51 protein-coding genes (2 of these 51 only partly in view) are annotated in these 57671 nt (G+C 48.3%); 29 read left to right on the top strand and 22 right to left on the bottom strand.

What is annotated here, in order from left to right:
• The 5 genes in view from holA to rlmH are tightly spaced (at most 51 nt apart) and all read left to right on the top strand, a layout consistent with a single transcriptional unit that may run on beyond the window.
• On the top strand, nucleotides 1-780 hold the 3' portion of the coding sequence (gene holA / locus HQN79_RS02705; RefSeq protein WP_173284158.1) for a DNA polymerase III subunit delta. 252 nt of this gene lie to the left of the window's left edge; the window shows 780 of its 1032 coding nt (coding positions 253-1032); the start codon falls outside the window, past its left edge; its stop codon occupies nucleotides 778-780.
• 32 nt (nucleotides 781-812) lie between these two features.
• Nucleotides 813-2066 (top strand): glutamate-5-semialdehyde dehydrogenase, encoded by a 1254-nt coding sequence (locus tag HQN79_RS02710; RefSeq protein ID WP_173284159.1) that lies wholly within the window; start codon nucleotides 813-815, stop codon nucleotides 2064-2066.
• 9 nt (nucleotides 2067-2075) lie between these two features.
• Nucleotides 2076-2702: a nicotinate-nucleotide adenylyltransferase gene (nadD, locus tag HQN79_RS02715; RefSeq protein ID WP_202984504.1), complete on the top strand. Its 627-nt coding sequence runs from the start codon at nucleotides 2076-2078 to the stop codon at nucleotides 2700-2702.
• 51 nt (nucleotides 2703-2753) lie between these two features.
• Entirely contained in the window at nucleotides 2754-3122 is a 369-nt protein-coding gene (gene rsfS / locus HQN79_RS02720) for a ribosome silencing factor (protein ID WP_338065240.1), read from the top strand.
• A 12-nt stretch (nucleotides 3123-3134) separates the two neighbouring features.
• A complete protein-coding gene (gene rlmH / locus HQN79_RS02725) occupies nucleotides 3135-3605 on the top strand; it encodes a 23S rRNA (pseudouridine(1915)-N(3))-methyltransferase RlmH (RefSeq protein WP_173284160.1) in 471 nt (156 codons plus the stop codon).
• Between the two features lie 267 nt (nucleotides 3606-3872).
• Here rlmH and HQN79_RS02730 read toward each other — a convergent pair whose 3' ends face one another.
• Nucleotides 3873-4574: an OmpA/MotB family protein gene (locus HQN79_RS02730; RefSeq protein WP_173284161.1), complete on the bottom strand. Its 702-nt coding sequence runs from the start codon at nucleotides 4572-4574 to the stop codon at nucleotides 3873-3875.
• 18 nt (nucleotides 4575-4592) lie between these two features.
• Complete coding sequence (locus tag HQN79_RS02735; RefSeq protein ID WP_173284162.1) at nucleotides 4593-5387, bottom strand: motility protein A; 795 nt, start codon at nucleotides 5385-5387, stop codon at nucleotides 4593-4595.
• A 335-nt stretch (nucleotides 5388-5722) separates the two neighbouring features.
• Between HQN79_RS02735 and rpsT the strand changes: the two genes are divergently transcribed.
• The gene (rpsT, locus tag HQN79_RS02740) at nucleotides 5723-5986 is read left to right on the top strand and encodes a 30S ribosomal protein S20 (protein WP_173284163.1); all 264 of its coding nucleotides are present in this window, start codon (nucleotides 5723-5725) and stop codon (nucleotides 5984-5986) included.
• Nucleotides 5987-6064: 78 nt separating this feature from the next.
• Here rpsT and HQN79_RS02745 read toward each other — a convergent pair whose 3' ends face one another.
• Entirely contained in the window at nucleotides 6065-7696 is a 1632-nt protein-coding gene (locus HQN79_RS02745) for an acetolactate synthase large subunit (protein WP_173284164.1), read from the bottom strand.
• A gap of 188 nt (nucleotides 7697-7884) precedes the next feature.
• On the opposite strand from HQN79_RS02745, the gene murJ (HQN79_RS12155) reads away from it, so the two are divergent.
• From murJ (HQN79_RS12155) to HQN79_RS02775, 8 genes are all read left to right on the top strand, one after another.
• Nucleotides 7885-8517 (top strand): murein biosynthesis integral membrane protein MurJ, encoded by a 633-nt coding sequence (gene murJ / locus HQN79_RS12155; protein ID WP_338065241.1) that lies wholly within the window; start codon nucleotides 7885-7887, stop codon nucleotides 8515-8517.
• A complete protein-coding gene (locus HQN79_RS12160; protein ID WP_338065242.1) occupies nucleotides 8447-8692 on the top strand; it encodes a lipid II flippase MurJ in 246 nt (81 codons plus the stop codon). Before murJ (HQN79_RS12155) ends, HQN79_RS12160 begins: the two co-directional genes overlap by 71 nt.
• Nucleotides 8610-9416, top strand: coding sequence for a murein biosynthesis integral membrane protein MurJ (gene murJ / locus HQN79_RS12165; protein ID WP_338065243.1), 807 nt, complete (start codon nucleotides 8610-8612; stop codon nucleotides 9414-9416). Before HQN79_RS12160 ends, murJ (HQN79_RS12165) begins: the two co-directional genes overlap by 83 nt.
• A 123-nt stretch (nucleotides 9417-9539) precedes the next feature.
• Entirely contained in the window at nucleotides 9540-10523 is a 984-nt protein-coding gene (gene ribF / locus HQN79_RS02755; protein ID WP_173284165.1) for a bifunctional riboflavin kinase/FAD synthetase, read from the top strand.
• The gene (gene ileS / locus HQN79_RS02760) at nucleotides 10520-13375 is read left to right on the top strand and encodes an isoleucine--tRNA ligase (protein ID WP_173284166.1); all 2856 of its coding nucleotides are present in this window, start codon (nucleotides 10520-10522) and stop codon (nucleotides 13373-13375) included. Before ribF ends, ileS begins: the two co-directional genes overlap by 4 nt.
• A gap of 188 nt (nucleotides 13376-13563) precedes the next feature.
• Entirely contained in the window at nucleotides 13564-14046 is a 483-nt protein-coding gene (gene lspA / locus HQN79_RS02765; RefSeq protein WP_173284167.1) for a signal peptidase II, read from the top strand.
• Nucleotides 14047-14592: 546 nt separating this feature from the next.
• A complete protein-coding gene (locus HQN79_RS02770) occupies nucleotides 14593-15564 on the top strand; it encodes a hypothetical protein (protein ID WP_173284168.1) in 972 nt (323 codons plus the stop codon).
• Nucleotides 15565-15794: 230 nt separating this feature from the next.
• Complete coding sequence (locus HQN79_RS02775) at nucleotides 15795-16577, top strand: hypothetical protein (protein WP_173284169.1); 783 nt, start codon at nucleotides 15795-15797, stop codon at nucleotides 16575-16577.
• Between the two features lie 37 nt (nucleotides 16578-16614).
• On the opposite strand, the gene HQN79_RS02780 is transcribed toward HQN79_RS02775, so the two are convergent.
• Nucleotides 16615-17874, bottom strand: coding sequence for a lytic murein transglycosylase (locus HQN79_RS02780; protein ID WP_173284170.1), 1260 nt, complete (start codon nucleotides 17872-17874; stop codon nucleotides 16615-16617).
• 128 nt (nucleotides 17875-18002) lie between these two features.
• On the opposite strand from HQN79_RS02780, the gene rlmKL reads away from it, so the two are divergent.
• On the top strand, nucleotides 18003-20231 hold the full coding sequence (gene rlmKL, locus HQN79_RS02785) for a bifunctional 23S rRNA (guanine(2069)-N(7))-methyltransferase RlmK/23S rRNA (guanine(2445)-N(2))-methyltransferase RlmL (RefSeq protein WP_238843407.1): 2229 nt from the start codon (nucleotides 18003-18005) through the stop codon (nucleotides 20229-20231).
• Between the two features lie 153 nt (nucleotides 20232-20384).
• Nucleotides 20385-21767 carry an oxygen-independent coproporphyrinogen III oxidase gene (gene hemN / locus HQN79_RS02790; protein ID WP_173284171.1) on the top strand — a complete coding sequence of 461 codons (1383 nt, stop codon included), beginning with the start codon at nucleotides 20385-20387 and terminating at the stop codon, nucleotides 21765-21767.
• A gap of 79 nt (nucleotides 21768-21846) precedes the next feature.
• Here hemN and HQN79_RS02795 read toward each other — a convergent pair whose 3' ends face one another.
• On the bottom strand, nucleotides 21847-22746 hold the full coding sequence (locus tag HQN79_RS02795) for a YdcF family protein (RefSeq protein ID WP_173284172.1): 900 nt from the start codon (nucleotides 22744-22746) through the stop codon (nucleotides 21847-21849).
• Between the two features lie 163 nt (nucleotides 22747-22909).
• On the opposite strand from HQN79_RS02795, the gene clpB reads away from it, so the two are divergent.
• A complete protein-coding gene (gene clpB / locus HQN79_RS02800; RefSeq protein ID WP_173284173.1) occupies nucleotides 22910-25477 on the top strand; it encodes an ATP-dependent chaperone ClpB in 2568 nt (855 codons plus the stop codon).
• Between the two features lie 95 nt (nucleotides 25478-25572).
• Here the strand turns inward: clpB and HQN79_RS02805 are convergent, their stop codons facing one another.
• From HQN79_RS02805 to dsbD, 12 genes are all read right to left on the bottom strand, one after another.
• A complete protein-coding gene (locus HQN79_RS02805) occupies nucleotides 25573-26871 on the bottom strand; it encodes an NAD(P)/FAD-dependent oxidoreductase (protein ID WP_173284174.1) in 1299 nt (432 codons plus the stop codon).
• Between the two features lie 22 nt (nucleotides 26872-26893).
• On the bottom strand, nucleotides 26894-27214 hold the full coding sequence (locus tag HQN79_RS02810) for a c-type cytochrome (RefSeq protein ID WP_173284175.1): 321 nt from the start codon (nucleotides 27212-27214) through the stop codon (nucleotides 26894-26896).
• A gap of 434 nt (nucleotides 27215-27648) precedes the next feature.
• On the bottom strand, nucleotides 27649-27936 hold the full coding sequence (locus HQN79_RS02815; RefSeq protein ID WP_173284176.1) for a late competence development ComFB family protein: 288 nt from the start codon (nucleotides 27934-27936) through the stop codon (nucleotides 27649-27651).
• A 142-nt stretch (nucleotides 27937-28078) separates the two neighbouring features.
• Nucleotides 28079-29368, bottom strand: coding sequence for a phosphoribosylamine--glycine ligase (purD, locus tag HQN79_RS02820; protein WP_173284177.1), 1290 nt, complete (start codon nucleotides 29366-29368; stop codon nucleotides 28079-28081).
• Between the two features lie 217 nt (nucleotides 29369-29585).
• Nucleotides 29586-31148, bottom strand: coding sequence for a bifunctional phosphoribosylaminoimidazolecarboxamide formyltransferase/IMP cyclohydrolase (purH, locus tag HQN79_RS02825; protein ID WP_173284178.1), 1563 nt, complete (start codon nucleotides 31146-31148; stop codon nucleotides 29586-29588).
• 29 nt (nucleotides 31149-31177) lie between these two features.
• Nucleotides 31178-31435 carry a helix-turn-helix domain-containing protein gene (locus HQN79_RS02830; RefSeq protein WP_173284179.1) on the bottom strand — a complete coding sequence of 86 codons (258 nt, stop codon included), beginning with the start codon at nucleotides 31433-31435 and terminating at the stop codon, nucleotides 31178-31180.
• A gap of 56 nt (nucleotides 31436-31491) precedes the next feature.
• The gene (dusB, locus tag HQN79_RS02835; RefSeq protein ID WP_173284180.1) at nucleotides 31492-32481 is read right to left on the bottom strand and encodes a tRNA dihydrouridine synthase DusB; all 990 of its coding nucleotides are present in this window, start codon (nucleotides 32479-32481) and stop codon (nucleotides 31492-31494) included.
• 6 nt (nucleotides 32482-32487) lie between these two features.
• A complete protein-coding gene (gene prmA, locus HQN79_RS02840; protein ID WP_173284181.1) occupies nucleotides 32488-33366 on the bottom strand; it encodes a 50S ribosomal protein L11 methyltransferase in 879 nt (292 codons plus the stop codon).
• A gap of 127 nt (nucleotides 33367-33493) precedes the next feature.
• Nucleotides 33494-34843, bottom strand: a complete 1350-nt coding sequence (accC, locus tag HQN79_RS02845; RefSeq protein WP_173284182.1) for an acetyl-CoA carboxylase biotin carboxylase subunit — start codon at nucleotides 34841-34843, stop codon at nucleotides 33494-33496.
• Between the two features lie 20 nt (nucleotides 34844-34863).
• Nucleotides 34864-35325: an acetyl-CoA carboxylase biotin carboxyl carrier protein gene (gene accB / locus HQN79_RS02850; RefSeq protein WP_173284183.1), complete on the bottom strand. Its 462-nt coding sequence runs from the start codon at nucleotides 35323-35325 to the stop codon at nucleotides 34864-34866.
• Nucleotides 35326-35382: 57 nt separating this feature from the next.
• Entirely contained in the window at nucleotides 35383-35820 is a 438-nt protein-coding gene (gene aroQ, locus HQN79_RS02855) for a type II 3-dehydroquinate dehydratase (protein WP_173284184.1), read from the bottom strand.
• A gap of 244 nt (nucleotides 35821-36064) precedes the next feature.
• Nucleotides 36065-38311, bottom strand: coding sequence for a protein-disulfide reductase DsbD (dsbD, locus tag HQN79_RS02860; RefSeq protein WP_173284185.1), 2247 nt, complete (start codon nucleotides 38309-38311; stop codon nucleotides 36065-36067).
• 214 nt (nucleotides 38312-38525) lie between these two features.
• Here dsbD and HQN79_RS02865 point away from each other — a divergent pair, with 214 nt between their 5' ends.
• Entirely contained in the window at nucleotides 38526-38987 is a 462-nt protein-coding gene (locus tag HQN79_RS02865; protein ID WP_173284186.1) for an FxsA family protein, read from the top strand.
• A gap of 67 nt (nucleotides 38988-39054) precedes the next feature.
• On the opposite strand, the gene HQN79_RS02870 is transcribed toward HQN79_RS02865, so the two are convergent.
• From HQN79_RS02870 to HQN79_RS02890, 5 genes are all read right to left on the bottom strand, one after another.
• Nucleotides 39055-39891: an SDR family oxidoreductase gene (locus HQN79_RS02870; RefSeq protein WP_173284187.1), complete on the bottom strand. Its 837-nt coding sequence runs from the start codon at nucleotides 39889-39891 to the stop codon at nucleotides 39055-39057.
• Nucleotides 39892-40061: 170 nt separating this feature from the next.
• Nucleotides 40062-41330: an OmpP1/FadL family transporter gene (locus HQN79_RS02875; protein WP_173284188.1), complete on the bottom strand. Its 1269-nt coding sequence runs from the start codon at nucleotides 41328-41330 to the stop codon at nucleotides 40062-40064.
• 420 nt (nucleotides 41331-41750) lie between these two features.
• Nucleotides 41751-42914, bottom strand: coding sequence for an OmpP1/FadL family transporter (locus HQN79_RS02880; protein ID WP_173286909.1), 1164 nt, complete (start codon nucleotides 42912-42914; stop codon nucleotides 41751-41753).
• Nucleotides 42915-43308: 394 nt separating this feature from the next.
• Nucleotides 43309-43806 carry a DUF302 domain-containing protein gene (locus HQN79_RS02885; RefSeq protein WP_238843408.1) on the bottom strand — a complete coding sequence of 166 codons (498 nt, stop codon included), beginning with the start codon at nucleotides 43804-43806 and terminating at the stop codon, nucleotides 43309-43311.
• 221 nt (nucleotides 43807-44027) lie between these two features.
• The gene (locus HQN79_RS02890; protein ID WP_173284190.1) at nucleotides 44028-45155 is read right to left on the bottom strand and encodes a 4-phosphoerythronate dehydrogenase; all 1128 of its coding nucleotides are present in this window, start codon (nucleotides 45153-45155) and stop codon (nucleotides 44028-44030) included.
• A gap of 103 nt (nucleotides 45156-45258) precedes the next feature.
• Here HQN79_RS02890 and HQN79_RS02895 point away from each other — a divergent pair, with 103 nt between their 5' ends.
• The 11 genes from HQN79_RS02895 to HQN79_RS02945 all read left to right on the top strand — a co-directional run.
• Nucleotides 45259-45882, top strand: coding sequence for an alpha/beta hydrolase (locus tag HQN79_RS02895; RefSeq protein ID WP_173284191.1), 624 nt, complete (start codon nucleotides 45259-45261; stop codon nucleotides 45880-45882).
• 309 nt (nucleotides 45883-46191) lie between these two features.
• The gene (locus HQN79_RS02900) at nucleotides 46192-47592 is read left to right on the top strand and encodes a TolC family protein (protein ID WP_173284192.1); all 1401 of its coding nucleotides are present in this window, start codon (nucleotides 46192-46194) and stop codon (nucleotides 47590-47592) included.
• A gap of 48 nt (nucleotides 47593-47640) precedes the next feature.
• On the top strand, nucleotides 47641-48738 hold the full coding sequence (locus tag HQN79_RS02905) for an efflux RND transporter periplasmic adaptor subunit (protein WP_173284193.1): 1098 nt from the start codon (nucleotides 47641-47643) through the stop codon (nucleotides 48736-48738).
• Between the two features lie 12 nt (nucleotides 48739-48750).
• Nucleotides 48751-52083: an efflux RND transporter permease subunit gene (locus tag HQN79_RS02910; RefSeq protein ID WP_173284194.1), complete on the top strand. Its 3333-nt coding sequence runs from the start codon at nucleotides 48751-48753 to the stop codon at nucleotides 52081-52083.
• Between the two features lie 184 nt (nucleotides 52084-52267).
• Nucleotides 52268-52768: a GlcG/HbpS family heme-binding protein gene (locus tag HQN79_RS02915; protein ID WP_173284195.1), complete on the top strand. Its 501-nt coding sequence runs from the start codon at nucleotides 52268-52270 to the stop codon at nucleotides 52766-52768.
• 186 nt (nucleotides 52769-52954) lie between these two features.
• Nucleotides 52955-53158, top strand: a complete 204-nt coding sequence (locus tag HQN79_RS02920) for a hypothetical protein (protein ID WP_173284196.1) — start codon at nucleotides 52955-52957, stop codon at nucleotides 53156-53158.
• Between the two features lie 55 nt (nucleotides 53159-53213).
• Nucleotides 53214-53720 carry a hypothetical protein gene (locus tag HQN79_RS02925; protein ID WP_173284197.1) on the top strand — a complete coding sequence of 169 codons (507 nt, stop codon included), beginning with the start codon at nucleotides 53214-53216 and terminating at the stop codon, nucleotides 53718-53720.
• Between the two features lie 73 nt (nucleotides 53721-53793).
• Nucleotides 53794-54690 (top strand): Flp pilus assembly protein CpaB, encoded by an 897-nt coding sequence (gene cpaB, locus HQN79_RS02930; protein ID WP_173284198.1) that lies wholly within the window; start codon nucleotides 53794-53796, stop codon nucleotides 54688-54690.
• Nucleotides 54687-56246: a type II and III secretion system protein family protein gene (locus HQN79_RS02935; RefSeq protein WP_238843409.1), complete on the top strand. Its 1560-nt coding sequence runs from the start codon at nucleotides 54687-54689 to the stop codon at nucleotides 56244-56246. Before cpaB ends, HQN79_RS02935 begins: the two co-directional genes overlap by 4 nt.
• Nucleotides 56246-57508: a CpaE/TadZ family protein gene (locus HQN79_RS02940; RefSeq protein WP_173284199.1), complete on the top strand. Its 1263-nt coding sequence runs from the start codon at nucleotides 56246-56248 to the stop codon at nucleotides 57506-57508. Before HQN79_RS02935 ends, HQN79_RS02940 begins: the two co-directional genes overlap by 1 nt.
• A gap of 24 nt (nucleotides 57509-57532) precedes the next feature.
• Nucleotides 57533-57671, top strand: partial view of a TadA family conjugal transfer-associated ATPase gene (locus tag HQN79_RS02945; protein WP_173284200.1) — the beginning only. The gene runs 1259 nt beyond the window's last position; the window shows 139 of its 1398 coding nt (coding positions 1-139); the start codon lies at nucleotides 57533-57535; its stop codon lies beyond the right edge, outside the window.

The raw sequence follows: 57671 nt of genomic DNA on the forward strand, positions 1-57671 counted from the left end.
ATGCCCAAGGGGTCTCCGGGCAAAGAGGGCGGGGCTTTTCTTCAGCAGTTTTGTCAGTGGCAGCAGGAAAATCCTGAAATGGTTGTTCTGCTGTTTTGCGAGAAACTCGACTCCCGTCAGCTGAAAAGCAAATGGGTTCAAGCGATCGAAGCGGCCGGCATGGTGGTACAAACCAAAACCGTACCGGTCGAAGCACTTCCGAAATGGATTATGCAGCGAGCCAGTTTCCTTGGACTGCAATTGGATCAGGAGGCGGCCAGCCTCCTTGCCGAACGCACCGAGGGGAATTTGCTTGCGGCCGATCAGGAATTGATTAAACTCTCGCTGCGCTACCCGAGCGGTGAGAGCAATCATGTGAACGGTGAGGTGATTCTGCAGAATGTAGTGGACCAAGCTCATTATCAGCTGTTTGCTCTCGGTACCGCGATATTGAAAGGGCAGAGACAGGCCAGTATGCAGATTTTGCAGCGACTGCAACAGGAAGGGATTGAGGCGCCGGTGGTGCTTTGGCTTCTGAGTCGCGAGTTAAGATTGTTGTCCGAACTGCAGTTTCTCAGCAAGCAGGTTCCGCTGGCGCAGGCATTTAAGCAGTGTCAGGTGTGGCAGGTAAATCAGTCGCAATACCGGCAAGCGTTGCAACGTCAGGACTACACTGCGTGGCAGTCGTATCTGGCCCAAGCTTTGCAGATCGACTTGAAAATTAAAGGTCAGCAAGCCGTGTCCGGCGAGCAGGAAATCTGGTCGGCCTTAAATGATTTAGTGATTAAAATGGCTTCGTAGCGAAGAAGCAGAACAAACGGATAGGATTAGGAATGAATATCGAGCAATATATGACCGAATTGGGGCAGGCTGCACGCGCTGCTTCGCGTGTTTTATTGCGTGCCAATACCGAAAAGAAAAACCGTGCACTTTTGGCGATTGCCGAGCAGCTTGAAGATAGCGCAGAAATGCTACAGGCGGAGAACGCTAAAGATCTTCAGGCGGGTCAAGAAAATGGATTGGATGCGGCGATGTTGGATCGTCTGGCGCTGAACGACAAGGTGATTGCCGGCATGGCGGAAGGTCTGCGACAGATTGCCGCCTTGCAAGATCCAGTCGGTGAAATCAGTGATATGTCGTTTCGTCCTTCGGGAATTCAGGTCGGAAAGATGCGCGTCCCCTTGGGCGTTGTCGGAATTATCTACGAGTCGCGTCCGAATGTCACCGTGGATGCCGCAGCCTTATGTTTGAAGTCGGGAAATGCCGCGATACTGCGTGGCGGTTCCGAAGCGAAATTTTCCAATCAGGCTTTGGCGCAGTGTATTGCCAAAGGGCTTGAGGCGGCAGATCTTCCGGCAACGGCGGTGCAGGTTGTGGAGACAACCGATCGCGAAGCGGTTGGTCATCTTATCGCCATGCCAGAGTATGTGGATGTCATTATTCCACGAGGCGGAAAAGGGCTGATCGAACGTATCAGTCAGGGTGCTTGCGTACCTGTGATCAAGCATTTGGACGGCATCTGTCACGTCTATATTGATGATGATGCCGATTTCACCAAAGCGATTGATGTTGCATTGAATGCCAAAACGCATCGCTACGGGGTCTGTAATGCCATGGAAACCCTGTTGGTTGCCGAATCGCAGGCGAAGAAAGTATTGCCTGAGTTAGCCAGACTGTATGCCGAAAAAGGTGTCGAGCTGCGCGGTTGCGCCAAAACGTGTGCCATTATTGCGGCCAATCCGGCAACCGATGAAGATTGGGCGACCGAATATCTGGCGCCTATTCTGTCGATCCGTGTGGTCGAAGACGTTGATATGGCGATGGATCACATTGCGCAATACAGCTCCGGGCATACCGAATCGATTATTACCGAGAACTTTTCCACTTCTCGCCGTTTTCTGGCTGAAGTGGATTCCAGCTCGGTGATGGTAAATGCCTCGACCCGCTTTGCCGATGGATTTGAGTATGGCTTGGGGGCGGAAATCGGGATCAGTACCGATAAATTCCATGCGCGCGGACCAGTCGGTCTGGAAGGACTGACTTCACTGAAATATATCGTATTGGGCGATGGAACCATTCGTAAGTAAGGTGACACTTTGCGGCTGATCGGCATTAACGGTGGTACTTTTGACCCGATTCATTACGGGCACTTGAGGGCAGCTCTTGAAGTCAAGCAGCTGCTTGGCCTGGAGCAGGTCCGTTTCATTCCCTGTTATCAGCCGGTGCATCGTGGAGAGCCGACGGTTTCCGCCGAACAGCGCTGCGCAATGATTGAATTGGCGATTGAAGCGCAGCCAGAGTTTGTTCTCGATAAAATCGAGATAGAACGCGGCGGGCCGTCTTATATGGTTGATACGCTTGCGGAGTTAAAGGCACTTTTCGCCGATGGACAGACCGGTCTGGTGCTGATGATGGGAACCGATGCCTATGCGAAATTCTGTTCTTGGTATCAATGGTCGAAAATTCTGCAGTTAGCTAATATCGTTGTGATGCATCGTCCCGGAGAGGATCTGCATTTACAGGGGGAAGAGGCCAGAGAGTTCAAGGCGCGAGAGGTGAAGCAATTCAGCCAGCTATCCGGACAGATTATGGAGCTGGCGATTACCCAGCTGGATATCAGTTCGACCCGCATACGGGAGGGGCTGAGAAAAGGTTTTGAAGCGGATTACCTGACGCCTTTTAGGGTAGTGCAATACATCAAGAAACATGCGCTTTACCAGTAAGGGTGCGCATAAATTTAATTCAGTCGAATGACTCAGGAGATAAATAAGCCAATGGCAATGGATACACAGCAAGCAACGGATCTAGTGGTCAAAACTCTGGACGACAGCAAAGGGCGCGACATTCAAGTGATTGATATCGAAGGTGTCAGTTCTTTCGCCGATGTTATGGTCGTCTGTACCGGTACCTCTACTACCCATGTTCGCGCTTTGGGTTCGCATGTAGAGCAGGCGTTCAAGGAAGCCGGTGAGCCGCCTTTGGGTGTCGAAGGCGGACCGCAGCCTGATTGGGTGCTGGTTGATCTGGGTAATATTATCGTGCATGTGATGACGGAAAATGCACGTGCGCACTATGCACTGGAGAAACTTTGGGATATTAAATCTCAAGCGACGCGTTCCGATAAAAAGGACGCGGCGGAATAAGCCTGTTCAGCTATGGTTATTCATTTTATTACCGTTGGGCAGAAGATGCCCAAATGGGTTCAGGATGGCTATCAGGAGTACGCAAAGCGTCTGCCTAAAGCCTGCGCACTGAAACTGATTGAACTGCCGATGGCCAATCGGGGTAAAAGCAATTCGGTCGACAAGATGAAAGCCGAGGAAGCTAAGCGCATTCTGGAAGCGGTGCCGAAAGGGGCGCGTTTGATTGTGCTCGACGAGCACGGTCAGCAGGTTACCACGAAAGGCTTGGCGGATAAGATGGAAGACTGGCTTGGCAGTGGTCAGGATATTGCACTGATTGTAGGTGGGCCGGACGGCCTGGAAAAAAGCCTGATCGATCAGGCGCAGTGGAAATGGGGGCTCTCCAAATTGACCATGCCTCATCCTATGGTGCGGATTCTGGTGGCCGAGCAGATTTATCGAGCCTGGTCGGTCATTCAAAACCACCCCTACCATCGTGAGTAAAAAAGGCTTATTTATCCAGAATCTGTGTTGCGTAAAAGTTCATGTACTAATTGTACACTTCGCTTTCACGCGCCTTGATTCTGAATAAAGCGCTCTTTTTTAATTTCAAGGTTATTCTTTTCTTCACGTCGCTAAAACCTGCCTGGATCTTGAAGCAAAAATCTCATTTTTTAGTTGGGTTTTAAGATCTGAGCGATTCTCTTTATCGCTTTTTCAAACTCAAACCTTTTGACCCTTGGTGAACTTCGTGTCTACGCTGTTAATATTCTAAATATTCCTGGCGATTTTAATTTCTACCCGACGATTAAGTTTCTGGTTTTGTTTAATGGCATTGCCTTGGGCGTCTTTATTTGGCACTTTGGGACGGGTTTCGGCGTAACCGATCGCTTTCAACCGGTTGCCATCGACACCTTGAGCGAGAAAAACCTGTAGAACGCTGATCGCACGACTTGAAGAGAGTTCCCAGTTGGATGGAAAGCGTACCGTGCTGATCGGAATGTCGTCGGTATGCCCTTCGATTTCGATATTGAACTCAGGCAGGCTGAAAGCATTGATGTCGTTGGCAATATCGGCGATCAGTCTGCTTGATCCTCCGCCTAATTCGGCAGAACCGGTTGCAAACAGAATATTGCCCGGCAAGTCGATTTTTAAATAGTTGTCTCCCTGTTCAATTGCTTCTTGCGGCAGAACCTGATGTTCCAGAAGAGTCTGGGAAAGGTTTTTATTTAATTCATTCAAAGGGGAGATGGTCTGCTTTTTCTCCTTCTTTAATAACCCCTCGTTAATTGCCGCCGAGACTTCCTCGAATTTACTTTGATTGATCATCGACATGGAAAGGATCAAGACGAAGAACCCCATTACCAATGTCATTGCATCGGCATAGGTGACCATCCAGTCGTCGGACTCTTCGCTGCTGCATTTTTTCGGTTTGGCCGGCGGCGTGTAGTTTTGCGGTTCTTCTTGATCCATAGGTTGCTGCTCCATTGGCTATCGCTCGGCTCGACGGAACTGGTATTTCGGGTGCAGATAGGAGTTCATGGTGTCCTCAATCAGTGACGGAGAAGCGCCTTCGGAGAGCAGTACAATGCCTTCGCTCAGGATCTGGTTGCGTTGTGCTTCTAAGTCCTGTTTATGTTCTAGCTTGCGGGCTGCCGGTTTGAGAATCAACTGGGCAATCAGCACCCCGTACAGAGTGGTTAGCAGGGCGACGGCCAGACCGCCACCGATTTTGGATGGGTCGCCTTCCATGCTGTTAAGCATGATAATCAATCCGACTAATGTTCCGACCATGCCGAATGCAGGAGCGGTTGCCGCCATGGTTTGCAATACCTTGGCCGGGCGCATATTACTGTCGTAAATTGATTCGCGGGAGTGTTGCAGTAGATTGTACAGGTGGCCGCCTTTGTATCCGGAAAGCAGAAAGACAAACGACTGATTAAGAAAGCTCTGACCGTCTTCCGGCATATCGATGACTTTCTCCAGCATGACTAAGCCCTGTTTACGTATGATTTTCGACCAGTCGATCAGATCGCCGACATCTTCATACAGTTTGATTGGGTTCACTTTGGTGCTGACCATGGTGAACATAATCTCTTTAAAAGCCAGCATGACATAGCGGCCGTCGTAAGAGATCATTGCCGCTGCGATGGTTCCGCCGATGACCATTAACAGGCTCGACAGGCTGAAGAACATCAGGTAATTATCGGTATTGAAAATAATGGCGGCAATGAATAGTCCTAACCCGAGGATAAAGCCGAACAATGCGCTTATCGAAATATTCATGAGTTGTTAAATCCTTTAAACAACTGTCGGTTGATTTATAAGCATTAAAACAGATAATCAGGCATTTTAAGATGATTTTCCACAGCTTTTAAGTGGAATAATCTCAGGTAGCCTAGATGAAGACGACACTTTTGAGTGAGATAGTCTGCAAGTGATTGACTTTACTTGTTAAAGCTGGATAATACGCAATCTCAATTTAATGCGTCACTGACTGGTTCAGTATCGCACAGTCACAAGTAGTCATCCACATTCCGGATTACGGAGCAGGATGTTGTGTTAATTGTTAATGATAGGTCTACGGATCGTTAACACGTAAAAACAATTGGAGTTTTACAATGGCAAACTCAGCACAAGCGGCTAAACGCGCTCGCCAAGCGGAAAAAAATCGTCAGCATAACGTTGCAATGCGTTCTGAAATGCGTACTGCAGTTAAAAAAGTTCTAGCGGCAATCGATTCTGGTGATCAGGCGAAAGCAAACGAACTTTTCCGTGCAGCTCAATCTAAACTTGATGGTATGGCGCGTAAAGGCATCATCCACAAGAACAAAGCAGCACGTTCTAAGAGCCGTATCAACGCTCGTATTAAAGCGATGGCTTAATTAGCCGGCTTTAATCGCGTTATAAAAGAACCGGGCACTGCCCGGTTTTTTTATATCCGCGTTTGACGGTTTCGTTTGCTAAACCGGACAGATCATGTTGCCGAGTTCTTCGGTGAGTTTCAGGTTTTCCGAATAATCCACCGGACAATCGATTAATACAACAGTATTGTCTTTGATTGCCTGTTGCAGGGTAGGTTTTAAGGATTCTGCCGAATCAATTCGATACCCTTTTGCTCCGAAGGCTTCGGCCAGCTTGATAAAATCCGGATTACTGAAGGCGATATGGCTTTCTCGTCCGAACTGATTCATCTGTTTCCATTTGATCAGGCCGTAGCTGGCGTCGTTCCAGATCAGAACAATAATCGGGATTTGCAGGCGTACGGCGGTTTCAATTTCCTGAATATTCATTAAAAAGCCCGCATCGCCCGTGACGGCGACCGCAATCTGTTCGGGTTTGGCCAGTTTGGCGGCAATGGCTCCGGGCAGAGCGATCCCCATTGAAGCAAAGCCATTCGAGATAATACACGTATTGGGCGCCTGAGTTTGGTACATGCGCGCAACCCACATCTTATGGGCGCCGACATCGGAAATAACAATGTCTTCGGGATCCAGTGCCTGACGCAACTCATGCAGGATCTTCTGTGGCTTGATCGGAAAACTTTCGTCCAGATCGAATTCGTGAAAACGGTTTTCGATCTCTTTTTTCACCGGTAAATAGGGGCTTTCAGGGTGACGGTCACTCAGAGCAGCAATCCCCTGCAGAGCGTGTCCAATATCGCCGATCAAACCGGCTTCGACAATATAGAATTCATCGACTTCGGCCGGTTTGCTGTCGATATGGATGATTTTACAGTTGCTCTCCTGATTCCAGAGCTGCGGATGGTATTCGACAATATCATAGCCTACACAGATGACCAGATCAGCCTGATCAATTCCGCAGGAGATGTAATCGTGTGCCTGCAATCCGATTGTGCCTAATGAAAGGGAGCTGCTACAAGGCAGGGCACCCTTGGCCATAAACGTGGTGGCGACCGGGATATTCAATTTGCTGGAAAACTCGATCAGTGCATGACTGGCTTTGGAGCGAATAACGCCGTTGCCGGCGATAATTACCGGATAGCGCGCCTGACTGATGAGTTCCGCCGCCTGACGGATTTTTTCGGAATGCGCAAAGGAAGGAAGCGGGCTTTGTCGTCTGAGCGGCTTTTTGCTGAGACGTTTTTCGGCGATATTTTCCGGAAAGTCGATAAAGCTGCAACCGGGTTTTTCCGCTTCCGCAACTTTGAATGCTTTACGCACGACTTCCGGGATGATCTCCGGTGTTAAAATTTGCGTACTGTATTTGGTGATCGGTTCAAACAGGTTGACCAGATCCAGAACCTGGTGGCTCTCTTTATGCAGTCGGTTCGTGCTGGCCTGACCGGCGATCGCAACGACCGGTGCCCGATCCATATTGGCATCGGCGACACCGGTTACCAGATTGGTTGCACCGGGTCCCAGTGTAGAGAGGCAGACGCCGGCTTTACCGGTTAAGCGCCCGTAAACATCTGCCATAAAAGCCGCGCCCTGTTCATGACGGGTCAAAATAAACTGAATGTCGCTATCCAATAAGGCATCCATCAGGTCGAGATTTTCTTCTCCGGGTATACCGAAAATATATTCAACCTCTTCGTTTTCGAGACACCTGACAAACAATTCAGCCGCTTTCATGAGGGACTCCTTTGTCGCAGACATTAGTTTGGGAATCAAGTTCTATATTCGCATAATTCAGTATAAAAATAAATTTGTGCGACGTTTTTCGGCGAATTCGATCAATTGAAGGTCGGCACCGGCTTTTACTGAGGGCAAGCTCTGCTAAAATGCCTGTAAATTTTGCGCATTGAACGTAGGAAAGGGACTTGAAACAGATTTTAAAAGCGACCGCAACGGTTGGCGGTATGACCATGATTTCACGGATCTTGGGATTTATTCGAGATGTGGTGATCGCCCGCTATTTCGGTGCTTCAATGGGCGCGGACGCTTTTTTTGTCGCCTTTAAAATTCCGAATTTTTTCCGGCGTCTGTTTGCGGAAGGGGCTTTCTCGCAGGCATTTGTCCCGGTTCTTGCTGAAGCCAAGGAAAAACGTGGTAAGCAGGCGGTTAAACATCTGGTCAACGCGATCAGTTTCCGACTCGGCGGTATTTTGCTGCTGCTGACCGCTTTCGGGGTTTTCGGTTCTTCGCTTTGGATGATGGTGTTTGCGCCGGGCTTTTTGGATGATCCGCAAAAATTTGCGCTCGCCTCGGATATGCTGGCGATCACCTTTCCCTATCTGCTGCTGATTTCGCTGGTTGCATTTTCCTCGGCGATTATGAACACCTACAATCAGTTTGCCGTTCCGGCCTTTACGCCGGTCTTTCTAAATCTGGTTTTGATCGCTTTCGCGGGTTTGGGTGTCGCCTTTGCTGGATATTCCGGTTATGGCGCTTGCCTGGGGGGTGTTGGTTGCCGGGGTGGTTCAGCTGTTGTTCCATTTGCCGTTTCTGTATAGACTCGGGCTGCTGCCATCTCCAAGCCGGGAATCGGATCCGGGGGTCGGCGAAGTAAAGCGCTTGATGTTGCCGGCACTGTTCGGTGTTTCTGTTGCGCAAAATCAACCTGTTAGTCGATACGATTCTGGCCTCTTTTCTGGTCACCGGTTCGGTTTCCTGGCTGTATTATTCTGACCGTTTGATGGAGTTTCCACTCGGTGTTTTTGGTGTGGCCTTGGCGACGGTCGTCTTGCCGGGATTGTCTAAAAAAGCGGCGAACGAGAACTGGCAAGGGTTTCAGGAGGACTTGGATTCCGCTCTGCGACTGGTTTTTTTAATCGGCGTTCCGGCCATGCTGGGTTTGCTTTTGTTGGCGGAACCTCTGATTGTCAGCCTGTTTTACTACGGCGCCTTTACCGAAAAAGATGTCTCCATGGCGGGTATGAGTTTGATGGCGTACTCTTTCGGTCTGCTCGGCTTTATTCTGGTTAAGATTCTTGCGCCGGCTTTTTATTCACGCAAGGATATGAAGACGCCGGTTAGAGTCGCCGTTATTGCTTTGGTAACGAATACGGTGCTTAACCTGTTGTTGATTGGCCCTTTTGCCCATGTCGGTCTGGCGGCGGCGACTTCGATATCCGCCTTTGTGAATGCAGGATTACTGTACTGGTATTTGAGAAAACAGAGTGTTTTTTCGCCTATGGCGGGTTGGGTAAAACTCAGTTTGCAGATCATGGTCGCGAACATCGCGTTGATCGGATTTCTTGTGGCGGCTAATCCGGATATTTCCGAGTGGTTGGTTTTTGATGTTTGGCAGCGTCTCGGCTGGCTTGCGCTGTTGGTCTTCGGATCGATCCTGATTTATATGGTGATTTTAGTGGCGGTGGGACTTAACCCGAAGCGGCTTCTGAAACGTTAGTTTTTTAACGGATTGATTTACTAATAAAATTTCGTGATATCGCGAATCAGTAACTGACTTTAAGGGCTTCTATAAGCTATAATTTACGGCTCAATTTTTAAATGACGGCCCAGTAAAACAGAAATGCAACTGATTCGCGGACTGCACAATTTGACTCGCTTTAGAGCGCAATTTTCCGAAGGTTGTGTTTTAACGATCGGGAACTTCGATGGCATTCATTTGGGCCATAGTCGGGTTTTACAGGAAGTCTCGAAAAAGGCCCGACAGCTCCGACTGCCAAGTGTAGTTATGGTTTTCGAACCGCTGCCGATTGAGTATTTTGCTCCGGATAAGGCTCCGGTTCGCTTGATGAATCTGCGCGAAAAGCTGCAAGCTTTTAACTCGACTCATATCGATTATGTACTTTGTGTCCATTTCAACGAACAGTTCGCAAATCTGACGGCAGAAGCGTTCGTCGAACAGATTCTAGTCGATGCTTTTGCGGTCAAGCACCTGGTCGTTGGCGACGATTTCCGCTTCGGAAAGGAGCGTCGAGGTAATTTTACCTTTTTGCAGGAGACCGGTAAGACATTCGGTTTTACGGTTACGGATATGCCGACTTACTGTATCGATAATGAGCGCGTCAGCAGTACGCGCATCCGTACAGAGCTGGAAAAACCGGATCTGGCCGGTGTCGAGCGTTTGATGGGGGCGCCTTTCGGTTTTAGCGGTCGAGTCATTCATGGTCAGAAACTGGGGAGGACCATCGGTTTTCCGACCTTGAATCTGAATCCAAAACGAATGCAGATGCCGGTTCAGGGAGTATTTGCCGTAGAAGTCGATGGTATTGCCGACACATCCTGGCCGGGCGTAGCCAATATCGGATTGCGCCCGACAGTGGACGGTATCAGACCGTCGATTGAGGTGCATTTGTTTGATTGGCAGCAGGATTTATACGGTCGGCATATTGTCGTTAAATTACGTCATTTTATCCGTCCGGAAATGAAATTCGACGGCATTGAACAGCTTCGCGTGCAGATAGAAAAAGATGCCGCGCAAGCGAGACAGTTTTTTGAAGAATATTATTTAAACGCGCAACAGATTGACGTTTTAGAGAGTAACGCATGAGCAAAGATAACCAGAACAGTCAAACCACTGACTATAAACCGACTTTGAATTTGCCGGAAACAGGCTTCCCTATGCGCGGCAATCTGCCGAACCGCGAGCCGAAACAAGTTGAGGCCTGGTTGGATGACGGGCTTTATGAAACGGTTCGAGAGCATATGGCTGGACGTCCGAAGTTTATTTTGCATGACGGTCCGCCGTACGCGAATGGGGACATTCATATCGGCCATGCAGTGAATAAAGTTCTGAAGGATATGATTGTCAAATCTAAAGGTCTTAGTGGCTTTGATGCGCCTTATGTTCCTGGATGGGATTGTCACGGTCTGCCGATCGAATTGAATGTCGAGAAGAAGAAGGGCAAGGTCGGCGTTAAGATCAATGCGACCGATTTCCGTCAGGCGTGCCGAGAATATGCTCAGAAGCAGGTTGATGGTCAGATGGCTGATTTTCAGCGTCTGGGGGTTATGGCTGACTGGAAGAACCCTTATCTGACCAAAGATTTCAAATTTGAAGCGGACGAAATCCGCGCTCTGGCGAAAATCATTGAAAACGGCCACCTGGTTAAGGGGACCAAGCCGGTTTACTGGTCGGTTGGGGGACGCTCGGCGCTGGCGGAAGCGGAAGTGGAGTATGAAAACAAACACTCCAAGTCGATCGATGTGCGTTTTAAAGTAGTTGATGAAGAAGCTTTCTTCAAACGTTGCCATCATGTTGAAGACCACACTGGCGAAGGACCGCTTTCGGTTGTCATCTGGACAACGACGCCTTGGACTTTGCCTGCCAACCAGGCGGTTTCCATTAATCCGGAACTGGAATATGCCGTGGTGCAGGTTGAAGGCGAGAACGGGCCGGAACGTCTGTTCCTTGCCGAGGCAATGATTAAAGATGCCATGGCACGCTGGGAATTCGATAAATACAAGGTGATTGCTTACGGTAAAGGGGAGCAGTTTGATCTGATCCGTCTGCAACACCCTTTTTACGATCGTATCGTTCCGTTGATTCTTGGCGACCATGTCACCACCGATGCCGGTACCGGCTGTGTACATACGGCTCCTGGGCACGGTGTGGAAGATTTCGCGGTCGGTCAAAAATATGACCTTGAAGTGGATTGTCCGGTTGACGGTGCGGGGAATTACGTCGCTGGAACGCCTTTGTTTGAAGGCGAGAATGTCCTGAATGTCGATGATCATGTCATCGAAGTGCTTAAAGAGCATCAGGCCCTGGTGCATATTGAAGTGATCGAACACAGCTACCCGCATTGCTGGCGTACCAAAACGCCGTTGATTTTCCGTGCTACGCCGCAGTGGTTTATCTCTATGGAAGAAGCGGGTCTGCGCGATGCCGCCATGAAAGCTATTCCGCAGGTTAAATGGGTTCCTGAGTGGGGCCAAAACCGCATCGAAGGTATGATTGATGGTCGTCCGGACTGGTGTATCTCCCGTCAGCGTTTCTGGGGTGTGCCGATTACGATTTTCATACACAAAGTGACTGGAGAGATGCATCCGCAAACAGTTCAGATCATGCAGCAGGTTGCGTCTATGGTTGAAGCAAAATCGATCGACGCCTGGTATGACCTTGATCCGGCAGAAGTGTTGGGGGATGAAGCGGACAATTATGAAAAGGTTACTGACATCCTGGATGTTTGGTTTGATTCCGGAATTTCGCATCAGACAGTGCTCAAAGAGCGTGCGGAGCTGCAAACGCCTGCGGATCTTTATCTGGAAGGTTCCGATCAGCATCGCGGCTGGTTCCAGTCGTCGCTTCTGACCGCTTTGGCGACCGACGGCGAAGCGCCTTATAAACAGGTTCTGACGCACGGCTTCACTGTGGATAAAGACGGTAAGAAAATGTCCAAGTCCAAAGGAAATGTCGTTGCACCGCAGCAAATCGCCAATAAGCTGGGCGCGGATATTTTGCGTTTATGGATTTCTGCCGCCGATTACCGTTATGAAATGACGGTTTCCGACGAGATCATCAGTCGTACTGCGGATGCGTATCGTCGTATCCGTAATACCGCGCGTTTCCTGTTGGCGAATATCAACGGCTTTAACCCGGTTGAAGATATGGTTGCGTACGAAGACCTGTTGCCGTTGGATAAATGGGCGGTCGGTCATGCGGCTCAGCTGCAGAAAGAGATTATCGAATCCTACGATGAATATAATTTCCTGAATATTTATCAGAAAGTGACCCACTTCTGTTCCATTGAACTGGGCGCTTTCTATCTGGATGTTATCAAAGACCGTCAATACACTTGCAAGGCGGATGGCTTGCCGCGTCGTTCGGCGCAGACGGCTCTGTATCATATCGTTGAAGCCATGACGCGCTGGATTGCACCGATCCTGAGCTTTACTGCCGAAGAGATCTGGCAAGAGATTCCAGGCGAGCGTGAAAAAACGGTTTTTGTTGCGACCTGGTACGAAGGTTTGACGGCGCTGGATGAAACCACGGATATGAACTCGGACTACTGGGCGCAAATGATGGCGGTACGTTCAGCGGTTTCCAAGCAGCTTGAACAATTGCGTAACGACAAAGTTATTAAAGGCTCTTTGACTGCCGAAGTGACTCTGTTTGCTGATGAAGTGCTGTATGCGGAATTGAACAAACTGGATGAAGAGTTGCGTTTTGTACTGATTACATCGGAAGCCAAAGTGTTGCCAGCGGCAGAAAAAACCGCAACGGCGATCGAATCCGAGGTTGATGGCCTATGGGTTGAAGCTAAGGCGACCGAACATGCTAAGTGCGCCCGTTGTTGGCACCACCGTGAAGAGGTTGGCTCGATTGAAGGTCATGAGGATCTGTGCCAGCGCTGTGTGGATAATGTCGAAGGTGATGGCGAAGTTCGTCACTTCGCTTAATTTACCAACTTGTTTCATCAATCTGACAAGCTATCTCGCGGCTAGAAATTGGTCGCTTACTATTCGTAAGTTGACATTTTCTGCCTTGAATCGGCATAACGCAGATTGTGAACCAAGTAGTAAATAACTATTTAGAGCCACGAGAGAATTCTTCGTGGCTTTTTTATGACTTTTAAAGGCGAGCAATAATGAGTGCCACTGCTTTAAAAACCTTGTGGATTGCCGTGCTGGTAATTCTGATCGATCATCTCACGAAATATCTGGCCGTCTCCTATTTGAGTTTTGGCGAACCGGTTGCCGTCTTGCCGCATTTGAATTGGACGTTGGCCTATAACCACGGCGCGGCATTCAGTTTTCTGGCGGATATGGGCGGCTGGCAGAGATGGTTCTTCGTTGGATTAGCGCTAGCGATGAGTAGTTTTTTGCTTTGGTGGTTGTATAAATTACCGGCAAAAGTCTCTTTGGAAACCTTGAGTATTAACCTGGTTCTGGGTGGGGCGGTAGGAAACCTTATTGATAGGGTGATACAAGGTAAGGTGACGGATTTTATCGATTTTTATATCGGCACTTGGCATTATGCGACCTTTAACATTGCCGATATTGCTATTACGCTCGGTGCCATCGCGTTGGTTTTGAGTGAACTGTTCTTGAAAAAGGAAAATCGTTCGTAGCTAATGCTCGGCGATTTTTGATCTTAATTTCCTATAGGTGAGACCTCGGTTGAGTGCTCTTTCCGGTCGAAAAACGCACGGAATTTCTGTCTGTGCGTCTCTTCTCATTTTTTCAGATGTTAATTCACAATTCTGACTATAAGATAATTGTATTGTGTACTAATTGCATTGTTTGTGGTGTGATAATTTTACTTGTGCGTAAATGCATTGTATTAATTTAGTATTCTAAGTTATACCGTATTTCTATGTACCTTATATAAAAGTATTAGTAAAAGCTGAAAAATATTGCTTCTATTTGATGATAAAAAAATGTGATAAAGCTATTTTTGAGTGTAACTGATTGAAAAATAAAAGAATATTTTTTTTGACAAAATTTACAGTAAAAAAAATGAATTATTGAGGTTTTCGGGTGTAGAGATTGTTTACTGGCTTGGGTAAGATTGGTGCTGTCAATTTAATGAGCAGGCAAAAATAAAATTCTAAGCGCCTGCAGGAATAAAAATATTGACCGATCATTATATAAAAAATATTCGGAGTATAGATAAGATGGCACTTGATTTCTTGAATGCTGGTAAAACAGAATCATCTGACGCGATTTTTTCGCTAGTGAACATTTTGAACACCAAGGCGGTTACCGGTTATGACCAGGCGACCCCTTCGGACGATACGACAAACATTATGGATATTATCGGTGCTGTGAAAGCACTTCCGGCAGGTGACACCTTGATTTCTACCCTGCACCAGATCGCGCCGGGGCCGGTGCTGATTGATAATACTGTCGCGCTACTTAAAACCCTTCCTGCATTTTCTGCTTTGCTTCCAGTTCTTGCCCCTAATACAACAGAGGGTGAGTTAGGAGGAGACGCGCTTGGAGCTGTGGTTGGACATTTGAAAGCGATTCCGGCTCTTGAAGGGCCTGTAACAGGTGTCATCACTGCATTGCACGAAGGTCCGCTTGGTGATCAGGTCGGTATGGTGACCGGTCTTCTTCATGATATTTCTCTTGGTGGTAATGCCATCGGCGGCAATATCCCTGCGGGAACGCTTTTCGCCTCGGAAAGCACGGGTGATTTGGCGGATCCGGATTCTTTGGATGTCGTGGTTGGTTTCGCCAAAGGTCTGCCTCTGGTAGGCGATGTCGTCGATATGGTGATTCCGGATATTTTCCCTAACGCAGGTGGTGAGAACATGGTGGCGGCTGCCGGCATTCTGCATCATGTTTTCCCGGCATATAACGCAACGAATGCGCTACTTGGCGAAGACGGAATGATTTCCGGAGCGCTTGGCGGCCTGACAGGCGGTGACATGGGTGGTGTTCTGGATATCGCCGGGTTACTGGATCTGGGTGGAAATGATCTGTTAGATGGTCTTCTTGGCGGATTGGACTTCGGCGGTTCCGCAAGCGGCAGTGCTTCTGCTGACGGTAGCGGTGATGCGTCCTTGACAGGAAGTGTGATGAACCTCCTGTCTCTAGGATCGGATTCTGCACTGGATCTTGGTGGTCTGCTCTCTTTCTAATCACTCTTTGTTTTCTAAGTGATAAAAAAGCACCCAATGGGTGCTTTTTTATTGCCCTCGAATTAATGCGCTAATTCCTTTACTCTTCTTTTTTTAAGCGATTCTGCTATTTTCATTTTTTTGCATACTGTCCTTAAGGACAGTATGCAAACTTTTTAGTTTCAAGTAATATATTTTTGTAAACGATGTTTACCCTGTGGGTATAGGACAGTGAGAGCGGAGGACTAAAAATGGAAGTGGCTAAAATCGAGTCGGCAGAAGGTGTCGTTCAGATTGCCTCCGGTAGTGCTTTGCATACCGCCAAGACGGGTGATTCGGTGCAGTTTAATGAGTTTATTCTGACCGGGAACGATGCAGCTTGTGCCTTGCGCTTGTCTGATGACTCATTAATCAGTCTTTCCGCAAATCAAAAACTCTTGTTGGATTCTGATGTGGTGAACCTCAATGTCGATGCACAGACAGAAGCGGTTTCCAGTAGCAGAAGCTTTATCCAGTCGGTGGTTGAATTAGCACTGGCTAACCCCGACGACAGTTTGAATCAAGTTTTGGGGAGCTTGACGGAGTTACTGAATCAATCAATGGCTTCGGAAAACTTTGTTGATAGTACTTTGCTTGAGGATCATAGTCTGTTTTTGAACTCGCAGGATGAGCATATTCTAGCTGAGGATTTATTGGCGGAACGGTTATCGCCTTCTAAAGCGGCAGAATTACTTTCCCTTGAAGAGGCTTTGACAGGGGATTCGGTTCCTGTCGCGGACAATGTCTCGAATACTGAACTGCCATCTAATACCGATGCTGTCCATAGTGATCTGCAATACTTGCTTGATTATGCTTCATTGGAGGAGGGGGTTATTGGCGGACAGATTGAAGAATTGGTACAGCAGTTGGTTCAGGCAGTCGATCTCAGTGGCTATTTCTCCGCAGACGTTTCCAGCCACCCATCCATGGCGAATTTAGAACTGGGTGCGGCACTTAACGAAGAAGACGATTTCGCGCCATATCAATCCATTTAGATTCCTTGCCATACCGTAGAGGGAGAAATGCAGGAAATCAGGCGTTATTAATCGCGTGACGCAGGTATTTCAGCATTCTTAAAGAAGGATAGCCGTCTGCCGGTACCTCGATCGATTTTTGGAAATCTCGTAAAGCACTGCGCGTGTTCGAGCCGGCAATACCGTCCGCTTTGCCAACATTGAAGCCAAGCTGGTTAAGCAGGTTTTGAATCTCGGTAATTTCTTCATAACTCAGCCCTTTATCATCTTTCGGACGACTTTTGCTTAGTTTCGGCTTATTACGGATCTGATCGGCCAGATAACCGACGCCGATTGCATAATTGGTCGAGTTATTCCAACGTTTGATCACCTTGTAGTTGTCATAGGCTAGAAATGCCGGGCCACGGTAATCACCGGGAAGAACCAGTATCGCGGAATCGATCTTAGTGCTTAGATCCGTCCCCTTGATCGTGCGCACGCCCATTGCTTGCCAGTCTTGAATAGGTCGCCGGGTTTTTCCGTCAGCCAGAGAATAATCAAAGCCTTCCGGTAGCTTAACTTCTTCCCCCCATTCTTGCTGTGCCTGCCATCCAAGCTGATTGAGGAAATTGCCCGCCGAGTACAGGGCGTCGGGAATGCTTTTCCATAGATTGATTTTACCGTCGCCGTCGCCGTCCACTGCGTATTTCAGATAGTTGCTCGGCATAAATTGGACCTGGCCCATCGCGCCTGCCCAAGAGCCTTTCATGTCATCGAGTGTTACGTGTCCCTGATCGAGAATTTTCAGTGCGGCGATGAGTTCTTTAGAGAAAAAACGACTGCGTCTCGGGTCAAATGCGAGGGTGGCCAGCGATTGAATGATCGGGTCATAGCCGGTGTAAGCACCGTAATTGGTTTCCATTCCCCAGAATGAGACTAAATAAGCGCCAGGAACGCCGTATTTCGCTTCGACTTGCGTTAAGAGTTCCGCCTGTTGCTGGTAATTGAATTTCCCGTTTTCGATCCGCGCCGCTGAAACGGCTCTTTGCAGATATTCGAAAAAGGTACGGGTAAACTCCGGTTGCCTGCGATCCGATTGCAGAACCTTATCGCTCAGCGTCAGATCGGTAAATGCCATATCCAGCGTCTGGCGGGAGATTCCCTGTGACAGGGCCTGTTGTTTAAAGGTATTGATCCATTCCTGAAACTGCTGTTGATCCTGATTACTGAAAGCGATCTCTTCGGCGGAAGCGGTATTCAAGAAAAGTGCACCGCTCAGAACCGTCAGAGCAAGCCTGCGAGCGCCTGACTTTAAGCAAAGTCGGTTTGGTTTAAACATCGAAGCCCCTCTAAAAGTTATCTCTATATATTTGAATGGATAAGTTTTCCCTATTCTACTGAAACAAAGCCAAAGTAACAGCCAAAAGCGGATAAAATGAGCAGCAATTAAAGATTGAAGGAAAAGTCATGAATAGCCAGACCATGCACTCTTGTTTTGCTACCACAGCCGGTGGTTTAAGTGAGCTTTGCAGGGAGGAATTAATCTCTCTGGGCGCTACCGAGGTCAAGGCTCAGCCGCGCGGCGTTGCATTTCAGGCAAGCGAAGAAGTGTTGTATCGCTGCTGTTTATGGTCGCGCCTGGCAAACCGAATCTTTTTGACGCTTCTGGAAACGACTTTGAGCAATCAGGAAGAGTTGACGACCGAGGTTGCCAAATTGGACTGGAGTCAGCATATGGACGCTTTCGGTTCTTTTGCGGTCTCTTTTTCCGGTAAGGGAATGGGAATTGATCACAGTCATTACGGCGCTCTGAAAATCAAGGATGGCATCGTCGATCATTTTCGAGAGCGCGCCAATTCGCGGCCTAAAGTGGATACCATCAACCCTGAGCTGAGGGTTCACGGACACCTGAACCGAAACAAACTAACGTTAAGTCTCGATCTGATCGGTTACAGCCTGCATCAGCGCGGTTATCGTGAAGGTCAGCAAGTGACGGCGCCGCTGAAAGAAAATGTGGCGGCGGCGATTCTGATGCGTGCCGGTTGGCCCGAGATTGCCAAGCAGGGTGGCTGTCTGTATGACCCTATGTGTGGTTCGGGAACTTTTTTGATTGAAGCGGCGATGATGGCTTCCGATCTGGCTCCGGGGTTGGAAAAAGCTGAACGGATGCAGCTGAATTTCTGGAAGCAGCATAATCGAAAGCTATGGAACCAGCTGATTGCAGAAGCCGAGCAGCGCGAGTCGGAAGGGTTGCGCCATTTGCCGGATATCTATGGTTCGGATGCGTCGCATAAATCGCTGAAGATCGCGCAGGAGGCGATTGAAGCGGCCGGCTATGCCGACAGTATTGAAATCAAACAGATGACCGTCGAGCAGGGCAGTCGCTGGGGGGACTGGCAAGCCGGATTAGTCGTTTGTAATCCGCCTTACGGAGAGCGATTGGGCGAACTCGAAGAGGTCAAACAGACGTACCTGGAACTGGGTAACTATCTGAAAAACCAATTTGAGGGTTGGCATGCGGCGATTTTGACCTGTAATCCGGAACTGGGTATGTATCTGGGGATAAAGGCTAAACGCTCGCATGAATTCGCCAACGGTCCATTGAGTTGTAAGCTGTTGCGTTTTGATATCGAAGCATCGGCACACCGGGCACCGGCTTTGAAAGGCGGGATTAATCTGGCCGAACAGGTTCAACAGTTTTTCCCGGATCTGGCGCAGTCCGAAGGTGCGCAGATGGTGGCTAATCGCTTGCGCAAAAACCTCAAAACGCTGCGTAAATGGGCAACGAAGAACAAAGTACACGCCTACCGTGTGTATGACGCCGATATGCCCGAATATGCCGTAGCCATTGATTATTATCATACTCAGGAGGCCGGCGAGTGGCTGGTCGTCAATGAATATGCACCGCCTAAGTCGGTAGACCGCGGTCGAGCTAAAAAACGCCTGAACGAGGTAATGGCGGTTCTGCCGGAAGTATTCGAGATCGATGCGGCAAAAATTATCTTCAAAGTGCGTGAGCGTCAGAAAGGTACGAGTCAGTATGAGAAGATAGAAGAAAATCAGGAATATTTCACGATTGCCGAAAACGGCACTAAGTTGAGAGTCAATTTTACCGATTATCTCGATACCGGCGTGTTTTTGGATCACCGCGATGTGCGTGCCAAGGTTGCTTCGCTGGCGCAAGGCAAGAGTCTTTTGAATCTCTTCTGTTATACCGCGACCGCGACTGCGGAAGCGGCGGTGGCCGGCGCGAAATCCAGTTTGAGTGTCGATATGTCGAAAACCTATCTGTACTGGGCGCAGCATAATTTCTGGGCCAATCAGATCGATGATCGTAAACATCAGCTTGAGAGAGCGGACGTGGTTGCCTGGTTGCAGGAAAAAGCCAAAGATCAATCCATGCAGAAATTCGATGTGATCTTTATGGATCCGCCGTCATTTTCCTCTTCGAAGAAGATGGAAGGCGTTCTGGATATTCAGCGCGATCACGGCTGGTTGATTCGTCAGGCGATGGCGTTGCTGAAACCCGACGGCGTGATGGTGTTTTCCAATAATTTGCGCAAATTTAAACTTGATGAGTTAGTACAGATGCAGTTTGCCGTGCAAGATGTGACTCATGAGACCATGCCGCAGGACTTTAAGCGTAACAGTAAGATTCATCAGGTTTGGTTGATCCGGTCGAAAAAGAACGACTGAATATTGCACTGAAAACCGGGTAAAACTGCGCAAAGTTTGCAATAGGGTAGTGACTTTCAAAGTTAAGTGGCAGGCGCTCTTGAGCGAGAATAACTTGTTTATTTCAGCTTTCGCTTATGCTTGTCGGTCATTGAAAATTCAAAGGAGCGGATAATGCAGCAGAGTATTCAGTTTGATAGCGATTTGATCAAACGCTATAACCAGACCGGCCCTCGATATACTTCCTATCCGACGGCGTTACAGTTCGACGAGAGCTTTACGCTCGACGATTATCGTCAGGCTGCCGAACGCAGCAATCAATCCGGTCGAGGTTTATCGCTGTATTTCCATATTCCTTTCTGTGATACGGTCTGCTTTTTCTGTGCCTGTAACAAGGTCTGGACTCGTGACCGTTCAAAAACCACCCCTTATCTTGAGCGCCTGTTCAAAGAAATTGAAATGCAGGCGGAACTTTTCGATTCCTCGCGTAAGGTGGAACAATTGCATTGGGGCGGCGGGACGCCGACTTTTCTGAACAATGATGAAATGGCACAGCTGATGCGTAAAACCCGTCAGCATTTCAATCTCTTCGACGATGATTCTGGAGAGTATTCAATCGAAATCGATCCGCGAGAGGCGGACAAAGAGTCGGTTAAATTACTGCGTGATCTGGGATTCAATCGCATGAGCCTGGGGGTTCAGGATTTCGACGAAAAGGTGCAGAAGGCGGTTAACCGGATTCAGACTCAGGAAGAGACGTTTGCTGTACTGGAAGGTGCGCGCGAAGCCGGGTTCCTGTCGGTCAATGTGGATTTGATCTATGGCCTGCCGCATCAGAATGCCAAAAGCTTTATCCATACTTTGGACCGTGTTCTGGAAGCGGAACCGGATCGTTTTTCGATCTTCAACTATGCGCATATGCCAAGTCTTTTCCCGACGCAGAAAAAGATGGATCCCGACGCCATGCCTTCAGCGGATGAGAAACTGGCAATTCTACATGCCGCCAGCGAGCGTCTTCTGGAAGCCGGTTACATCTATATCGGTATGGATCATTTCGCCAAACCGGATGACGAGTTGGCTGTTGCACAGCGCGATGAAACGCTATACCGCAATTTCCAGGGGTATTCGACGCATGCCGATTGCGATCTGGTTGGAATGGGGGCGACTTCAATCTCTTTGATCAATAACACCTATGCGCAGAATCGCAAGAGTTTGCAGGAATACTATCAGGCGATCGATGAAGGGCATCTGGCGGTCTTTAGAGGCGTTCAGCTGAGCGAAGATGACGAATTACGGCGCGATGTGATTACCCGACTGATTTCACATTTCCATCTCAATTTTGCCGTATTGAATCAACAATGGAATATTCGTTTTGACGAGTATTTTGCCAAGGAACTGAAAAATTTGCAGCCAATGGTTGAAGACGGTCTGATTGAGATGAGTGCGGACGATCTCTATGTTACGACCAAAGGTCGATTGCTGATTCGCAATATCTGCATGGTGTTTGATGCCTATTTGAAACCGGATATGCAGAACCGTTTTTCAAAGGTGATTTGATCGTTTGCATCTTCGTGCATTAATCGATTTTGCTCCCGCTCCAAGCGGGAGTTTTATTTTGTGGGTGTTTTAACAGTATTCAGGATAGTGGCTTGCCAGAGCCTTTGTCTGTCTCGCGGGCGAACTCTCTGAATTGCTCCCGGTTTTGCGGGTGAATATCCAGGGTTAAGTCATGTGCCAGCGGCTTGGGAAACCAGGAGCTGGTCTTGTCGGTCCAATAGTAGGCGGTTAAGCCGATCCACTCTTTCCAGGCAGGTTCCAGCGCTTTAAGGCGGTCATAGAAGTCGATGTCGAAATAGCGGTTTTCCGCAGAGTTCGAGCGGTAGTCGACCGGATAAGGGATTACGGCAATCTGCTGTTTGCGTGCGATGCCGACCGATCTTGGCATATGGAATGCCGAAGTGATCAGCAGGTAATTGCCGTTTTCTTTGGGTAGCATCGGTTTCAGGTTTTTAAAGTTTTCATAGGTGTTGCGTGCTTTCTCGTCGAAACGGATACGCTTGAGATCCACGCCCATCTGCTGAAAAATTTTCGGTGCCAGTCTGGAGACGGTTTGCGTTTTTTTATCGCGGATCGAGCTGCTGCCGCCACTGAAGAAAATCGGCGCGTCCGGATACAGAATACTCAATTCCGAAGCGGCAATAAAACGGTCTGCACCCTGTCCGAGTTCGGCGACTTGCCAGCTGTCCGATCGCTTCAGATCCTCTCCACCGCCAAGGACAATAATGCCGTCGATATTATCCGGCAGGTTTTCAGGTTTATGGAAGCGGTTTTCAAGCGGCTCAATCAAATAATCGCTGATCGGATAAATCATCAGTGAGAAAAAGAACAGGGCGGTAGGAATCAACAGTTTTTTCGCTGTTGCGATGCGGTTAATCGCCAGAAAGAAAACACCGAGTGTCAGTATTAGAATCAGCAGGTTGCTCGGGCTGAGAAACGCCCAGGCGATCTTGGAAAACATAAAAAACAGATTATCCATAACTCCCTTTCTCTTCGCGCTTCCCTAAAATTATTCAGACTCAATTAAACCTGTTATCAAGACAGATTTCTCTATAAAAATCACGGAAATTGATTTAAGTTGCTTGAAAGGCAAATTTTCATCCCTATATCAATAGCCAAATAGAGTTTTTAAGGGAGTGATCATGCAAGATAAATTTACTTCTCAATTTCAATCGGTTTTGATGCAGGCCCAATCCCTGGCGGTGGGTAAGGATCATGCCTATATCGAACCTTTACACATTTTGTCGGTACTGTTAGCTGAGCAGGCCGGGCTGCTTGAATTGGCCCAGGTCGATCTATCCTCACTGAGATCGAATGTCAGCGACAAAATCGGCAAACTGCCTACCGTCAGCGGTAACGCGAATCTGCAGCTATCACCGAAAGCGGCTTCCATTCTAACCCTAATGGACAAGCAAGCACAAAAACGCGGTGACCGCTTTATTGCCAGCGAACTGTTTTTTACCGCTTTGCTGGAAGTTCAAGACGAGGCGGCGGAACTGTTTAAAAAAGCCGGTGCCGATAAAAATAAACTGGAACAAGCGATTGATAAAGTCCGTGGAGGAGAAAGCGTGCAAGACCAGAATTCAGAAGAAAACCGTCAGGCGTTGGAAAAATACACCTTGGATTTAACGGCGCGAGCCGAGGAAGGAAAACTGGATCCGGTTATCGGACGTGATGATGAAATTCGCCGAGCGGTTCAGGTATTGCAGCGCCGTACTAAAAATAATCCCGTTCTGATCGGTGAGCCTGGGGTCGGTAAAACCGCGATTGTCGAGGGTCTGGCGCAGCGAATCGTTAATGGTGAAGTACCGGAAGGTTTGAAAAACAAACGCCTGCTGTCGCTGGATCTGGCAGGTTTACTGGCCGGTGCCAAATACCGCGGAGAGTTTGAAGAGCGCCTTAAAGCGCTGCTTAAGGATCTTGAAAAACAGGAAGGCAGCGTCATCCTGTTTATCGATGAAATCCATACTATGGTCGGTGCTGGTAAGACAGAAGGCTCGATGGATGCCGGAAATATGCTTAAACCGGCGCTGGCGCGTGGTGAGCTGCACTGTATCGGCGCGACGACTCTGGACGAATACCGCGAAAACATCGAAAAAGATGCCGCTCTTGAGCGACGTTTTCAGAAAGTGTTGGTGGACGAGCCGACCGAAGAAGATACTATTGCGATTCTGCGCGGTTTGAAAGAGCGTTATGAAATTCACCACGGTGTTGCCATTACCGATCCGGCAATTGTTGCTGCGGCTAAATTGTCACAACGTTATATTACCGATCGCCAGTTGCCGGATAAGGCGATTGATCTGATCGATGAGGCGGCTTCGCGCATCCGAATGGAAATCGATTCCAAGCCGGAAGTGATGGATAAACTTGATCGCCGTTTGATTCAGCTGAAAATTGAACAGGTTGCACTGAAAAAAGAGAAAGATGAGGCGTCCAAAAAACGCCTTGAGAGTTTGAATGAAGAGGTGGCGACTCTGGAAAGAGAGTATGCCGATCTGGAAGAGGTCTGGAAACGCGATAAAGCGGCTCTGCAGGGCGCGCAACAATGGAAAGAGCAGTTGGATGCGGCGAGAACCGAATTGGAAATGGCGCAGCGTTCTGGAGATCTGGCGAAAATGTCGGAAATCCAGTACGGCAAAATTCCCGAGCTGGAAGCGAAAATCCGTGAAGCCGAAGCTGCCGAACAGCAGGCTCAGGAAGACGGCGGCAATAAGCTGTTGCGTAACCAGGTTACGGATGCGGAAATCGCCGAAGTGGTTGCTCGCTGGACCGGAATTCCGGTCGCCAGAATGATGGAAGGCGAGCGAGACAAGTTGTTGCGTATGGAAGAGGAACTTGAACAGCATGTTGTTGGCCAGAATGAGGCCGTGAAAGCGGTCTCGAATGCGATTCGCCGTTCACGTGCCGGCTTGTCTGATCCGAATCGTCCCAACGGCTCTTTCCTGTTCCTTGGGCCGACAGGGGTGGGTAAAACCGAGTTGACCAAAGCGCTGGCGGATTTCCTTTTCGATACCACCGATGCGATTGTGCGTATTGATATGTCGGAGTTCATGGAGAAGCATTCCGTTGCCAGACTTGTCGGTGCGCCTCCGGGGTATGTCGGTTATGAGCAGGGCGGTTATTTGACCGAAGCCGTACGTCGTAAGCCTTATTCGGTGATTCTGTTGGATGAGGTCGAGAAAGCGCATCCGGATGTCTTTAATATTCTGCTGCAGGTGTTGGACGACGGACGCTTGACCGATGGTCAGGGACGTACGGTGGATTTCAAGAACACGGTAATTGTTATGACGTCTAACCTTGGATCGCAGCTGATTCAGGAGAAGGCGCAGACAGCGAGTTATGACGAGATGAAGTCGGATGTGATGGAAGTGGTCGGTGGCTATTTCCGCCCGGAATTCATTAACCGTATTGACGATATCGTCGTTTTCCATCCGCTGGGTCGCGAACAGATTCGTTCAATTACCTCGATTCAGTTGCAGGGGCTTAAAACTCGTCTTGGCGCAAGCGAGATCGGTTTTGAAATCAGCGATGCCGCTTTGGATCTGCTCGGTGAAGCCGGATTTGATCCGTTATTCGGCGCTCGTCCGCTTAAACGCGTGATTCAGCAACGTCTGGAAAACCCGTTGGCGCAAGCGATCCTGCAAGGCGAGTTTGCTCAGGGCACAACGATCCATGTTGACGTTCAGGACGGTGAGATTGTTTTAAGCTGATTGAACGCCTTACATAGCGTTTGCCGATATAAAAAAGCCCGGGGTTGAAAAACAACCCCGGGCTTTTTTTACGCCTTGAATTTGAACGGCTACAATCAGCTGTTCCACAGATCCATGGTAATGCTCTTGTACCAGCCGTGGGCGTAGTTGGCTTCGTTTTTACGGAAGCTGGCATCCGCTCCTGTTGGGCTGACGCCGCCAGCACCTTTGACCGGAACAATGCTGCCGTCAACCAGCTGGTATACAGCAGCAACCGAAATACCGTAGTCGGCACCGACCAGACTGTAACAGGTGTTAACGTTCTTCGCGGTCGGAATGGTGTAGCCGTTCAATTTAGCGACAATCGATGCAGCACACATCTTACCTTGGCTTGCCGCAGAGTGCCCGGATTTAGGCATTTTGCCGGCAATCGAAGAGTCGCCCACAACATGAATGTCAGGGTGAATAGTCGATTCGAAAGTCTGCTGGTCAACTGGACACCAGCCGGCATCGTTGGTCAAACCGGCAGCAAATGCGATATTTCCGGCTTTTTGCGGCGGGATAATGTTCAGTACGTCAGCTTTGTATTGACCGAAATCAGTATACACTGTCTTGGTTTTAGCATCGATGTGCGAGACTTTCCCGCCGGCAGATGCGCTGATCCACTGAATCATATCGCCATAGAGTGCTTTCCAACCTTCCTGGAAAAGCCCTTGTTTAGAGAACTTGTCCTTGGCATCAAGAATGATGATTTTTGCGGTTGGGTTATTGCGCTTGAAGTAGTCGGCAATCATCGATACACGTTCGTACGGTCCTGGAGGACAACGGAATGGGTTGCCGGGAGGGCACATAATAAAAGTACCGCCCTGAGGCATTTCACGAATCTGTTTATAAAGAATTTCGGTTTGCGGACCGGCTTTGTATGCGTGCGGAATTTGCTCAATGACATCTTCCGAATACCCTTCGATCGCATCGTACTTAAATTCAATCCCCGGTGATACCACCAGTTTGTCGTAATCCAAAACGCGTCCGTCATTCAATGTGACCTGTTTGGCAGCCGGGCTGACCATAGAGACGGTTGAATGGATAATATTGACGCCGTGTTTATCACGCAGCGAATCGTAGGAATGAGTGATGGTTTTAGCGTCTACCAAACCGGCCAGATACCAGTTCGAACCAGGACAGGTCATGTAGCTTTTCTTAGGCTCAATCAAAGTGACATCGACAGTGTTGTCAAATCGTTTGAGATATTTGGCTACCGAAGCACCACCGAAACCACCACCGATTACTACGACGCGTGCCGCATCCGATGAACCTTTTGTTCCGTTTAAAGAACAGCCAGGAAGAGTTGCCATTAGTGATCCACCGAAACCGGTGGCCGCCATCGCTTTAATTAAAGATCTACGTTTTAACATGCTTGAAGCTCCACTCGTTTAGTTAGGGTTTTAGGCTGCCAAGATATTTGGCAATGGCACGAATTTCGTCATCACTGTAACCCAGTGCGTGACGTCCCATAACAGTTGAGGCGCGTTTACCTGATTTCATGTCCAGCAATTGCTGAACCATCACTTTTTCAGGGTAGCCAGCCAAAGGAGGAATGGAGCCACCGGAGGCTTTACCCTCTGCGCCGTGGCACTGAAAGCATGTCGTTGCTGAAAGTTCTGCGTTGGAGATCTCCCCGGCTTGAGCTGCCGACGAAAGGGGGGCGATCGCAGCTATCGCCATAATTTTCGCCAGACGTGATAGTGTTTTTTGCATAAACAACCTCTATTGAGTAGTTTTATTTTTTTATATAGGTTAAACAGCTTAGTAAATTTCTTTAACTGTTAACCAACAGCTATTCTCCAAGGAATGTGTTTTATTTCTAATAAATTCTGTGTTGCTATGATAAGTAATTTTTATTATTAAGGTTGTTTACTGAGGCCTTGAAACACAAAGTAAAAAATAACTGCTAAATAGGGTATTAAAGTACTGTTATTTTGCCGTATTAATTCAATTTGGTGAAGTATGAGTGGATTTTGTTTGTTTTTGGCTTATCTGGCAATAAAAACAATATATTTAATGAAATGGTAATGTATTTAAAAAAACACGGTTTTCGAGGGGGGAGGAGGTTCCGGCCGTTGCAGAAAACGGTGCTTCCGGTGAAGGCATGCGAGTAAAGTGATTAACCGGATGGTTTTCTCGATAGAAAATTACACCACTGGTTGCGGAGGTTCCGACGAGTTTTTCTTCGGCAGTTCGAGAATCTTCTTATAGGCTTTACGACAGGCTTTACGGACTTTCTCCTCTATTTTGATGCGTTCTTTAGGCGTCAGGAAGAATGACATGTCGATGTCGTAGCGGATGTAGCGCGGTGGAATCAAATTGAGTGCAATGCAGGCCATATCGGCAAGCAGTTCGTCCTCAAGTTGTTCGGAGTAATGGGCTTGGACTTCTTCGATTACGAGACGTTCATAGTAGTTGTGAATACTGTCCATCATGCCATTGGCTCCATAAGTTTCTGCAAATTGATGAGTCAACTTTACCGGTTTTAGGCACATAAAAAAAGCGCGAAATCAGGGAAATTGATTGCGCGCTTAAGTAATATCAAGTTATTAACGCCGTCTTGAATTCGGCAGGCTTTTATTCCGCTTCGCGACTGACGGCGCGATGCCCGATATCGGTACGGAAATACGCCTTGTCCCAGCTGATTTTCGCCACGCCTTCATAGGCGCGTTTCTGAGCAGCGGTGACATTTTCGCCCAATGCCGTCACGCAAAGAACTCGTCCTCCAGCAGTAACGGTTTCGCCGTTTTCGTTGGTTGATGTACCCGCATGGAAGACTTTTAGATCTGCGGCATTGGCTTCGTCAATACCGGTAATGACATCGCCTTTAGGGTAGTCGTCAGGGTAGCCGCCGGCAGCCATAACAACGCCAAGCGCAGCGCGGGAATCCCATTGAGCGGTTGCTTGATCCAGTTTGCCTTCCAGAGCGTCCAGACAGTGCTGAACCAGATCCGATTGCAAACGCATCATAATCGGTTGCGTTTCCGGATCACCGAAACGACAGTTGAACTCCAGTACTTTCGGGGCACCATTTGCGTCGATCATCAAACCGGCATACAGGAAACCGGTGTAAGGTAGACCGTCTTTCGCCATCCCTTCAATAGTCGGCATGATTACTTCTGCCATGGCACGATCATGAATTTCGCGTGTGACTACCGGTGCAGGAGTATAGGCGCCCATACCGCCGGTATTTGGACCGGTGTCACCGTTATCGCGTGCTTTATGGTCTTGCGACGTTGCCATTGGCAGAACATTCACGCCGTCCGCCATAACGATAAAGCTCGCTTCTTCACCGACTAGGAACTCTTCGACAACGACACGTGCACCGGCGTCACCGAATTTGTTACCTTCGAGCATGTCTTCTACGGCTGCAATTGCTTCTTCAACCGTGTCAGCAAGGATAACGCCTTTACCAGCCGCTAGACCATCTGCCTTGATAACAATCGGCGCACCCATTTTGTTGATGTACTCAACTGCCGGCGGAATTTCAGTGAAAACCTGATACGCTGCCGTCGGGATATTGTGCTTGGCAAGGAAGTCTTTCGAGAAAGCTTTTGAACCTTCCAATTGTGCAGCGCCTTTGGTTGGGCCGAAACATTTCAGACCTGCCGCTTGGAAAGCGTCAACCACTCCTAAAACCAGCGGAACTTCAGGGCCGACAATCGCTAGACCGATATCGTTTTCCTGTGCAAATTTTACCAGGCCGTCAAGGTCTTCTACCTTGATATCGACATTCGTCAGATTTGGCTCAAGCGCCGTTCCCGTGTTGCCTGGAGCAACAAAAACTTTCTCTGCCATAGGCGACTGCGCCGCTTTCCACGCCAAAGCGTGCTCACGACCACCAGAACCGATTACTAAAATATTCATAATTTATCCTTCAGGGATAACTCTTAATTCCTTCGAGAAGATATTTAAGAGCATTATTATTCATTAATTCCAAACTAATTCAGATGAAGGAAGGGGCGTTTTGCTTGAGGTCATGGCAATTAAAAAAAACCGAAGCGTAGTGTGCTTATTGCACATGAGCATCGGAAGTTTTGAGTTAACGCAGAGATCAAGTAAGCAAGCCTTTCCTATAAGTCAGTTAGTGTTTGAAGTGACGCATCCCGGTAAACACCATCGCGATGCCGTGCTCGTCGGCAGCGTCGATAACTTCCTGATCACGCATAGATCCGCCCGGGTGGATTACCGCTGTAATTCCTGCTGCAGCCGCTGCATCAATACCGTCGCGGAACGGGAAGAAGGCGTCAGAGGCCATGACCGAACCAGGTACTTCAAGCCCTTCATCGGCGGCCTTAATGCCGGCAATTTTCGCAGAGTAGACACGGCTCATTTGTCCCGCGCCAACGCCGATGGTCATGCCGTCTTTGACATATACGATCGCATTGGATTTAACGAATTTTGCCACCTTCCATGCGAACATCAAATCCTGCATCTCTTTGTCGGTTGGAGTGCGTTTAGTAACCACTTTCAGGTCTTCCTGAGCAACAGCGCCCAAGTCGCGATCTTGAACCAGTAGACCGCCGGTCACACGTTTGTAGTCGTAAGCCGCTTGCTGGCCGGTGAATTCACCGCATTCAAGCAGGCGAACATTCTGCTTGGCCGCAACCGCCGCCTTGGCTTCCTCGGAGACCTTAGGCGCGATAATCACTTCAACGAACTGGCGGTCAACGATAGCCTGAGCCGTTTCGCCGTCCAATTCGGTGTTGAAGGCGATAATGCCGCCGAAGGCTGAAGTCGGGTCGGTTTTATAGGCTCGGTCGTAAGCGTCGAATTGTGTTGCGCCGATGGACACGCCACAAGGGTTGGCGTGTTTAACGATCACACAAGCCGTTTCTTCAAAGGTTTTTACCAGTTCAAGCGCCGCGTCGGTGTCAGCAATATTGTTGAAAGACAGCTCTTTACCCTGAATCTGGGTTGCGGTTGAGATAGACGCTTCGCTGGCATTACGTTCGGTATAGAAAGCCGCTGCCTGGTGTGGGTTTTCCCCATAGCGCATGGACTGCTTTTTAACGAACTGAGTATTGTAGGTACGCGGGAAGGTGTCACCTTCTTCAGTATTGAACATTTTACCGAAGTAGTTCGAGATCGCGCCGTCGTAACGGGCAGTCTGTTCAAAGGTTTTAATCGCCAGATCAAAACGGGTCGCGTGGGATAGCTGACCATTATTTGCCTGCATCTCTCCAAGAATACGCGAGTAGTCAGTCGGATCGGTTACTACGGCTACGTCGTTGTGGTTCTTTGCCGCAGAGCGCAGCATGGTTGGTCCGCCGATGTCGATGTTCTCGATCGCGTCTTCAAGAGCACAATCTTCTTTGGCAACCGTCGCTTCAAATGGGTACAGGTTAACCACTACCATGTCGATCGGGTCGATACCGTGCTCTTGCATGATCGCGTCGTCGGTGCCGCGGCGTCCCAAAAGTCCGCCGTGGATTTTCGGGTGTAGCGTTTTAACGCGGCCGTCCATCATTTCAGGGAATCCGGTGTATTCAGATACTTCTGTGACCGGAAGACCGGCTTCAGACAATACTTTGTAAGTCCCTCCGGTTGAAAGAATGGCTACGCCCATCTCGTTGAGCGACTGGGCAAACTCTAAAATGCCGTTTTTGTCTGACACGCTGATTAAAGCACGACGAACTGGTTTCATGGTTAATCTCCAAAATTTAGGATTCAATATTAAGATTCAATTAATTTGTATTTGAGCATTTTCTTGCGCAGGGTGTTGCGGTTGATACCAAGCATCTGCGCGGACTGTGTCTGGTTGAAATCGGTTTTTTGCAACACAAATTCGATTAGCGGTTTTTCGACTTGTTGAATGACCATTTCATACAGGTCGCAGGTTGATTCTTCCTGCAGGTTATCAAAGTAGATCTCTAGGGTGCGGGTAACCTGATCGCGTAGAGAAAGTTGGCTAGTCGTTTTTATGTTCGTCATTTTTAGTCTTAAAGATAATTTGCTATGGTTGTTGGTATCGTCGCTTTAAGAGCGACTTATTTTAGAAATTGTCCGAAAAATTGTTCAATCAGGCTCTGTTGCGCGTCGGCATCGCTTAGTTGATTGAACTGGCGGCGAAGCGCTATGCATGCAGCGGGTTCCAATAAGTCGCCAAGGTGTTGCGTATACCAGCCAATATGCTTGCGAGCGATGCGTGCGCCGTGTTCTGGGCCGTAAAGCCGGTACAGTCCTTCGAGGTGTCTCCGGATAGTCTGATGGAAATCAATGACTTCTACTGGAGCCGCTTTTCGGGCGTTTTTAAGATAATGATTTATCTCACGAAATATCCATGGATAGCCCTGGGAAGCGCGACCGATCATGATCCCGTCAGCACCGGTGTATTCTAATACAAAACGGGCTTGCTCGGGGGTGCAAATATCGCCATTTGCAATCACGGGCAGCGAGACCGATTGCTTGACCTTTTTTATTGTGTCGTACTCGGCCTGACCTTGGAATTTATCGGCGCGGGTTCGGCCATGAATGGTAATTGCCGAGAGCCCGCATGCTTCGGCTATCTGCGCAATCTGCAGTGCATTCTTGTGCTCTTGGTCGGTGCCGGTGCGGATTTTGACCGTGACCGGAGAAGAGACTGCCTCAACGACCGCATGAAAGATTTCGCTGACTTTATCCGGATAAGCCATAAGCGCTGAGCCTGCGGCAACACTGCAGACCTTCTTGGCCGGGCAGCCCATATTCAGGTCGATAATCTGTGCCCCTTGGCTTTCCTGCCAGGCCGCTGCTTCTGCCAGCTCCTGTGGATCTGTACCGATAAGCTGAACCGCCCGGGGTTCCGGGTCATCCGGATTGACGTGCCGAGTCGATGATTTCTTCGATTCCCAGAGGTCTTTTTTGGACGCGACCATTTCCGCCAAAGTATAAGCCGCGCCGTTGTCTCGGCACAGCTGGCGGTAAATGGCATCGGTAACACCGGCCATCGGCGCCAGAACCAGAGGATTGTCAAATTGATAGGGGCCGATTTTCAGCATTGAAGTCTATCCGTTTTTGCGCCCGCTTAAACAGGCCCATTCGTCCAGAGTTTCCAGCTGATCAAGGTCGAACCCGAAGGTTTTATAGTGTTCCTGAAGCTCTTGTGCCTGCGTCTGCAGTAGCCCTGAAAGCACAAGCTGGCCACCGTTCTTGACGAGGCGTTGGAATTCCTCCGCCAGCTCTTTTAACGGGCCGGATAGAATATTGGCGACCAGTAAATCAACCGGCTCGGAATCAAAATCCTTAACCAGGGCAAAGTGAATCTGCTCGTCGTTGCGCTGCGCGTTTTGTTCAGACGCCTGAATAGCCTGCGGATCGATATCGGTGCCTTTGACTGCAGCTGCCCCGAGTTTCTGTGCGGCCAGAGCCAGCACGCCGGAACCACAGCCATAATCAATTACGGTTTTGCCCTGGGGCGGATTTTGATCCAGCCAGGTCAGGCACATAGCCGTTGTCGGATGTGTCCCGGTGCCGAAGGCCAGTCCGGGGTCCAGCATCAAGTTGACGGCGGTCGGGTCGGGTTTTTCTGACCAGCTGGGGACAATCCACAGTCTTTCGCCAAAAAGCATCGGTTTGAACTGATCCATCCATTCGCGGATCCAGTCCTTGTCCTCCAGAGCTTCGATTCTGAAATGGTGTTCAGCGACGGCCGGCAGCATGCTTTTGACCTGTTCGATAATGGCTTTGCCATTGACTTCTGCATCGAAGAGTGCGGTGACCTTGGTGTTTTGCCAGATTGGGGTGGTGCCGATTTCAGGTTCGAAAATCGGTTGATCCTCGGCATCTTCAAAGGTTACCGAAGCGGATTCGCATTCCATGAATGCGTCTGATAAAGGCTCGGCAAGCGCTTCTTCAACCGTTACGTTGATCTGAATCCAGGCCATACTGTTCTCTCTCCAAAGTCATTTTTTCTTGGCGTTCAAAAACGCAAAAAACCACACGCTGTGGCGGCATAAAATAACTGCCGCTCGGCGAGTGGTTTGGATTGACGCGACGCGTTAGCGTCGATCGTTACACTAGGTGTTCGAGGCGTTCTTCCAGGTAGTGAATATTTTGTCCACCTTCCTGGAAACCACCATCGTTCATGATCTCACGCTGCATGTGAATATTGGTATCGATCCCTTTGATGACCATTTCACTCAGAGCGCTGTCCATACGGGCAATCGCGGTGTTGCGGTCGGTACCGTAACAGATCAGCTTGCCGATCATGGAATCATAATGCGGAGGAATCGTGTAGCCGGTATAGATGTGCGAATCCCAACGTACTCCAAGACCGCCCGGAAGGTGTAAGCGCTCGATTTTCCCCGGAGAAGGCATAAAGTTTCTCGCCGGGTTTTCCGCATTAACACGACACTCGATGGCATGGCCGTTCAGCTTGACGTCTTCCTGCTTGATGCTCAGCGGTTTGCCCATAGCGACTTCGATTTGCGCCTTGACCAGGTCGATACCGGTAACCATTTCGGTGACACAGTGTTCAACCTGAAGACGAGTATTCATTTCGATAAAGTAGAACTCGCCGTTTTCATATAGGAATTCAAAGGTTCCCGCCCCGCGGTAATTGATTTCCAGACAGGCGTTGACGCAAGCCTGACCGATTTTTGCGCGTTGTTCCGGAGTAATGCCCGGTGCAGGCGCTTCCTCGACCACTTTTTGATGGCGGCGCTGCATGGAGCAGTCACGTTCACCCAGGTGAACGGCACTTCCCTGGCCGTCGGCAAGCACCTGGATTTCCACGTGACGCGGGTTTTCCAGGAATTTTTCCATGTAAACCTCAGGGTTGCCGAAGAAACTTCCGGCTTCCGAGCTGGTCAGCTGGATGGATTTCAACAGGTTGGCTTCAGTGTGTACCACGCGCATTCCGCGTCCGCCACCGCCACCGGCAGCTTTGATGATCACCGGATAGCCGATTTCACGGGCGATACGCAGATTTTCCGCATCGTTTTTTCCTAGCGGGCCGCCGGAACCGGGTACGGTAGGAACGCCGGATGCCTTCATGGCTTTGATGGCCGAAACCTTATCACCCATCAGACGGATGGTCTCGGCACGCGGACCAATAAACGTAAATCCGCTTTCTTCAACGCGTTCGGCAAAGTCAGCATTTTCCGATAGAAAACCGTAACCCGGGTGAATTGCTTCGGCATCGGTTACTTCCGCTGCGGCAATAAGCGCCGGAACATTAAGGTAGCTTTCCGAAGAAGGGGCCGGGCCGATACAAACGGATTCGTCCGCCAATAGTACGTGTTTCAGGTCGGCGTCCGCTTTGGAATGGACAGCTACGGTTTTAATGCCAAGCTCCTTACAGGCACGCAAAACGCGCAGAGCAATCTCACCTCGGTTGGCAATTAGAATTTTTTCAATCATTTGCAGACCTCAGGTGGCAATTATTCAATGATAAATAGTGGCTGGTCGTATTCAACCGGTTCGCCATTGACACCCATAATCTGTTTAATGGTTCCCGCTTTATCAGCTTCGATTGGGTTCATGATTTTCATCGCTTCGATAATGCACAGAGTATCCCCGACTGCAACCGAATCGCCGACCTGTACGAATGCCGAAGCGTCCGGTGACGGTGCAGAGTAGTAAGTACCGACCATCGGCGATTTAACGGTGTGTCCGCTTACAGCAGGAGCCGCTGCTGCAGGTGCTGCTTCAACAGGAGCAGGCGCCGGTGCGGCAACAGGGGCCGGAGCAGCAGGAGCATGAGCGGCAACAGGGGCAGCGACCATAACCGGCTCTTGGCTACGGGTGATGCGAATATTGTGCTCGCCTTCATTGATTTCAATTTCTGCGATATCTGACTGTTCGACAATTTCAATCAGTTTACGAATTGAACGAATATCCATTTTTGATCCTTTACTCTGTTCTGCTAATGAGGCAGGTTGTTGGTGTATTTTTAGGTTTTATAAAATTTTGTCCGCTGCTGCATGCAGTGCCAGTTCATAGCCCTTGGCTCCCAGTCCGGCAATAATGCCGTCGGCCAGATCCGAGAAATAGGAGTGCGAACGGAAAGGTTCACGCTGATGAATATTGGACAGGTGAACTTCGATAAAAGGAATTTTTACCGTTGCCAGAGCATCGCGAATGGCCACGCTGGTGTGGGTGAATGCCGCAGGGTTAATGATAATGTAGTCAGTGCCTTCATCCATTGCCATGTGGATGCGTTCGATAATTTCGAATTCCGCATTGCTTTGGAAAGACTGCAGGCGAATATTGTACTCGTCCGCCAGGGCTTCAAGATTTTCCAGTATATCTTCCAGGGTTTGTCGGCCATAGATCTCAGGTTCTCTGCGACCAAGCATATTCAGGTTCGGGCCGTTAATTACCAAAATCATCGCCATGAGGAAAGCCTTTTGCTCATTTCATTATTCACAGTGGGCAGATTATAACTGAAAGGATGCAGGATAACTATGGTAATGAGTGGATAATGCGGAAAAAGTGCTGTGAATTGTTTTAAACGTTCGTGTTCTGACTTAAACAGTCATAAACTGGTTTTTGGGATGGATAGGTTTGATAAGTTGTCTTTGTGCTAGCGAGTTAAATGGCCTTTAAAGCAACGAGTTTGCATTTAAAGGCCGGAAACGATTACTTGTTGAATGCTTGCTGAATGGTCTGGGTAAATTCATCGGCTTTTTTGAAGCCAACCACTCTTTGTGCTTTACGCTCTTGCCCCTGTTCGAAAAACAGAATTGCCGGAGGCCCGATAATACCGAAGCGTTTCATCAGCGCTTTGTCAGTATCGTCATTGGCGGTAACGTCCGCTTTCAGCAGTGTAACACCTTCCAGCGCTTTTTGAACCTTTGGATCGCTGAAGGTGAATTGCTCCATCTCTTTGCAGCTGACACACCAGTCGGCATAAAAGTCCAGCATGACCGGTTTGCCTTCGGCGAGAATTTTATCCAAGTCGTCAATGCTCTTGATTTTGTTGAAGGCCAATTCGTTTTGCTGTTGAGTGAAAGATTGACCGCCTCCCTGAAAGACTTTGAGTGGTTGCAGCATATCTTTTGAACCGGCCAGCATGCCAAGCAGCAAAATGACGCCATAAACAAACAAGCTCAAGCCAAAGCCTTTAAAGAGTTTTGACCATCCGGATTTTTCTGCAGTACTTTCGAAGGCTCCGAGATAAACCGCAGAGATAATTAATAGTAGTGCCCAGGCAAGCATGGTTGCTTCAGAAGGCAGGATCCGGCCAGCCATCCAGATTGCGACACCGATCAGCATTACGCCGAAAACGGCTTTGACGTTATCCATCCAGGCACCTGCGCGAGGAAGAAGTTTCCCGGCTGAAGTTCCAAGCAGAAGCAGAGGTGCGCCCATACCGATACTCATTGCAAATAGAGCTATACCACCCAATAGAGCATCGCCGGTTTGTCCGATGTAGATCAATGCGCCGGCTAAAGGTGGTGCAACACAAGGTCCAACGATCAATGCAGACAAAAAGCCCATAATGGCTACGCCGGTCAGAGTGCCGCCTTGCTGTTTGTTTGACAGGTTGGTTAATTTTGATTGCAGGGCGCTTGGTAATTGCAGCTCATAGAATCCGAACATGGATAGAGCGAGTAACAGGAATACGGCACTGAAGCTGCCGATGATCCATGGATTCTGGAAGGCCGCCTGCAGGTTTTCACCGAATATACCCGCCAGTACGCCGGCGACGGTATAAGTGACCGACATGGCCAAAACATAGACCAGTGACATAATAAACGCTTTACGTGTAGTCAGGTTTTCTCCCTGTCCGACAATGATGCTCGATAAAATCGGGATCATCGGGAAGATGCAAGGCGTCAGAGACAGTAATAGACCGAAGACAAGGAAGGTCAGGATGACAATCCAGACACTGCTGTTTTTTAAGGTGTCCGCAATCAGGTCGGTTTCGGAAAGCTGAGAGTTATCCTTAACCGTAGCGCTGCCGAGTGCCGGTGCCGGTGCCGAGGATGCGTCGGTAGTGAATGCAGCTGGGTCCAGGTTGATGGTCTTGCGTGCCGGCGGATAGCAGACACCGGATTCCGCCGAACAGCCTTGGTATTCGATTTCGATCTGACTAGTTTGGCTCAGGCTTTCAATTGCGATGTCGGCAACGAGTGTTCCGTGGAAAACTTCGGTTTTGCCGAAAAGCGGATCGTCAATTTTTTCAGCGGTCGGTAGCTGGATTGCGCCGAGTTGGACGTCACCTGAAAGGGTTTTGACTTTAATTTTGTCTTTGTACAGGTGATAGCCGTCGGCGATCAGCCAGCTAATTTCAACTTTGTTGCCGTTTTGCTGGCCGCTGAACTGAAACGCCTGGTCGGCTTCCAGAAGCTCAGGCTGATCGCTGCTGTCAGCAAGATAGTTGTTCAGTTCTTTTAAGGAATTTAGTGAGGCCGCTGCATTTTGGCTTTCTTGCGCTTGAATGCTTGGCAGGTTCAGCGTGAACGTTCGGGTCTGCGGCGGGTAGCAGACGCCGATTTTATCGGCACAGCCCTGATATTTGACGCTTACTTCCGTGCTGGTCGCATCGCCTTGGTATGGAATGCGGATCGATGCCTTGTGCAGGAAAACTTCGGATTTTCCGAAAAGTGGGTCGTCTACGGTTTTCGCTTCAGAGTATTGCGGGGTTTCTAGCTCGATGTTGCTGGCCTGAACCGACATTTTGTCTTTATAGAGTTTGTAATCGTCGGCGATTTCCCATTCAATAAGAATCTGTCGGTTTTCTATTTTAGGATCGACAAGCTGAAAAGCTTGGTCGACTTCAAGTAATTCTTCTGCCTGAGCAGGATGGAAAAGAGATGTAAACAGGGCGAAAAGCAGTGTCAGGAAATAGAATTGCTTTGATAGTGTTGCACCTTGAATCATAAAATTACTCGCTTAATAGCTTTAAAAATGGCAATAGAGCCTTATATATCTTAGATGATAGAAAACACTCGGCTGCTCATTGTATAACAATTCATTTAAAAATAAATCCGCGCTGTAACAAGCTTGGTTTATTGATGGATCAGGTTGTTTAATGTAATTGTTAAGTTATTGTTTTATATTGAAATACAGCTTTTATAAATAAAAAGAACGGACTATGAAGATACTTTTACTATTGTTTATTTTGGTGCCTTTGACAGAGCTTTATATATTGATACAGGTCGGCTCTGAAATCGGTGCCTTACCGACCGTGCTGTTAACGATTGCCACGGCAATCGCCGGGGTTTTTCTAATGCGTCAGCAAGGGATGGCAACGATGCTCGAGGCTCAGTCGGAGATGGCCAGCGGTAAGCCGCCTCAAGAAGCCGTTATCGGAGGGGTATTGATCTTTATCGGTGGAATTCTGCTGTTTATTCCGGGCTTGGTTACCGATTTTCTCGGGTTTCTTTTATTGATTCCGCCAGTGCGATCCTATCTTGTCCGGCAAAGTCTGAAAGGGATGACGATCCGCTCTCACGGTCATTTCCGTTATCAGAAAGATGATTCGATTATTGAAGGGGAGTGGACTGAAAAAGAGAAGCGAGGTCCTGAATCGTTGGAAGATCACGATCCGAAATAGTTCAATTATTTCGAATCGCATTGTATACAAGCTGATCGTCAGGCAGTCAATTAGACTGCCCACGGCTTTAAATGAGTTCGATATAGCCGTCCTGATAGGTTGGATAGTGCATTTCATAGCCGGTCGCGCGCAGGCGGGCGTTTGAAAGGCGTTTATTACTGCGCATCAGGCGGGTGTTTTCGCTTGGTTCCTGATGTTCAACCTCCGGCACACTGAGTTGTTCGGCCAACCATTCATAGACTTCACATGATGGAGTCGGCTGGTTATCGACACCGATATAGATGTCGTCCACTTTATCCGCTGTTTGTTCATTGAGTTCCATCAGGTGTGTAAAGATGCCGACGCAGTCGGTCGAATGGATGCGGTTGCTCCAGACGTTTTCCATGCAGTGCGCCTTGCCTTCGCGAACCAGGTCAATCAGGTGTGTACGCCCCGGGCCGTAAATGCCACCAAAGCGGATAACCGTGCCGGGAATGTCGCTTTCAAGGACGAGCTGTTCGCCTTCAATCAGACGTCGGGTTGAAAAACCGTGTTCTTCTGTTGGACTGCTTTCGTCGACCCATTCGCCTTCGGATTGGCCGAAAACGGAAGTGCTGGAAGTGAAAAAGAAGCGTTTAACATGATGATCTTGCAATGCATGAAGCAGGTTTTTAACGCCCAGTACATAAGCGTGATAGTAGTCGATATCTTTGTATTTATCTGCCGAAACAATATAGAACACATAATCGATTTTATCGGGAAGGTCGCAAATAGGACGGAAGAGGTTGCATTCCAGACCGGTGATTTCGTCGGGTAGTGCTTCGATGTTGCGGCGAATGCCGTAAACCTTGTGGCCTTTTTGACTGAGTTGACTGCCTAACTGGCATCCTAAATCTCCGCATCCTGCTATTAAAACGGTTGCCATGCTTGCCTCCTGATTGCTAGAGCCTCTAGTATGCACAATAAACTTGGGACAAAAAAGTTCTCTTTTAAAGAGAGTGAATAAAAACTTGATTAAGATTGAGTTATAAAAAAAGCGATCTGTAAAGATCGCTTTTTTGTCGTTCAGCTTACTTTTAAGCGTTGGTGCAGTGCTTAGTCGAAGTTGTAACGGATCATCATAGTGGCTGCGGTTTGTGAGTGCTTGGTTTCGCTGTAGTCACCCGATGCAGCGCCTGCGATCGGATAGTCGTCACCGATGCCGCTCACGCCGACACGAGTCTTGACTTCAGGAGCGTAAACAAATGCGCCTTCGATGGTTGCCTTTTTGCTGATTGCCATACCGCCACCAACGGTAATATGGCTCTCGGTTGTAGCAGGGAAGAAGGTGTTGTTAAAGAAATTGATGGTTGCCCCTTCTGTGGTTGTGCCGTCCTGTTCTTTGATCGGGTTGTCGCCGGTGTTATAGCCGGCCGCTAGCCAGTAACTTTTGGTTGAATATTTTGCACCGATCGAAAATACATCCTGGTCTTGCCAGCCGAAGTCTTTATAGCCTTTAGCTTCGCTCCACATGATTTTTCGTGCATCGGCGGTAAAGGTTAAGCTACCCATGTCGAAAGAGGCTCCAACTTTCATTTCCGCAGGTTGTTCCAGTTTGTCATCGAAAGCTTCAGGGATCATACCGAACTCTGCAAAAGGCTGCGAAGCAGAGGATAGTTGCCCTTTGTATTCCATTTCAATGCCTGAGGTATAGGAGGCGGCTAGAGTTAATCCAGGTGCTGCGTCATAGTAACCACCGATGGAGTAGCCGAAGCCAAGACCTTGCGCCATACCGTGACCGGCATCTTCCAAGCCGAAAGTTCCGTATTGAGTTTCGGAGCCATCATAATGAATATCCAGAGCACCGTATTGAATGATCGGCGAGAAACCGATACCGGCGGTTTCGTTATGGAAAGCTAATGCCGGAGCAAAGCGCAGAATTTGCAATGCAGATTGCGCTCTGAACATCTGACCGTTGTCCTGATAGTCGACCCCCATACCGGATGTTCCGAACATGCCGATACCATAAACCATGTTTTCGTTGATACGGCTGTTGAAGGCGGCTGATGGCACGACGAAAAGATTCGCGTCACTGCTGTCTTTGCCAACTGGCTCGCCCGGGCTGGCAGGCTCGCCCAGATTGTGTTCGCTGCTTACGTCTGGTGCAAAGATTGTGCCCCCGAAAATCAATTCGGTACCTTGAGACTTACCGATCAAGGCTGGGTTGGCCAGAAGGTTTTCCGCGCCGAAATAGGCGGCGACCCCGGTTCCACCCATTGCCATGGACTGGGCGCCGATTCCAATCATATTGGTTCCGTTTGTAGCCATTGCAGAAGAAGCAAAAACGGCTGAGGTTAATGCTAAAGCCAGTTTGGTTTTTTTCATTACTATCCACTCTCTCGATATTGTTATATAAGGATGGGTAAGAATCCTTTACAGTTTTCAAGGCTTACTATGCAGTTTTTAGAGTGAATTGAATAATCAAAAATAATTAATGGGTTATTAGTTGGGTTGATTGAAATGATCAAAAAATATATATAGCTTTTATTGTCGATAGAGGCCGTGTAGTAAAGTATTTTTATTTTTATATATAAGTTTTGTTGATGAAGGGCTGGATGTTGGAAGGCAAGCGGTTTGTATCTGAAATACTTGTTTTACATTGAAATTTTGCTTTCAAGGCTTTGGATTGAAATATTTTATTGGAAGATAAAGACTTTCGGGTTAAGGGTCGAAAGCTGCACGCTAATAAAAAAGCCGCTAATTTGCATTAGCGGCTTGCGGTGTTGTATGAGTGTTTCTAAGTGATTAGAAGTTCATACGGTATGCAACAGTAAAGCCTGTTTGCGAGTGCTTAGTGGTTTCGGTTGCTCCTGGGCCCATTAATGTACTCACATCTATAGTTTTCGAAACTTCATCAGCGTAAACAAGGGCGAAGTCAATAGCGGAGTTTTTAGTTAGGTTTACTCCTGCCCCTGCAGTGAAATGAGATTCAACAATACCAGGGAAAAAGACATTGTTAAACATGTCTACAATTTGTCCTGCTCCTGCTCCGTATACATCAATCGGGTCTTTTCCGTAGTTATAGCCAATTCCTACCCAGTAGTTATTACCAGAGTATTTAGCTCCCAGTGCATAGACATCTTGATCTTGCCAGTTAAAATCTTTATAACCTTCGGCTTTTGACCACATGATTTGTTTAAAGTCCGCTGTCATCAACCAGTTCCCCATTGTGTACGATGCACCGATTTTAAACTCTTCTGGCTGTTCAAGTTTGTCAGTCATGGTTTGACCAAATCCTGCCGCCGCTACAGAAATTTGATCCTTGTATTCCATTTCGATTGCAGATTGGTAGGAAAGAGCAACAGTAAATTCAGGTGTAATATCAAAATAACCACCTAGGTTAAAGCCATACCCGATGTCAGTTGACATTCCGTTTCCTGTTGGTCCTCCTCCAAGTGCTGTGCCATCATAGTTGATATCCAATGCCCCATATTGGATAACAGGTGAAAATCCAAGTCCAAAGTTATCTTGATTAAATGCAAGGGTTGGAGCAAATTTCATTAATTGAAGGTTGCTATATGCATTCATTAGATTTGCGTCGTCTCTATAGTCAACACCCATACCGGCTGAACCGAACATGCCTAGACCGAAGGTCAGGTTTTCGTTAATGCGAGTAGACATAGATACTTCAGGAATGATATTTAGATCGTTGTCACTTTGTGAGCCATTGGCCTCTACATTGGGCATGAAGATCGTGCCGCCGATGGAAAATTCCGAACCTTGTGACTTACCAAGCAGTGCCGGGTTGGTCAAAGCATTTTCCGAGCCGAAGAATGCCGCTGTACCGGTTCCACCAAGCGCGCGTGCTTGAGCGCCCAGTCCGATTAATACATCCCCGTTGGTTGCAAAGGCAGGTGTTGAAATAATGGTAGAGGCTGCGATTGCTAGAGCTAATTTTGTTTTTCTCATATCGTTCACTTTTTCTCTTTAGAGTTGTTAGGTATAAGCTAAGTGCTTTAGCTGGGTACGGAGGTTAATATGCCGTATTTTATTTATGATGAGTAATTAAAAATATTTAGTAGCAGATCAATATATTCTGATGAACTTAACTAAGTGATTGAAAAATAAATGTAAAAATTTTTCACCCTGTTGGGCGGGATATTTTTTTATGTAAGTAAATATTTTTTAATTTTCTTTAAAAAACATTTTGCGATTCATAGACTTAATGCTACGCAAAAATAATTATATTGCTGGCATGAAATAAATGCGCTGCAGGAAAGGCTTTTAGCAAATAAAAAACCCCGTTTTAGCAGGTGTAAAACGGGGTTTTATTCAGGGTAATTATCAGGTGATCTGAAGCGAATTAGAATTCGCCAGTTTTACCTTTTTGTAGCATTTCCCAGATAGTGTCGCGAACTGCCATAGTCGCTTCTTTAAGTTCTGGAGGCATCTTTTTACCCATCTTGATCGCCATATCCATGTTCATAGAGTAGATGTGTAGACCATCTTCTTCTTCAATGATGTTTACACGACATGGAAGGAAACCACCCATTGCAGGGGAGAAGTCAACCATCTTACGAGCAGTTTCAGGGTTACAGAAAGACATTACGTGAATGGTTTTTGATTCGATTCCACGAGCTTTAAGTTCTTCAGATAGCGGTAGTTCACCAACGTTTTTAAGGTTGCGGTTGATACCAACAGCGTTGATGGCGTCGATAACGTCGGCAAGTTCAATGCCTTCGTCTACCTTAACTTCCCACATGGTTGCGTCAGCGATATCACCTTCGCTTTCAACCCACTTATCCCAAACTTGATTAAATGTATCCCAGGCGCCGTCATTTAGGTTTCCTGCAGCGTGCATAGTTCCACAACCAGAAAGGGTAGTTAGACCCGCAGCAAGAATCGCGGCTTTAAATAAGTTAGCTAGTTTCATATTCCAGATATCTCCATCGGTTTTGTATAAGTCTGTCTGATGTCTCTCAAACTTTTCACTCAAGTAGATTAAAGATTCGCAAATGAAATGCAAACCAATTTTTTTGGGGAGATGATAATATTATTTTATTAAGACCTTCTGATATCTTTTTATAACACAGGTAATAAATCGAAGCCTAAAGTCTCTAAAATCAAATTAAGTTTTTGATTTTTGGTTTTTTTTACTCCGTGAATATACCACTCTCTATGAATAGGGTAGTTTCGTCGGTAGCGTTCGAATTGATCACTGTTTTCACGGATTGCGGCATCATCATTTTTGATTAAATGTGTTTTTTGCAGTACCTCAAGCAGTCCGGATTGCCAGTGATCGGAATTGACGACTTCGATCGGATCAGGACGGGGTGGAAGTTCGGTTTGCCAGTTGTTGTCGATTTTCTCGTTCCAGAAATGGCACAAATTTTCGTAGACCATGGTGCTTCCGGCAAGTTTGGCTTCAAACGAATGGCCGGCAATATGCGGTGTTGCCATAAAACTCTGTTGCAGTAGTTCCTGATCGATATTGGGTTCGTTTTCCCAACAATCGATAATTTTGGCAGCAAGCTGTGTGTTTTTCAGTTCGTTTTCATTGACAATTCCGCCGCGGGCGGCATTGACCAGAATTTGCTCGGAAGAAAGGCTGGCGAGTTGCTCTTTGCCGATTAGCAAGTGGGTTTTGTCTCTGCCATCGAATGTTAAAGGTGTATGCACACTTATAATGTCGGCTTGTAGGGTTTCCTCTAGTGAGCTGAATGCATTTGAGTTTTCCTGTCGGGCTCGCGGTGGATCATTCAACAGGCAATGCATTCCCAGCGCTTTAGCTTTTTTTTCAAGGCGGCTGCCGACATGACCGACGCCAATAATTCCTAGAGTTTTCTGCGATAAGTCGAATCCTTGTTCTTCGGCTAAAAGGACAAGCGCATGGATAACGAATTCGGCGACCGAGTTGGCGTTGCAGCCTTGTGCGGAATAGAAGTGAATATTGCTATCTTGTAAGTAGTTCTGGTCGATATGATCCAATCCAACAACCGTGCTGCCGACAAATTTAACCGCTGTGTCGGCAAGCAATGCCTCGTTTACCTGGGTGCGAGAGCGGATGATCAAGGCATCAGCATCAAGCAGATGTTCGCGCTGGATGTCCCGTCCTGGGAGTGTGTCCACTTCGCCTAAAGACGCGAAAATGGATTTTGCATAGGGAACCGCGTCGTCGACAACGATTTTGCGTTGTACAATTTGAGTCATTTTTCATCCTTGGAATTTTGGTTTTGCGGTTTATTGTAGCCAAGGTGCTAAGGTTGCGCTGAATAAAGCATTATTTAATGCGATAAGTAATAAGGAGTCATACTTGAAATCGAACCATAAAGGACTTTTGATTCCGGGGGCCGTGGGAGAGATTGAAGCAGAGTTTGTTTTGCAGGACGAAAATCTTGTTATTATCAGTCATCCACATCCTCTGTACGGCGGCACGATGCATAACAAGGTTGTGACCACTTTGTGGAAAGCTTATCAGGAGATGGGTTTTTCCACTTTGCGTTATAACTTCCGTGGCGTAGGTATGAGTGAAGGGGAGCATGACTATGCTCAGGGGGAAGTTGAGGATCTTAAGGCTGTGTTGCGTTGGGCGCGTACTCAGGGCGATTTTTCCAGAGTACACTTGGCCGGTTTTTCTTTCGGGAGTTATATTTCCATTAAAGCGGCCAGCGAGCTCAAGCCGGCAAGCCTGTGTACGGTCGCGCCGCCGGTTGGTTTATATTCTTTCGAGTCGCAGGATATCGGCAGGCTGGACTCGGCAACGCAATGGTTATTAATCCAAGGCGGGCAGGATGAAGTCGTCGCGGCGGACGGGGTTTTGCAGTGGGTAGAAACATTGAGCCATAAACCCGATATCTGCTGGCGCGAGCAGGCGAGTCACTTTTTCCACGGCGAATTGCTTTGGTTGCGAAAAGCGGTTGCCTTGATCCAGTCGTAAGAGTCGAGTGGTTTGCGAACGGATTGGGTTCGGGGATTTTATATTAGGAAAAACTAATGTATCCGTTGCATGCATTTTTTGAATGTCTATAATATTAGAATTTTCTAATGTTTTAATAAGCTTGTCTTATGGAAATGAACTCGCTAATGTGGGCGGGATACTGTAGAAAAGCGTTAATTATGCAGTGTAAGGCATTGAATTTTATTGTGCTTTTCTAAGCCTGTCATTAGGTTGGCGTTGCGGCGAAGGCCGCTATATATAAGACAAGCAAGACGAAAACCGAATTACTTTCAAGACTCTGGAGAATTTATGTCTAAGCCTATTTCGCTCTTTAAGTTGAGTGGGGTTGCCTTAACGGTCGCTTTGGCAATGCCTTTGGCAGCGCAAGCCAAGACTTACACTTTGGTTGAGGCGGTACAAACCGCGATCGATGCCAACCCTGAAATGGATGTCAGCAAGGCGCGCATGATGCTTGCCGAATCGGCTCTGGCTAAAGCCAAAGCGGGAAATATGCCGCAGATTAATTTTTCGGTCACCGGTACCTATTCCAATAATCCGTTAAATGTTTTTGGCATGAAGCTCCAACAGCAGCAAGCTAGCTTGTCGGACTTTGGGTTTGATGATGCAACGGCAGCTGCTTTTGGTTCCGGGGATTATGCCCATGAGCCAGACTCTCTAAATAACCCGTCACCTTATTCCGATATGAATACCCGTGTTGAGATGATGGTTCCGGTTTATAACGGCGGGCGAGTCGAAAGTTATAAGCAACAGGCCAAGTCGATGATCGAAGCGGCGCAGAGCGGTGATGTCGCGGTTAAACAGTATCTGACGTTCAGTGTTTATCAGGCCTATGAGGCAGTGCACTCTGCCCGCGCTTTTATCAAGGTTGCGGAACAGGCCAAGAAAACAGCCGATGAATATGTTCGTACCACGGAAAACCTGGTTAACCAAGGGGTGATTGTACGTTCCGAGTTATTGAGCGCCAGAGTTAATGCGTCAACTGCGGAAGTTGCCTTGGCGCAGGCGAAAGGACAGGAGCAGATCGCATTGGATGGTCTGCGTATTCTAATGGGCTTGAAGGCAAGCGAGCATTTGGATGTCGCTGAGCGTATGGATATCGGTTTGCCTGAGGGGCGTGTCGAAGAGTTGCTTGAGCAGGCTATCGATAAAAACCCTCAGTTAATGGCTCAGCGAAAGCAGGCGACCTCGTCGATTTATGCGATTGATACTGCAAAAGCGGATGAAAAACCAAGTTTCAATATGTTGTTGCGTCAGGATTGGAATGACGACAGTGTCGGTTTCGATGCTTCCAGCTATACCGTTGCCGGTGTGTTTTCCTGGAAAGTGACCGATTTCGGGCTTACTAAGAACAGTATCAAAATGGCACGGGCCTCGGCTGAACAACAGCAGGCTGAAACCGCTTCCATGGCGAACAAGATCCGTTTTGAAATGATGACCGCCTGGCATCGATTGCAGGTTGCCCGTGAGCAGGTTGTCTCCAGTAAATTAGCTGTTGAGCAGGCAGAGGAAGCGCAAGTTCTGGTGACCAAGCGCTATGAAAACGGCGTCGCTACTTTTACCGAACTTCTGACGAGTCAGACTCAGTTAGACAAGGCGCGCGCCGATCTGGTTGCCGCCGAGTATGAAGTAAACATTCAGAAAGCCACTCTGCGTTTGGCCCTGGGTAGTATGGACATTTCCCAGCTGTAAGGCGGGTGTTGAGCAGACAAAGATAGTTAGCTTTAAAAAGGAAAGATGATGAAACAAGTTAAGCAAGTTCTAGCGATCGCAATCTTAGCAACGATCGGCTTGAATGGGTGTCAGCAGGAAGCGCCGACGGCACCGGAAACCAAGCCGCAGACATTTCAGGCTGTGATTCACAATGTCGAGTTGGGAACCGTTCCTCTGACAGCGGTCGTACCGGGTTCCGTTGTGCCGGACCAGAAAGCGCGTATCGCTTCTCGTTTGATGGGATATATCAAAGGGCTGGACGTCGAAGTGGGTGAAAAAGTCGAACAGGGAAGCCTGCTTTTCACTATCGACTCTACCGATATTCGCAGTCAGATTGCTCAGGCGAATTCGGCCTATGCTCAAGCGCAGGCGGCGTTAAAAGACGCCAAACTGGATTACGACCGTTTTACGCAGCTGTATAAAGATAATTCGGTTTCCAAGCAACAGTACGACAAAATTCGTTTGCAGTACTCGGTTGCCCAGGAAAATCTCGCTTCGGCGAAATCCGCTTTGAATCAGGCGCGCTCTCAATTGAATTATGCGAATGTCCGCGCTCCGTTTAGCGGTGTGGTGGTCGAGAAAATGGCAACCGCTGGTGATTTGGCTGCTCCGGGTAATCCGATTGTCGTCATTGAAAACCTGCAGTCCTTGAGTGTGCAGACGGAAGTTGCCGGTGATCTGTATGCGGCTTTGCGAGTCGGTGACGAGGCGACGGTATTTATTGACGGTCAGGATGCGCCGATGGTTGGAACCATCTATACCCTGGTAGGGGCCGCAAATCCGAAAACCCGTACTCATACGGTTAAATTAAGTTTGCCGGCCGTGAAGAATATTAATTCTGGAACCTTTGCCCGCATCAGCTTCAAACAGGGTGAGCGCCAGGCGATGATGGTGCCGCAGAGTGCGATTGTCAATCGTGCCGGAATCGATGGTGTTTTTGTCGTTCAGGATGGCAAAGCGATGTTCAATATGGTTCGTACCGGGATCAATATCGGCGATATGGTTGAAATCCAGTCAGGACTTGATCTGGGTGATCAGATTGTTTTGTCCAATAATGCCAGTATGTTGAACGGCGATATTGTCGAGCCTGTAGCCGCGCAATCGGCATCCGAAGCAGCGAAATAACGGAGAGTTTGAATGGCTGAAAATGCAAAGCAAACAAACGCTGCCGAAGCTGCTGAGCTGAATATTGCCGGTAAGCTGGCGAAAGCGTTTATTCATTCTAAAATCACGATGATGATCGTGGTTGCTATTACCTTGGCGGGGATTTTGGCTTATTTAATTACCCCGCGTGAATATAATCCGCAGATCGTGGTGCCGGCGGCCAATATTATGGTGCCTAAAGGCGGAGCCACACCGCAGGAAGTCGAGAATATGGTGGTCAAGCCGTTGGAAACCATTTTGAGTTCTCTGCCGGGCGTCGACCATACTTTCGGTTATGCGACCAACGACTTCGGCGTGGTGACGGTTCAGTTCGAGGTGGGTGAAAACCAGGTAGATAGTTTGGTTAAAGTCTATAACCAGATTATGCAGAATATGGATAAGATGCCGCCGGATACCCAGCAGCCGCTGGTCAAGCCGATTAACGTCGACGATGTGCCGATTATGACGCTTGCCGTAACCTCTTCCGAACTGTCCGGTTATGATCTGCGTGATATCTCGTTGAAATTGGTCGAGAACCTTCGCAACCTGCCTGGGGTTTCTTTTACCGATGTCGTCGGTGGTAAGGAGCGTGCGATTAATGTCTGGCTGGATGCGCAGAAAATCGCCTTGACGGGATTATCTCTGGAACAGATCAGTGAAATGCTGCAGGGGTCGAACGTTTCGGTTCCAGTCGGTTCCCTGATTAACAATAATAAAGATCACTTGGTTCGTGTAAACGGCTATCTCGGTAATGCGACTGATGTTGGTGACATTATTATTGGTGCCGATAAAGGCCGACCAATCTACTTGCGCGATATTGCCCGTATCGAAGATGGTCCGAAAGAGAGCGACGCCTACAGTCGTATCGGTTTTGGTCCGAACTCAGCCGTGGCATCGCATGGCGAGCAAGCGGCAGTAACGATTACGGTAGCAAAAAAACCGGGTACAAATGCCGTTGCGGTAGCTGACGCCGTACTGGAGCAGCTGGAGCAACTGAAAAAAGCCGTTCTGCCGCATAATGTTGAGGTGGTTGTTACACGTAATGACGGTGACAAAGCCAATGCGGCGGTAAACCTGCTGATGGAACACTTGGGGATTGCGGTCGGTTCGGTCATCGTAATACTGGTGCTGTTCCTAGGGTGGCGTGAAGCGGGAATTGTTACCCTGACCGTGCCGCTGATTCTGTTTGTGGTGCTGTTTGTCGGTCTGATCGCCGAGCAGACGATTAACCGTATTACACTGTTTGCGTTGATTCTGTCGCTCGGGTTGCTGGTGGATGCCGCGATCGTCGTTATTGAGAATATTCACCGGCATATCCATGAAGGCTTTGACCCGGAAAAATTCGATGAAGTTCTGATTAAAGCGACTAATGAGATCGGGAATCCGACAAACGTTGCGACCATCGCGGTTATTCTGGCATTTATCCCGATGTTGTTTGTAACCGGGATGATGGGGCCATTCATGGCGCCGATTCCATTTAATGTTCCGGTGGCGATGATTGCCTCCTTGGTTATTGCTTATATTCTGGTGCCTTATGTCGCCTACCGTTTCTTGGGTAAAAAGGCGATTAAGGAAATGCAACATCGCGAGAGTACCGAGACGCATCATCCTCATCAGGAAGACTGGATGCAGAAGCTGTACGTCAAGACGATTGTTCCTTTGATTGATTCGCGTACCAAGCGAAATGTATTCCTGTTTGTTGTATTGGGGACCTTGATTGCTTCGATGATGCAGCCTGCGCTGCAATTTATCCGCGACGACGGTATGAACAATCCGCTGCATCCGGCCGGTGTCGAAGTCAAAATGTTGCCGTATGACAATACCAGTACTTTCCTGGTACAGGTAGATATGCCGGAAGGTACGGCTATTGAGGCGACCGATCGTGTCGTGCGCCATGTTGGCAGTATGTTGTCCGGCACCGAGTTTGTCACCGATTACAGTGTTTTCCTTGGTAAGCCAGCTCCGATTGATTTTGCAGCATTGGTTCGCGGCGATTTGATTAAGCAGGGCGGTAACTTCGCACAGATCCGTGTCAACCTGGTTAATAAAGGTATGCGTTCGATCTCTTCACACGAAATTGTTCAGAACTTTGATCAGGCTCTGGATTCTCTGCGTAAAGTGTTCCCGGATGCAAATATTAAATTGTATGAGACTCCTCCGGGGCCGCCGGTAACGACACAGATTATGGCGGAGCTTTATGGGCCGGATTATGACAAGCTGCGTCAGGCGGCCGGGGAAGTCAGAGAGAAATTTGATCAGATTTACGGTCTGATCAATGTGGATGATTCGGTAACCGACGATACCATGACCTATGAGGTGAATATCGATCGCGAGCAGGCCAACCTGCTTGGGGTCGCGCCTGCACAGGTCAGTAAAATGCTGCGTGATTATATCAACGGCTTCGAGTTGGGGTATATGCACCTGGATAATGTTCGTGAGCCGGTCGATATCATCGTTCGCCTGCCGCGTTCGGAAAGAACCGTTCCGGAGCAGCTTCTGTCCTTGCGTGTTCAGTCGCGATCCGGAGAAGTGGTTCCGCTTTCCGCCGTTGCTGACATTGAGGAAGTGGAGCGCGCCAAGCCGATTATGACGCGTGACCAGCATCGCATGGTGATGGTCGGTGGTGAGTTGCTTGAATCCAGTCCGGTGTATGCGATTCTGTCGCTGGATAAAATGCTTGATCAGGTGACCTTGCCTGAATCGAATGTGACGTTTGCAACCGGTAATCTCGGATTCGTTCAGGCGCAACCGAAAGATGTCATGGACTACACCTTGTTGTGGGGCGGTGAAATGCGCCTGACTCTGGATGTGTTCCGTGATATGGGGAGTGCTTTCATCGTCGCGCTTATCTTTATCTACCTGATTTTAGTCGGCTACTACAAGTCCTTTATGATGCCGGTGATCGTTATGGGAGCGATTCCTCTGACAATGATCGGTGTATTTCCGGGGCATTGGGCTACCGGGCAGGCCTTTACGGCGACGTCCATGATTGGGGTCATTGCTCTGGCGGGTATCGTGGTGCGAAACTCGTTGTTGTTGATCGACTTTATCCTTGAGTATCGTGCTGAAGGTAAGTCGCTTAAGGACGCGGTGATTCAAGCTGGTAAGGTGCGTTTCCGTCCGATCCTGCTGACTGCTCTGGCGATTATTTTCGGTTCGATGATTATGATTACCGACCCTGTATTCGGTGGTTTGGCAGTATCACTGATCTTCGGTACTCTGTCGTCTACGGTCTTAACCTTGTTGGTCATTCCTTTGATGTACTACATCTGGCAATGGCATGGCGGTGTTAAGCAGCAGGAAGAGGCTCAGAAAGCCGCGAGTTAATCGATAATATTGTTTGTTAACACAAAAAGAACCGGGCTCAAGCCCGGTTTTTTTGTGTCCGTCGGAAGAGTTAAGTAAGATCATGAAAAAACAAAAATGTATTTGTTTCCCACAAAAAGCTTCGTATACTGGTTTCTGCGAATAATTACTGAATAAACAATCTGAGTTTTTGAGGAGAAGATGGATGCTAAAAAAACTTTTTGCTGGTGCGGTACTTTCAATGGGTGTTCTGTCAACGGCTATGCCAGTTCAGGCCGAAGAGCCTATGGTTGTGAATGTTTCGATTCTGTCGTTGGATATGGCGAATAAGGCTGCGATGGCAACCATTGAAGCTTGTCGCGAAAAAGGTATCCCTGTCAGTGTGACGGTGGTTGATCGTAGTGGGATTGTTCAGGCGCAGCTGCGCGATACGATTGCCCCGGCGGTTTCATTGGGTATCAGCCAGAAAAAAGCTTATACCGCAGTGATGTTCAACGTTAAAGGTTCGCAGCTTGGCGAACGTGCCAAAAGCCCTTTGCAAACAATGGGCGCAGGGCTAGCATTCATGGCTGGTTCTACACCGATTCAGGCTGGTGGAAAGTTATACGGAGCAATTGGTGTAAGTGGTGCTCCGGATGGTATGGATGATGAGGCGTGTGCCATTAAAGGGGCAGAGTCTATTTTGGAAGACCTGGAAATGATGTAATCCCTTGTTTAAATGAATTGAAAAACCCTGGTTAAGTATGTTTACTAGGGTAAATAAAATTTATTGTTGGTTGAAGTGCATTTATCAGTAAAAATTTTATAGAATCAGAATTGCAGGCGTTATTTTTACAATTTTGAATAGTAATTTTACTTATAAGCACCCGTTTTTATATTTTAGGAAGGTAAGATGATGGAAAATCGGAATTTGGAAGTTCAGAAAACGAAGCAACTTAAGAAACAGAAAGGGGCTTCTATGATGGAGTATGCGCTGTTGATCGCTGGTGTTGCGATTATCGCTGCTCTGCTGTTCAGCGGCGATAACGGTGGGGTTGTTGGTGAAGCGATTACCAACAAAGTAGAAAGCGCCGTTAACAGTGTTAATAACCCGTAATTCAATTCGGGTTGTCGCTGAATATTTAAAATCTTCTTGAAGGAGTTTCCGGGCAATGCTTAAGCGAAAGGAATCGCAAAAAGGCGCAGTAATGCTTGAAACCGCTTATGTTCTGCCGGTTTTGCTCGGAGTTGTGCTGTTTATTGTCGAGACACTCTCTTTCGCATTGAACAGTCTGCTGGTTAATGATGTTTTAACGGATATTCATTTGACCATTGTCGATGAGGTTCAGGAAATATCCTCTCTTGAGTCAGGTGAAAGCCCGAGTAGCAGTGTGCTTTATGCATACTGCGACGGCGGATCGGTTCGATTGCCTGTCGGTGAAAACGAGTCTATGACTGCCTTGGCAGTCTCGGCACTGGAAGCCAAAGGGGTTGCCATGCTCGACTCGAATCCGGCAAAGGTGACTGTTTCCATGCAGACCGAGTCCGGCTTTGACCTTTACCTGATCCGATTTACCGGCACTGCCGATCTACTTGTTCTCCCTAATTTTCTAAATGAATTGCTGCCGATGGATGTCGATACAGTGGTCAGTATTAAAGCGAGTTGCGTAAGTTCTTAGGATGCTTGGGCGTCTTAATAACTTAAACAACATGAACCTTGTAAGGTTTGACTAAAGAAAGTACGAGTTCTCTATGAAAGTCTCCCGTAGCGATTTAATCCTCTATACCATCGCCTTTATTTCAGCAATAGCTGTCGTCGTGCTGGTTTACGCCTATATTGAAAAGCGCATTGCCGATGCCGAAGCACATCTTCCCGTAAAAACCATCAAAATAGTCGAAAAACCTGAACTTGCGCCGGTTCTGGTCGCCAGTCGAGATCTGTTCCGAGGGGAAAAAATCGAGAAAGAAGATGTTCAGGTTTTGATGATCGCCAAGGAAGGAATAAAACTTAAAGGTGTCTACAGTAAACCGGAAGACGTCGTCGGTCAGGTCGTTAAGACGGATTTATACGCGGGTGAATGGCTCGCCGGCAGAAAGTTTGTGGACAAGCTGGCGCCGGAAAAAGTTTTGTCTGAAGGAATTAAAGGACTGGTTGCACCCGGTAAGAGAGCGATGCGTATTCCGGTGAATCCCGAAAGCGGTCTTATGGGGATTCTATCCCCCGGCGATCATGTTGATGTGGTAAGCGTTTTCTCCAGCGCCAATGGCGAGCGTACGATCAGCCGAGTCATATTGCAGAATATTGAAGTTCTTTCGATTGGTCAGGCCAGCCACTTTAAGCCGAAAACGGATATGCAGAAAGTAGAAGATTCGGGTACCAAGCAGGATGAGACGCTGGCTAAAAAATCCATGGTTGCGCTGCATGTCGATATTCAGCAGGCCGAAGAATTGGCTCTGGCGATGAGTGTCGGTTCGGTGCATTTGCTGTTGCGCAATCAGACGGATGTCAATGTCTCCGACAGCGACGGGGTTAATGTTCAGGTTATTGAAAGTATGAAACAGAAAAAAGTGGCGCACCCTGCCAAAAATAAACGACATACCGTAGAGCTGCTGCAAGGCGGAGAGGTTGAAGAGGTGACGGTGCAATGATGAAAAAAACACTTTTAGCGTCGATTCTGTCGGCCGGTTTATTCGTTACACCTTTTGCGAGCGTTGTTTATTCTCCTGCGGTTTTAGCGGAACAGCCGGAAAGTTTTAGCGTAAGTCATTCGGAATCCCGTTTGTTGAATTTTAAACAGCCGATTAAACGGGCGATGATTGCCAATCCGGATGTAGCCAGTCTTAAGGTTGTCAGTGCGAATGAGCTGATGCTGACCGGACGTTCATTGGGTATGACCAAACTGTTTATCAATTTCCGTAATCAGCCGCAGAAAGCGCACGAGTTTGTTGTCGATGTAAAGGAAAACCCGCAGCAGCAGACGAATATCGATAAAACTATCAAAGAGTTACTGGCCAAACTGAACCCGCAAGGTACTGTTCACTATGAAATTCGCAGTATATGGGTTGATGCGAGCAACAATCTTCGTCGCGAGGTGGACGAGATCGGGAATCAGATCGACGGTAACAGCGATCTGCGCAATACCGGGCGCCAGGATCAGGAAGTTTTGCAATCCGAGCAGAGTGTTGGAAGTTCCAGTATTTCGTCAACGGCAGGGAACTTTATGGTGCTTTTGACCGGTGATGTTGTCAATCAGGCTCAGAAAAAACGCATCCATTCGGTCATTTCGGCTCTGGGTGTCAGTGTGGTCAATATGATTAAGATTTCCGGGCCGCAGGAGGTCAAGCTGGAGGTCCGGGTTGCCGAAGTTGTTAAAGGAAACCCTTTCCAGAGCGGCGCGGTATTTAACTATCAAGCTGCCCGCGGCAACGATCTGCTGCAAACGATCAGCAGTGTTCTGGCAACAACCGCTACCGGTTCGACGCCGCTTGCCCCGATTTTGAATGAGGCTTTTCAGGTGTCGGTTCAATCCGGTAACAGCAATTTTTCCGGCATTCTGACCGCTCTGGAAGAGAATAGCCTGGCAAGAGTTCTGGCTCGTCCGCAACTGATTGTGCAGTCGGGCGAAACGGCAGAGTTTCTGGTCGGTGGAGAAGTGCCTATTCCGGTTTCTCAGAATGCAGATGCGATTACTGTGCGCTACAAGGAATTTGGTGTCCGGTTACGCTTTAGTCCGGTAATTACGGAATCCGGCGAAATCCGTATGACCGTGGCCCCGGAAATTTCTAATATTGATTACAGTGCCGGTTCTGAAAGTAACGGATTGGTCCAGCCGGGCTTCCGTTCACGTCGCGCGAAAACAACCGTGACGCTGGAGCCGGGGCAGAGTTTCATCGTAGGTGGTCTGATTCAGGACTCTTTCCAGAGTTCGATTTCGAAAATTCCTTTCCTTGGCGATATTCCAATTTTAGGTGCGCTTTTCCGTTCGACAAATTATGAAAAGGATCAAACGGAATTAGCCATCGTGGTCACCCCGACGTTTGTCGAGCCGATTGAAAAAGGCACCGAGATTTCTCTGCCAGGGGAAAATATGAAAGTACCGTCATATGGCGAGGCTTTCTGGATGGGGAAAATTGTTGAAATGCTGCCCGAAGGCGAGAGCGCGATACCTGCGTTGTTGAGCAAAATCGGACTGGAGAAACCATAATGACCGCAACATTGAACAACAGTACCGTCAACCTCAAGCAAGCACTCTATGTCGGTTCGGATCGTGACTTGCTTGAGGCGGTTTCGATTTCCATTCGCTCCAAATACAACGTGGAACTGATGGTTGAGGTGCCGCATATCTGGCCGGAAGACATCAGTCTGGTATTGATTGAATATGACGGTGACAGCAAAACCGTTTTGGGTCGCATCAATCAGATTTTGACACTGGCCAAAGGCGTGTCGATCTATGTGTTATTGAAGGAGAAGGATGCGGACTTCTTGATTGAAGCGAGCCATCAGGGGGTTCAGGGGTTCATTGAATGTCCGGATGAGGTATTTAATATTCTCTCCATTCTGCATATGCAGGATCGTCGCCGTTTGGGGAAAAACGGAAACGTTTCGACTTTTTTCAGTTTGAAGGGCGGGGTCGGCCGCACTGCGCTGGCGACGAATGTTGCTGCGCATATCGCCGATCTGACGCGAGGAAGAACGGTGCTGGTCGATTTGAATATGCCTCTGGGCGACACCGTGCTTTATTTGAGTATGGAGAATCAGCGGCTCTATACCTTGACCGACTTCGTGTACAACATTAATCGTTTTGACGAAGACCTGGTGTATAACTCCTTAAGTCGACATGAATCCGGGCTGTATCTGCTGCCGCTGCCGGCGGATATTGGCGAGCTTGACGGGTTGAACTCCGATCTGATCAAGATGATTATTCAGTCCTTAAGACGGTATTTCGACCATGTGGTGATTGATCTGTCTACCGATCTGTCGGACAGCACCTTGAGTTGTCTGGATGAGGCCGATAATGTGGTGTTGGTTGCCGAGCCTTCGCTTTCTTCTCTGCGCGCCGTAAATACGGCGATCCAGTTGGCGCAAAAGCTGGGATATGTCAAAGAGTCCCTGAAACTGGTGATTAACCGCAGTACGCCGACCAGTGATTCCATTCTTGACGATGTGATTGATGCATTGGAAATTGATTCGGTAACGAGAGTGTCGAATGACTACCACGGGTTTAACGAGTCTCTTAAAGAGGGCGAGTTAATTGCCAGCTTTAAACCGAATTCTGAAGTAAACCGCCAGCTGTTCAGTCTGGCGCATATGCTGCATAACGGTATTGTGCGGCCGGAAGAATTGACGATGCCGGATTTCAATAAGGTGGTGGAAACGCCTAGCCTGATCGAGCGGGTGAACCGTTTTTTTGATCGAGTGATGCCGGGTTTGCATGCGAAACAGGCCGACAATTCAACTAAAGATTAGCAAATTTCGTGAGCGGGATGAGAAATGGGGATTAAAGAGCGGTTACTACAAGTTGAGCAGAATCGCACGGGACATAAGGATTCTGTCGCCGAGCGACCCTTGGAGCCAGCTCCGAAAGGTGTTAAGTCACAAGAGATCGCAAAAAACTCGACTTTTGTAGAAA

Source organism: Thiomicrorhabdus xiamenensis (genome assembly GCF_013282625.1).
In the GTDB taxonomy this organism is placed as follows: Bacteria; Pseudomonadota; Gammaproteobacteria; order Thiomicrospirales; family Thiomicrospiraceae; genus Thiomicrorhabdus; species Thiomicrorhabdus xiamenensis.

Coding starts and splice junctions, on each gene's coding strand:
- HQN79_RS02745 (WP_173284164.1), bottom strand. CDS start 7,696: ATGAAAGCGGCTGAATTGTTTGTCAGGTGTCTCGAAAACGAAGAGGTT.
- clpB (WP_173284173.1), top strand. CDS start 22,910: ATGCAAGATAAATTTACTTCTCAATTTCAATCGGTTTTGATGCAGGCC.
- dsbD (WP_173284185.1), bottom strand. CDS start 38,311: ATGATTCAAGGTGCAACACTATCAAAGCAATTCTATTTCCTGACACTG.
- HQN79_RS02920 (WP_173284196.1), top strand. CDS start 52,955: ATGATGGAAAATCGGAATTTGGAAGTTCAGAAAACGAAGCAACTTAAG.
- HQN79_RS02770 (WP_173284168.1), top strand. CDS start 14,593: ATGGCACTTGATTTCTTGAATGCTGGTAAAACAGAATCATCTGACGCG.
- lspA (WP_173284167.1), top strand. CDS start 13,564: ATGAGTGCCACTGCTTTAAAAACCTTGTGGATTGCCGTGCTGGTAATT.
- prmA (WP_173284181.1), bottom strand. CDS start 33,366: ATGGCCTGGATTCAGATCAACGTAACGGTTGAAGAAGCGCTTGCCGAG.
- HQN79_RS02915 (WP_173284195.1), top strand. CDS start 52,268: ATGCTAAAAAAACTTTTTGCTGGTGCGGTACTTTCAATGGGTGTTCTG.
- accC (WP_173284182.1), bottom strand. CDS start 34,843: ATGATTGAAAAAATTCTAATTGCCAACCGAGGTGAGATTGCTCTGCGC.
- HQN79_RS02805 (WP_173284174.1), bottom strand. CDS start 26,871: ATGTTAAAACGTAGATCTTTAATTAAAGCGATGGCGGCCACCGGTTTC.
- HQN79_RS02880 (WP_173286909.1), bottom strand. CDS start 42,914: ATGAGAAAAACAAAATTAGCTCTAGCAATCGCAGCCTCTACCATTATT.
- dusB (WP_173284180.1), bottom strand. CDS start 32,481: ATGCTGAAAATCGGCCCCTATCAATTTGACAATCCTCTGGTTCTGGCG.
- HQN79_RS02775 (WP_173284169.1), top strand. CDS start 15,795: ATGGAAGTGGCTAAAATCGAGTCGGCAGAAGGTGTCGTTCAGATTGCC.
- accB (WP_173284183.1), bottom strand. CDS start 35,325: ATGGATATTCGTTCAATTCGTAAACTGATTGAAATTGTCGAACAGTCA.
- HQN79_RS02780 (WP_173284170.1), bottom strand. CDS start 17,874: ATGTTTAAACCAAACCGACTTTGCTTAAAGTCAGGCGCTCGCAGGCTT.
- HQN79_RS02910 (WP_173284194.1), top strand. CDS start 48,751: ATGGCTGAAAATGCAAAGCAAACAAACGCTGCCGAAGCTGCTGAGCTG.
- HQN79_RS02810 (WP_173284175.1), bottom strand. CDS start 27,214: ATGCAAAAAACACTATCACGTCTGGCGAAAATTATGGCGATAGCTGCG.
- HQN79_RS02935 (WP_238843409.1), top strand. CDS start 54,687: ATGATGAAAAAAACACTTTTAGCGTCGATTCTGTCGGCCGGTTTATTC.
- rsfS (WP_338065240.1), top strand. CDS start 2,754: ATGGCAATGGATACACAGCAAGCAACGGATCTAGTGGTCAAAACTCTG.
- HQN79_RS02875 (WP_173284188.1), bottom strand. CDS start 41,330: ATGAAAAAAACCAAACTGGCTTTAGCATTAACCTCAGCCGTTTTTGCT.
- HQN79_RS02710 (WP_173284159.1), top strand. CDS start 813: ATGAATATCGAGCAATATATGACCGAATTGGGGCAGGCTGCACGCGCT.
- HQN79_RS02815 (WP_173284176.1), bottom strand. CDS start 27,936: ATGATGGACAGTATTCACAACTACTATGAACGTCTCGTAATCGAAGAA.
- HQN79_RS02905 (WP_173284193.1), top strand. CDS start 47,641: ATGAAACAAGTTAAGCAAGTTCTAGCGATCGCAATCTTAGCAACGATC.
- rlmH (WP_173284160.1), top strand. CDS start 3,135: ATGGTTATTCATTTTATTACCGTTGGGCAGAAGATGCCCAAATGGGTT.
- HQN79_RS02940 (WP_173284199.1), top strand. CDS start 56,246: ATGACCGCAACATTGAACAACAGTACCGTCAACCTCAAGCAAGCACTC.
- HQN79_RS02830 (WP_173284179.1), bottom strand. CDS start 31,435: ATGACGAACATAAAAACGACTAGCCAACTTTCTCTACGCGATCAGGTT.
- aroQ (WP_173284184.1), bottom strand. CDS start 35,820: ATGGCGATGATTTTGGTAATTAACGGCCCGAACCTGAATATGCTTGGT.
- HQN79_RS02900 (WP_173284192.1), top strand. CDS start 46,192: ATGTCTAAGCCTATTTCGCTCTTTAAGTTGAGTGGGGTTGCCTTAACG.
- rlmKL (WP_238843407.1), top strand. CDS start 18,003: ATGAATAGCCAGACCATGCACTCTTGTTTTGCTACCACAGCCGGTGGT.
- HQN79_RS02730 (WP_173284161.1), bottom strand. CDS start 4,574: ATGGATCAAGAAGAACCGCAAAACTACACGCCGCCGGCCAAACCGAAA.
- HQN79_RS02735 (WP_173284162.1), bottom strand. CDS start 5,387: ATGAATATTTCGATAAGCGCATTGTTCGGCTTTATCCTCGGGTTAGGA.
- rpsT (WP_173284163.1), top strand. CDS start 5,723: ATGGCAAACTCAGCACAAGCGGCTAAACGCGCTCGCCAAGCGGAAAAA.
- cpaB (WP_173284198.1), top strand. CDS start 53,794: ATGAAAGTCTCCCGTAGCGATTTAATCCTCTATACCATCGCCTTTATT.
- HQN79_RS02885 (WP_238843408.1), bottom strand. CDS start 43,806: ATGCACGCTGCAGGAAACCTAAATGACGGCGCCTGGGATACATTTAAT.
- HQN79_RS02870 (WP_173284187.1), bottom strand. CDS start 39,891: ATGGCAACCGTTTTAATAGCAGGATGCGGAGATTTAGGATGCCAGTTA.
- hemN (WP_173284171.1), top strand. CDS start 20,385: ATGCAGCAGAGTATTCAGTTTGATAGCGATTTGATCAAACGCTATAAC.
- HQN79_RS02865 (WP_173284186.1), top strand. CDS start 38,526: ATGAAGATACTTTTACTATTGTTTATTTTGGTGCCTTTGACAGAGCTT.
- ileS (WP_173284166.1), top strand. CDS start 10,520: ATGAGCAAAGATAACCAGAACAGTCAAACCACTGACTATAAACCGACT.
- HQN79_RS02795 (WP_173284172.1), bottom strand. CDS start 22,746: ATGGATAATCTGTTTTTTATGTTTTCCAAGATCGCCTGGGCGTTTCTC.
- purD (WP_173284177.1), bottom strand. CDS start 29,368: ATGAATATTTTAGTAATCGGTTCTGGTGGTCGTGAGCACGCTTTGGCG.
- HQN79_RS02890 (WP_173284190.1), bottom strand. CDS start 45,155: ATGACTCAAATTGTACAACGCAAAATCGTTGTCGACGACGCGGTTCCC.
- purH (WP_173284178.1), bottom strand. CDS start 31,148: ATGAAACCAGTTCGTCGTGCTTTAATCAGCGTGTCAGACAAAAACGGC.
- HQN79_RS02925 (WP_173284197.1), top strand. CDS start 53,214: ATGCTTAAGCGAAAGGAATCGCAAAAAGGCGCAGTAATGCTTGAAACC.
- HQN79_RS12160 (WP_338065242.1), top strand. CDS start 8,447: ATGGCGCTTGCCTGGGGGGTGTTGGTTGCCGGGGTGGTTCAGCTGTTG.
- ribF (WP_173284165.1), top strand. CDS start 9,540: ATGCAACTGATTCGCGGACTGCACAATTTGACTCGCTTTAGAGCGCAA.